This is a genomic window from Weissella sagaensis (assembly GCF_010306265.1).
In the GTDB taxonomy this organism is placed as follows: domain Bacteria; phylum Bacillota; class Bacilli; order Lactobacillales; family Lactobacillaceae; genus Weissella; species Weissella sagaensis.
Genome location: NZ_BLKA01000005.1, coordinates 1 through 57,671, shown reverse-complemented (window position 1 = coordinate 57,671; position 57,671 = coordinate 1). Strand labels below are relative to the sequence as shown.

The window sequence follows — 57,671 nt, the reverse complement described above, 5'->3', positions numbered from 1 at the left end:
TCTGGCTGTGCTTGTTCTGGAACAATTGTCACATTTTTAAATCCCGCATTTGCTAATGCTTGACCAGCAATTAAAGCACCCGTTCCATGTAATGGTGAATAGACTAATTTCATATCATGACCAACTTCATCAATCAGGTCTTGATTGACTGTCACATTTTTAATTTCAGCCAAATAAGCATCATCAATGTCTTTACCAATTGTCACTAGTAAGCCTGCTTCTGCCAACTCTTCCTGTGACTTAACAGGTACAGCAAACATATCTGCTTGGCGAATAGATGCCGTAATGATATCAGATTCTTTTGGTGGCATTTGACCACCATCTTCACCATAAATTTTGTAACCATTGTATTCTTTTGGATTATGAGATGCCGTAATCATGATACCTGCGTATGCATTAACGTGACGGACCGTAAATGATAATTCAGGTGTTGGTCGTAATGATTCAAAAACATAAGCCTTAATACCATGAGCGCCCAAGACTTTTGCTGATTCAATAGCAAATTCATGTGAAAAATGACGTGAATCATATGAAATTGCAACCCCACGTTGCTTCACATCATCATTCAAAGAATCCATCAATTTAGCAAGACCTTCAGTTGCTTGACGAACCGTATAAATATTCATACGGTTAATACCAGCCCCTAACAAGCCACGCATACCAGCAGTTCCAAATGATAATGGTTGATAAAAAGCATCCTCTGCTTGCGTATCATCATTAGCTAAAGCCATCATCTCAGTTTGCAAATATTCTGGCATATCTGTGTGTTCTGCCCATACTTGATAATTTTCTTGCCAAGTCATTTTAAATGTATCTCCTTTATTTGTTTCACATTCCCCAACATAGCTATGTTTAATTGTACCATAGGATGATTATATTTATTTATTGAACAAAAACGCTTCCCTCATTTTGTGATTATTTTTAGTTGTTCGCCACCAATAATCACTTCATCCACAATATTTAAAAATAACCCATGCTCAACAACCCCAATTGTTTGTTCTAAAAAATAAGCTAAACTTTTAGGATGATCAATTCGTTCTAAAGATAAATCAATAATATAATTATCTACATCCGTTGTTAATCGACTCCCCGCTGCAGTACGCCTAAATGATGGATGCAAATCAGCCTCTGCAAAGCGTTTTAAAAGCTGATGGCTACCATAAGGGACAACTTCAACTGGTAGCGGAAATTGACCAATTACATTATGATATTTAGACTCATCAATAATCCAAATGTTTTTATGTGCATTTAATGCAACAATTTTTTCAAATAATAATGCTGCCCCACCACCCTTGATGCCATTAAAATTTAAATCAACCTCATCAGCACCATCAATTGTTACATCAATATAGGGCACTTCATCTACTGACGACAATTTAATTCCCAAAGATTTTGCCAATGCTGAGGTCTTAGATGATGTTGTCACACCAACAATATTTAAACCTTCAGTATTAATTCGTTTAGCTAACATTTCAATAAAAAAGCGAACCGTTGAACCAGTACCTAACCCAACGACCATATTATCTTCAATTAAGGTAGCCGCATATTCCCCTGCTTGTTTTTTATATAACGTCTGTTTATTTAACATGTCTACGTTCTCCTAATTGTCCCCTGATGCCCTTATTTTAAAGCTAAATGATTTAAAAAGATACAAAATAAGAATAGCAATCTCCACATTTTAAATGGTAGATTAACATCCTTAATATGATTCCCCAAATTTTACTTTTCAAAAAAAAAATGATAGCTAATATCACTATTAGCTATCATTTGATTTAAAATTTTCTAAAACGTGCCCGACGTTGTGCAAGCAATTTTTCAGCCGGCATCTCTGCTAATTTAATGATTTCTTCATCTAATTTAGCCCGAATCAACGAGAACACACGAGCATGTGAACGACTTTCTGGAATGATATATTCAATGACCTGTTTACTTAACAAATCATTAGGTGTCAATCCCATTACTGCAGCCGCTTCATCATGACGCTTAGCATCTTTCCAAAGAATTGAAGCAAACCCTTCTGGTGAAAGAATTGAATACGTTGCATTTTGGAACATCCAAACTTGATCAGTTGTTGCCAATGCTAGTGCACCACCAGAACCACCTTCACCATAAATAATTGCAATCATTGGCACTGGTAACTTTAAGCTTTCAAGAATACTTTGGGCAATTGCATCCCCTTGACCTTGATCTTCAGCTGTTTTACCAGGAAAGGCCCCTGGCGTATTAACAAACGTAATGATTGGACGACCAAATTTAGCCGCCTGCTTCATCAAACGTGTTGCTTTACGATAGCCATAAGGTTCTGGTGACCCATTACGCTTAGCAAGCTTATCATTAATATCCGTTCCTTTATCAATTGCAATAACAGTAACTGGTCGTCCGTTTAAGTTAGCCAGCCCGCCAATGATACTTTCATCATCACCAGCATAGCGATCACCATGTAATTCAAAGAAATCGGTAAAAATACCATCAATAATTTCACGTGCCATAAACCGATCTTCACGTGAACGCTTGACAATTTGTACAGGGGTTAACTCACGTCTAAATAAATTTACCATGACTAACGACCTCCCTGTGGTTTATGAAATTTAACAAGTTGTGATAAAACGTGTGTTAAATCTTTACGTTGCACAACGGCATCAATAAACCCATTTTCTAATACTGTTTCAGCACGTTGAAAATCTTTTGGTACCTTCTCATGAATTGTTTGCTCAATAACTCGTTTACCTGCAAAGCCAACCAACGCATGCGGTTCTGCCAATGTCACATCTCCTTGCATTGCAAAAGATGCTGTCACACCACCAGTAGTTGGGTCAGTCAAAACGACAAAGTATGGTAAATTAGCTTCTTGATGCGCTGCAACAGCGGCTGAAACTTTTGCCATTTGCATTAATGAGTTAATACCCTCTTGCATACGAGCACCACCTGAAGCTGCAAATAGTACAACTGGCAATTTTTGCTTAGTAGCCGTTTCAAACAAACGTGTTATCTTTTCACCAGTAACGGTTCCTAAAGATCCCATCATAAAATAAGAATCCATAATGCCTAGTGCAACAGTTTGATCGTCTAACACTGCTTTTCCTGTCAAAACAGACTCTTTCAAATCAGTTTGTGCCTTAGCACGTGCTAATTTATCAGCATAACCTGGAAAATCAGGATCAGCCAATGTTAAATCAGCATCCCATTCTTTAAAATCATCAGTCATTAAGTTAACACGTTCATATGCTTGCAAACGGAACCCATAACCACAATTAGGACAAACACGTTCTTTTCCTAATTGCTTAGAATATAATTGTTCACCACAATAAGGACATGCTAAAAACAAACCATCAGGTATTTGTGCATCAACATGCGCATCTTTTTTGATTTTAGGTAGTTTGACATTCGCTTGATTAAATAAATCCATCTCTTGCCTCCTACTTGTCAGCTGTTAATGTCTTTTGCCATGCTGGTAAAAACTCTTGTTCTAGATATTGCGTTGTAAATAGGCCTTCAGCAACCCCTGCATCGTTTAGCAAAGCTTCTTGGAAATCAGCATTGGTGTTAATGCCATCAATAACCATTTCATTCAAAACACGCTTCATCTTAACGACGGCTTCCTCACGAGTTGCACCATGAACTAATAATTTTCCAATCATTGAATCATAGAACGGTTGCACGATATCACCTGAATAAACAGCTGAATCAATGCGAATACCTGGACCCCCGGTTGGCAAAAATACAAAGCTTAATTTACCGGCACTTGGCGCAAAGTTACGCTCAGGTTGCTCAGCATTTAAACGCACTTCAATCGCATGACCGTTAACCTTAATATCAGCTTGTTGCATCGCCAATGGTTCACCAGCTGCCACTTGAATTTGCATCTTAATTAAATCAACATCTGTTACCATCTCTGTAACTGGGTGTTCAACTTGGATACGTGTATTCATTTCCATAAAGTAGAAATTACCATCGTGATCTTCCAAAAATTCAAGGGTTCCAGTATTTTCATAATCCAAAGCATCAACCGCACGCGTCGCAATGCCACCTAATTCATCACGCATAGCTTGGGTAACACCAACAGCTGGACTTTCTTCCATTACCTTTTGGTTATTACGTTGCAAGGAACAATTACGTTCTGGGAAATACAAGACTTGTCCTTGTTGATCACGAATGACTTGCATTTCAATATGACGCACATTTGTCATGACTTTTTCAACATACATGTGGCCATCACCAAAAGCTGCTTTGGCTTCATGTTGCGCATCATCAAATTTATCAGCTAATTCATCTTCAGCATAAACAAAGCGCATCCCTTTACCGCCACCACCAGCAGCAGCTTTTAGTAACAAAGGATATCCAATGCGTTCGGCAATTTTTTGAGCTTCACCAGCATTATGAATAAACCCTTCAGAACCAGGGATAACTGGTACACCAGCCGCACGCATAGACTCACGCGCGTTCGCTTTGTTACCCATTAACTCCAAAACTTTCGGACTTGGACCAATCCATTTAATACCGACTGCTCCAACCATCTCGGCAAAAGCTTCATTTTCTGATAAGAAACCATAACCCGGATGGATTGCTTCGGCACCAGTCAAAAGCGCTGCACTTAAAATATTTTTCATATTTAAGTAACTGTCTTTTGATCTAGGACCACCTACAGCAATTGCTTCATCAGCTAGTCGCACATGTAGGCTATCCGCATCAGCTGAAGAGTAAATAGCAACAGACTTGATGCCCATTTCTTTCAGCGTTCGAATAATACGAACCGCGATTTCACCACGATTTGCCACTAAAACTTTTTTGAACATATTAATCTCCAACTATAAACGTTAAGTCGGCTGTCGTAACACGTTTGCCATTGACATAAGCCGTTCCTTTACCTTCGCCAATTGGGCCACGCAAACGTGTAATTTTCACTTCCAAACGTACTTGATCGCCAGGCCGAACCATCTTACGAAAACGTGCTTTCTTAATACCACCAAAATAGGCAGTTTTCCCTTTATATTCAGGCATTGAAAGTAAAGCCACGGCACCAGTTTGTGCTAAAGCCTCAATTGTTAAATTACCAGGGAATGTTGGGTCACCAGGGAAATGTCCTTGAAAAATTTCTTCATTAATAGAAACATTTTTGATAGCGACTGCACTTTCACCGGGAACTAATTCCTCTACAGTATCCAACATTAACATTGGGTAACGATGAGGTAAAATTTCTTGAATTTGTTGTGTATTTAATACTGACATTTCAAGGTCTCCTTATGCATCAGGCTGGATACGGAACAAAGCATGTCCATAATCCACGACATCTTCTTCTTCAACCAAGATTTCCTTAATTGTTCCTGCCACTTCACTTTTAACCGGCGTCATTAACTTCATTGCTTCAATAATTGCAACTTGTTCACCGATATTAACGTGATCCCCAACTTCCTTAAACGCAGCAGCATCTGGCTTAGGCTTTAAGTAAACCGTTCCAACCAATGCGGCTTCAATCAAAACACTGTTATCAGTCCCTAAATCGGCTGTTCCTTCAGTTGATTTTGATTCTGCCACAACTGCTGGTTGTGGTGCAACAGTTGGTTGCATGGTTCCCACAACTGGTTGTGACATTTCATTCTTACTTAAATGCAAATTAAAATCTTCAGCTTGTAGTGAAAATTCACGTAATGAACTATTCTCTAAATCTTGCATCAAAGTACGAATTTCATCTAATTGCAAACCCATTACTTTTCGCTCCACTTCTTAAAAATAACAACTGCATTATGACCACCAAAGCCATAGTTAGCTGACAGTACATACTTTGGTGCAACATACTTGTTTTCGTCATTAACAAGTGTCACACCCATCGTTTCTGGGTCTTGTTCAGTTAAGCCAACGTTAACTGGTAACTGTTCACGAACAATGGCACCAATAGCAGCAATTGCTTCAATCGCACCAGCTGCTCCTAGTAAATGACCAGTCATTCCCTTAGTTGATGAAACCAAAACGCCGTTTTTACCAAAAACTAATTCCATTGCTTTTGATTCGGCAGCATCATTAGCACCAGTAGCAGTTCCATGAGCATTAACATAATCAATATCACTTGCTTGAATACCAGCATCTGCTAATGCCAATTTAACTGAGCCGGCAGGTCCAGATCCATCAGGTGTAGGACTTGTTAAATGATAAGCGTCAGAATTTGAACCATAACCAACTACTTCAGCAATAATTTGTGCACCGCGTGCTTGGGCATGCTCCAATGATTCTAAAATAAGAACCCCTGAACCTTCACCCATAACGAAACCATGACGGTTAACATCAAATGGTGTTGACGCCTTTAATGGATCTGGTTCGTTTGAAAGTGCTGTTAGCGCAGCGAATCCTGAAATTCCCATTTCATTAACAGAAGCTTCAGCACCACCAGTAATCATCACGTCCATCTTACCTGATTGAATTCGCCAAAAAGCTTCACCAATCGCATTAGTAGCACTTGCGCAGGCAGTTGAAACGGTATAATTAATTCCTTGTGCATTGTAACGCATTGAAACATTACCTGAAACCATATTTGGAATAGCATTAGGTACGAACATTGGACTAACACGTTTTGGTCCTTTGTCATGCATCTTAATAACTTGTTGTTCAATGGTTGTTAAACCACCAATTCCTGTTCCCATAATCACACCGAAACGGGCAGGATCATCAACACCATCTGCTAATCCAGCTTGTTCAAGCGCCTCACCAGCAGCATGAACAGCATATTGTGAAAACAAATCCATTTTACGTGATTCACGCTTACCAACACGGGCAGATGGATCAAAATCTTTCACTTCACCAGCTACAGTAATCCCCGTTTCAGTTGCATCGAATTTTGTAATTGGTGCAATACCAACTTCACTGTTAAAAATACCATTCCAAAAATCTTCAGTACTATTTCCAACAGGGGTAACAGCCCCTAAACCTGTAATAACAACTCGAGTCATCTTGTTCTCCTTTATTTGTTAGCATCGCCATACGTATGAAAAAAGTAAGTAAAAATATAAAATAAGTGCAAAACATACGTATAAGTCGCTTTAAATATATAAACCACCATCAACCGTAATTGTTTGGCCGGTGATGTAATCGTTTTGAGCCAAGAAAACAGCTGTATTTGCAATTTCAGTTGCTTCACCAAAACGTTTCAATGGCACTGCCTCCAACACTTGATTTTTCACTTTATCAGATAAAGCATCAGTCATGTCAGAAACAATCATCCCTGGTGCAATCGCATTAACACGAATACCACGCATTGCACCTTCCTTAGCCAATGTTTTTGTTAATCCAATAATACCAGCCTTTGAAGCAGCGTAATTAACTTGACCAACATTTCCCATTAAGCCAACAACAGACGCAATATTAATAATTTGACCAGTTCGTGCACGAAGCATCTTTTTGAATACTGGTTGCGTTACATTAAACGTACCATTTAAATTCGTATTAACAACTTGTGCAAAATCGGCTGGTTTCATTCCCATGGCTAATTTATCATTAACAATTCCTGCATTATTAACTAAAATATCAATGTTTTTAATTTCAGCAAATAACCCATCCAATGCTTTTTGAACGCTGGCATCATCTGCAATATCTGCTGTAATTGCCATTGTATTATCGCTAAATTCAGCTAAAACTTCAGCCTTTGGCGCTGAGCGTCCATGCAAAATAACATTTGCACCAGCTGCATCAAAAGCATGCGCAATTGCCAAACCAATACCACGAGTAGAACCCGTTACTAATACTGTTTTTCCTTCGAGATTCATTACTGCGTCTCCTATTCTGTTGCTGCTAGCATTTCGCGTACTTCCTGATACGTTTTAAAGTCAGTTACTTTGTAACGCTTAACATCCTTACCAACAATTTTTCGAGCAAATTTATATAATGTATCGCTTGGTCCAAATTCAATCAAAGTATCAATACCGTCATCCACCATCGCTTGCAATGCTTGTGCAAAATAAGTTGGTGAAACAATTTGTTCTAATAAAGTTTCTTTAACGTCTGTAAACTTTTGACCTGTTGTATTTGAATAAACATCAAATGCCATTGGTGCAAATTGTTCATCTGCCAAGCGTTCCGTCAACTGCTTAGCAGCTGGATCCATCAATGGTGTATGAAACGGTCCAGAGACTGGTAATTCAACCATCCGCGCAACACCTGCTTCAGTCAAAGCTTGCATCGCTTGATTGACATCATCTGCAACACCACCAATAACTAATTGATTAAAAGTGTTGTAGTTAGCTGGGTAGACTTTTTTACCAGCTGCTTGCAAAGTTTTGATTGTATCAACCACAAGGTCTTGATCATCAGTCATAACGGCAACCATTTTACCTGGATTTTCTTCACCAGCTGTTTGCATATATGCACCACGATCTTTAATAATTGCCATTGCTTGGTCAAAGTCTAAAACATTTGCTGCTACTAACGCACTATACTCACCCAAACTTAGGCCAAGTGTTGCCTGAGGTGTTGGCATAACATCAGCTAGTGACCGATAAATTGCCGTACTCATTGCTAGGATAGCTGGCTGTGTATACTGTGTTTGCTTAACATTTTCCTCATCATTAACAATGGTAGACATAATGTCATAACCCAACACCTTGCTGGCTTCATCAATGGTTTCTTTATAAACAGGTACTTGCTCGTATAAATCAGCACCCATGCCAACCTTTTGAGCTCCTTGCCCGCTCATTAAAATTCCAAGTTTCATATGTCCTCCAAAAAAGTTAATTCAAAAGGTCTTCTGCTTGTGACCAAGTGTCTTCTAAGATATCAGCAACTGGTTTTAATTCAGTAATTAAACCTGATATTTGCCCAGCCATAAAGGCACCTGTTGTCTTATCACCATCAACAACGGCACGACGTAATGATCCATTCTCTAGATCTTCAATCGCATCATCATCTGGTTTAGGCTTTTGAATTTCAATACGTTCTTGTTTAACAAAGTTTTTTGACATCTTTGTCTTCAAGACACGTGCACGATTACCCATGATTTCACCAGTAATCAACGTATCAATATCTTTCGCCTTAACAACAGCGTTTTTAAAGTTATCGTGAACTTCTGATTCTTCAGATGCCAAAAAACGTGTCCCCATTTGGACACCTGAAGCACCTAGCATAAAGGCAGCAGCAACACCACGACCATCACCAATACCACCAGCAGCAATAACCGGAATATCTACTGCATCAACTACTTGGGGTACTAAGGTCATCGTTGTTAGACTACCAATATGTCCACCAGATTCCATACCTTCTGCTACAACAGCATCAACACCTTTTTTCTCCATCATTTTGGCTAAACCAACTGATGGAATAACTGGAATAACAAAAATGTCATGACTGTGTAACTCTTCAATAAATGGCGATGGATCACCAGCACCAGTTGCAACGACCTTAACACCTTCTTCGATAATGACATCAAATACTTCACGAATGTGTCGTGATAATAGCATGACATTAACCCCGAAAGGCTTATCCGTTACTTCTCGTGCACGGTGGATTTCTTCACGAACTTTATCAGCTTTCCAATATCCTGTACCGATAATGCCTAATCCACCAGCTTCTGAAACGGATCCAGCCAAGTGACCCGTACCAGCCCAAGCCATTCCACCTTGAATAATTGGATACTTCATGCCCAACTTCTCAAAAAGTGGGTTTTTTAGCTCAAAGCTCATAATATCGTCCCTTCTAACTAACAGTGTTGCTTATGCGTTTACTTGTTCTGCTACCTTGTTAACCAAGTCTTGAACAGTTTGAACTTCTTCTGCAACAGCTAGCTTAATATCAAATTCATCTTCAACACGGTTCAAAACTTCAAACAAGTCTAATGAATCAGCATCAATATCTTCGCTCATGTTAGTTGTTAGTTTAACTTCGTCTTCTTCCAAATCAAATTGGTCAACCAAGATTTCGCTTACTTTGTTAAAAATTTCTGTTTCAGTCATGTTATTTTCCTCTTTTTCTGTTATTAATTCGTTTTATTATAAATTATAGTTGGATGATTAATGCACCAGCAGTTAAACCACCACCGAAGCCAGCGAGAGCGATTTTTTGTCCATCATGAACGACGCCTTCAATACGTAATTCATCTAACAAAATACCGATGCTTGCTGCACTGGTGTTACCATAGTTCGCAACATTAATCGGAAACTTTTCGATTGGTTGCCCAAATCGTTTTGCAATACTAGCAATAATGCGAGCATTTGCTTGATGTAATAAATACACATCAATGCTATCAGCTGTTAAATTGGCTTTGTCTAAGGCCTCAGATAGAACTACTGGTACTTGGCGTGTCGCAAAGTTATAGACCTCACGTCCATTCATATGGAAGTAAGGATCTGCTTGTGATAACTCACCAGTAAAATAATTACTATTGCGTTGATGACCGGCTGTTAAAAATTCTGATTGCTCACCATATGTCTTTAACGATTCGGCCAACAGCCCAACTTGAGCTGACGTTTTTTCTAACAAAACACCGGCCGCCCCATCACCAAATAACACTGCTGTTGATCGATCCTGCCAATCAACTAACTTACTAAGCACCTCAGCACCAATCACTAGACCACGGTGATACTTAGTGGCTAACAAAGCACTCGCCATACTGATTGTATAAACAAAACCAGAACATGCGGCAGATAAATCCCAAGCAAAAGCATTATTTGCTCTGATATTTCCCTGTACTTGTTGCGCAACACTTGGTGTCAAATTATCTGGTGACATGGTACCGACAATAATAAAATCAAGTTGGTCCGCCGTTATACCCGATTTTGCTAATAATTTATTTGCAACACTGGTTGCTAAATCACTTGTATTTTCATCGTTAACAACATGTCGTTGATGAATTCCTGTCCGCGGATAAATCCAATCATCAGATGTATCCATAAACGTTGCTAATTCATCATTTGTTACGACTCGCTGCGGTACTACGTGGGCAGACTCAACAATTGTAAATTGTTCCATATCGTCCTCAATTAAAACTGTATTAGCTCATGAAGATATTCTTGTAAGTCTTCGATAGCTTCTTCGACTACCGGTGCCTTACTTTTTTCTAATGAATCAAACAACGAATGTGTCATGCCACGATGAAACGCCTCATGAGCTCGAAATACGGTACGACCTTTATGCGTCAACCCAATTCGAACCACGCGACGATCCTTTGTATCACGATTACGAACGACATAACCTTTTTTTTCAAGTTTATCAATCACGCTCGTCATGGCACTTGGTGTCAAATGCATCATTTGTGCTAATTGAGAAGCTGTGCGTGTGTCATACATAGTAATCGCTGCAATCGTGTGCATATCTTTAATAGAAATATCTTTAAATCGTGATTTACGCAGAGAAGCTTCCTCAATCCACATCACATTATTAAATACATCTACTAATGTCTCATTCATTTTTTCAAAAGAACGCTCTTCATGTGCACTCATACTTATTTCTCCGCGCTATTAGCTGTTTTTTCTTCAGGTGAAACGACAAACATAAGTTCAGCACTTGTAGCCAACTGATCATCAACCGTTGCCTTTACTTTTACCGTTCCCATATTTTCACGTAAGTTACCAAACTCAACATGTAACTTTAAAACATCACCTGGTCGAACCATATGTTTAAATTTAGCATTGTCAATTCCCGTCATATAAGCTGTTTTACCAACAAATTGTGGAGATGACAAAATTAAAATTGAAGCGGCTTGTGCCAATGATTCAATAATCAAAACACCTGGCATTACAGGATTCCCTGGAAAATGTCCTTGGAAAAACTGTTCATTGATCGTAACATTCTTAGTTGCAACCAATGACTCACCAGGAGTCATTTCATCCACATAATCCATATATAAAATAGGATAGCGATTAGGAATTAAATCCATGATTTCTGTCGTAGATAGAACTGCCACAGTTATTCTCCTTCCAAAATTTATTTCGAACATCGAAATATTCGATATTCAAATCTTATTTCTTTTTAGCTAAAATGTCAACTTATTAGACACCCTTATGTTTTTTATTCAATAAATATGCGTAATATTAGCTATTTTGTAAGTTATTTACTTGTTCTGAATTTAGACAGTTGAATAAAAAAATAGCAGATTACCAAGGGCTTGGTAATCTGCTATTTTAAAATTTTCTATTACTTATCAAACTTAGACTTCAAATTGTCAATTGCATCTTCAGTCTTGTCCTTCAAGTCTTCAGCAGCATCTTCAACTTTATCCTTAGCGTCACCAAAGGCACCACGCGCCTTACCAGCTAAGCCTTGTGCCTTACCCTTAGTCTCAAGCTCTTCATTATCTGTTGCAGCACCAGCAACTTCTTTAACCTTACCTGAAGTTTCGTCTACTTTACCTTTTAAGTCATCTTCAATTGCCATAGTTAAATTTCCCCCTATCAATAGTAGCTTTATGATAACTAATATTAATTAATATTGCAAACAATACGCATCATTTTATTATTTAATATAAAATTTTAATTAAACTGATATTTTTAAAGTTTTTTTAATAAATACTTGAACTAAAAATCATCTAATAAAATCAAATACAACATCATTCAATTCACCAGGTGATTCAATATGTGGCATATGACCAACCCCTTTAAACTCATAAGTCATCCCCTCATTTTGCTTTGTTAAGGATACACAACGTGCACCATGCGCCGATGACCACATAGGTGATTGCTCCCCTGTTAAAAATAACTGTGGTTTATCGATGTTCATTAAAACATCACACCAGTTCTGTGATAAATGATCAACTACCAATGGTAAATTACGCTCAAAGTTAAACGGATGTAATTGATTAGTCTTCTCAATTTGTTGTCTAATCATTGCATTCACCGGCTTTTTGGTCATTTGTATTTCAGTCACTCCCTGTACCTTAAATGGTAGATTTTGCCAGTCCAAATCCAAAGCACCAAATGGCCAATAATCTGTATTTAATGCTTTAGGGGACTGATCAACTGTAATAATATGTGAAACGAGCCGATTTCCCCACAAAGATAAGTAGGCCCAAATAACACTTGCTCCCATAGAATGACCAACTAAAACAATATTTTCCAAATGTAAATAGTCAATTAAATTGGCGAGATCTTGTCCTAATCGAGCAATTCTTAATCCTTTAATGGTCTGACTTGATGAACCATGGTTTCGATGATCTAAAGTAATGACACGATAACCAACCTTCTCAAAAAACACTTTTTGTGCATACCATTCCTCTTTAACACCAGAATAACCTGCTAAAAATATAATGGGTTGGCCTTCACCACCAGTATCCGTATACGCTAAAGAAATACCGTCACTTGTCCTAAATTTCATTATAAAATGCCCTCTAACAGCGCACAGTAAATTGTTAAAATCAGTAGATCAGCTGAGCCACCTAAACTTAAATTTTTTTCAATAAATAAATTATCTAGTTGTTCTAAATATAGCCTACCACCTTCTGTTTGGCTGCCCCCTAATGAAAAGAAAAAATCAACTTTCTCTTTAACCCATGGTAAAACATTTACATTTCCTGCCCGTTTAATTAAATTAGAGTCTTGAGAACTTTTAACAATCAACATTAATGTATTTAATAACCGTTGATTGCGCGTCCCATTACTACGCCGTAGGTAAGGCAAAGCAACCTTAATAACCGTCGGGTAACCGGCAGCTGCTTCCTCTCTAATGCCACCTTTACCGTACTGTAAAAATTGCTTTTCACCCGCCGTTAACTTTTTTTTAGCTGATAAATCGGCAAAATCATTTTTTAATAGATGCGTTAACATTTTTTCCACGACCATCATTAATTTTGTTGTGTCATACGGTATTTTTTGCCGTTCTAAAACACCGGTAGCAGCTACTAAAATCCCCAAAGAAAATATAGCGCCTTTATGTGTATTCACATTATTGGTCGCTGCAAACATCTCTTGCTCTGCCGTTATTCCCAAAGGACGTATTTGCTCAAATAACTCCGACAAATCACGCTTATCAAAATTAATTGCTTGCTGGTACACAGCTTCAAAATATGGGCGCAATGTAATAGCACTATCAATGAAAGTAAATACATCCATATCATCATGGGCGCCAACACTGGCAGGGTCTACTAATCCTGGTTTAGGCGTAACAGAAACTTCATACAATAATGCTTGTAAGGCAGCATTCACAACTTGTTGATTATACATATTCATAAACCTCAAAATATTGATTAGCTAACGAATTAATTGCCGCTTTCATGGCCCCAATATCATGCTTTTGTGACCGTGCACATACCTTAGCTGGTTGATGACAAATAAAACACTGCCGTGATTTAAATCCTAACGCCGTTCGCGAAAGCTGTTTGTGCTTGTTGTTGCCGCTCATGACATCAACATCAAACAAACGCCCCACCACAAAGTCAAGCTCAAACTGAATGGCTTGTCGTTTAATTGTGTTAATGTCATTATCTACAATGATGAAACCTTCTGGACCAGTTATACGATCCACATATAACATGTCAATGATACCTTTTTCACCTATATAATCTGTTATTAATTTTTGCCAACCTGCTTTGAATAAACGAAAAATAGCCTGATTATTTTTCACTTCACCAGGTATATTTAATTTGACTGACATAATGACTTTATTAGTATATTTAGTCATTAATTTTATCTGTTGGTCAGCACGCCATTCTTTGTTATTTAAGACATCTACTAACGTCACTGACGTTCCCTCATTAAAAATATCAATCATGTCGCTGCCCTCCAAATAATATATGTATGGATAAGTTGTATAATCACAACTTATCCTGATTAGAAAGTTACCTCGTAAAATAATAATTATTAATCTTTAACTTCTTTAACAACATCAATTAATGAACCATCACGATATTCAATCATGGCAACAGTTCGATCAGTAAATTCTAATGCCTTAGGCTTACCAACAATCTTTTCAGCCATTTGTTGCATTTGTTCAATTGTATAAACCGGCACACCTGGAATATGACTTAGTGCATCAATCAAATCTTGACGCTTTGGATTAATTGCAATGCCAACCTCTGTTACTAATACATCAATTGAGTCACCTGGTGTGACCACGGTTGTTACGTCTGGTACAACGGTTGCAATACGACCACGGACCAATGGTGCCGAAATAATCGTTAACTTCGCTTTAGCTGCATCCTGGTGTCCACCAATTGCACCACGAATAACACCATCTGAACCTGACATAACATTAACGTTAAACTTGGTGTCAATCTCTAAAGCTGACAAAATCACAACGTCAAGTTTATCTACCATAGCACCTTTGTTTGCAGGATCTGCATACCAAGAAGCATCAATTTCTTGTTGCTGCTTGTTTAAGTGCATTGACGATGCTGCACCTTTATCAAAGTCCTGTACATCCATGACACGGTCAACAAGGCCTTCTTCAAGTAAGTCAATGGTTGGCTTAGTAATACCACCCAAAGCAAATGATGCCTTAATTTGATTATCAATCATTGATTGACGTAAGAAACGCGTAACAGCTAGGGCTGCCCCACCTGATCCTGTTTGGAATGAAAAACCATTCTTAAAGTAATCAGAATGTGTAATAACTTGGTTAACGGTCTTAGCAATCTTTAGTTCTTTAGGATCCTTTGTAAAACGAGTTGCCCCCGAACCAATCTTATCTGCATTACCAACGGCATCAATCTTAACGACATAGTCAACCTGTGTTTGCTTAATTGAAGCTGGTGTATTTGGATATTGCTTTAGATTATCAGTGATTAAAACAACTTTATCGGCATATTGCGCATCCATCAATGCATATCCTAATGAACCAAAAGCTGTTTCACCATCCATACCATTAGCATTACCCATTTCATCAGCATTTGGAACCCCTAAAAAGGCCACATCAATCTTGATTTCACCAGACTCAATAGCTCGCGCACGATTACCATGTGAACGGAAAATGACCGGATTCTGTAGTGCCCCGTGTGAGACAGCATCCCCAAGTGATCCACGCATACCAGATGAAGTAATATTAGTTACAACACCCTTCTCAATTGCTTCAACCACAATATCATTCATAACATTAGTTAGTGAAGATGGTGCTAATGTTAAATTTTGATAACCTGCATCAATAATAATTCGCATGACTTTGTTAAAAACATAGTCACCTTCTCTAAAATGGTGATGGAATGAAATAGTCATGCCATCCTGAACCGTTTGTTTTACAACTTCTGCAAGCGAACTAACAACTTTACTTTCATTAGCTGTTGCGTGCACTTTTGGTGCAACACGTTGAATTTCAGGATTACCAAAATTGGTCGTCTTAAAAGGCTTATAATTCAAGTCACTCATTAATGTATCTGGTAACTCACGGTTTACACTATTCTTCAATGTTATTTCCCTCCTCATCTACAAGATGTGCTGCTTTAGCCAGGCGCATCACACGTTCTGCACGTAATACAACTGGTCGATCAACCATTTGACCATTCATTGAAATAACACCAGAACCCTTAGCATGTGCTTGGGCAATTGCAGCAACAACGTTCTGTGCATTTTCAATTTCTTGCTTAGTTGGTTGATAGACCTTATTAACCATCTCAATTTGCCGAGGGTTAACTAATGACTTACCATCAAAACCAAGTTGGTGAATTAATTTAGTTTCACGATAGAAGCCTTCTTCATCATCCATATTTGTAAAGACGGTATCAAAGGCTGCAATGCCGGCTGCACGAGCGGCATGAAGAATCATGTTACGAGCGAATAATAATTCTTGGCCATCAGCGTAACGGTGTGTCTTCATATCGGTTGTATAATCCTCTGCTGATAACGCAATACCAATCATTCGCTTTGAAGATTTAGCAATTTCGTAAGCATTTAAAACACCTTCAGCTGATTCAATAGCAGCCATAATATTAGTTGAACCCACTTCACGGCCGAACTCTTTTTCAGCATCAGCAATCAAAGCTTCAAGTTGCAGCATCATATCAGCAGATTCAACCTTTGGTAATCGAATAACATCAACACCAGCTTTAACCATAATTTTAATATCAGTTTCATAGTAAGGCGTGTCAAGCCCATTAATACGGACAACAAGTTCAGCATCACCATAATCAACCGTTTGTAGTGCCTCATAAACTAAATAACGGGCTGCATCTTTTTCACTCATTGATACGGCATCTTCCAAATCAAACATGATTGAATCAGCGCCATATATACCTGCATCTTTGACCATTGCCGGATTATTACCTGGTACGAACATCATCGTACGACGCAAACGTTCTGCTTGTTGTGCCATTAGAGTACCTCCCACTTTGGTTGATCAACAATGTCTAGTGCTCGTTGGACAGCTGCAATCGTACGCGCCTTGATAACCATATCAAGAGCCCCTTTGTCAACGATCTTAACATCTGCATTCTTAACATCATATTGACGTAGTACGTCTGTTACAGTTTGACGAATTTGATCACCAAATTGCTTTTCTACATCTGATTCAACTTCAAATTGAATACCTGAAGTTCCTTTTGAAATCATAATTTGCACATCAGATGACTCTAATGTTCCGGCAATTGCCGTCTTATTAATTTCCATGAATTTTTTGTCCTTTCTTAATACGATCCTGTAATACGGCCATATTTTCTTTGATAAAGTCCATCGTCGTTTTCGGTAACATATTAGCAATCAACTTTACTTGATTAGTTGCAATTGCTTGTCTAACAGTTGTTGCGGAAATCACCTGTCCAGTGCTACTTTCCTTTCGTGGCACAACAGATACCGCTATATTATCAGTAAGTTCACGTTGTAAAGTTTGATTATAAATATTGGTTGTATGCGATAATGGCTCACTCCCAAGATAACGACGTGTAATATTTAATTCAGGTGCAATCTTTTCTTTAAATAAACGAGCATCTAAAGTTGTTTGATATGCAATCACATCATCGGCCGATTGCATAAAGTAAGCTGGGAATGTGGTATAACTAACCATATAATCGCCACCATTAACAATGGTGACATTTGATAGATCAGCAACACCAGCTGAAACTAGTTTGACACGTTCTGTTGTGGTAAACAGAGAAGCATCTTGACTAACGATAAAAACATACACTGAATCATTCTCTTTAGCGGCCTTTTCAATCAAATAGCGATGCCCTAAAGTAAATGGATTAGCATTCATAACAATTGCTGCAATTTTCTTATCGTAAGAACTTACAACATGCGGTATATCGGATAAGTAGTCATTAATATTGGGTCGTCCGCTCTCTAACAATACCCCTTTCGTTGTACCGGCTAATTTTTCAAATCCAACATGTTCAAAACTTGTCACATATTTCGGCTTTGTAAAAACAGAAATATGATAAATGCCACGTTGCATCAATCGATTGATTAATTCAGTCAAAATAGTATTGAATCTCGAACCATTTGTGACACCTTTTTGGCATACTGCAACATATTTAATAACTTGCCCAGCAATTGATCCAGTAGCGACTAATGTTTCGCCATCATATATGCCAATCGTTTCATCAATTTTTGCAACTTCATTTTCACTGAAATCTGTTATGCCACAATCGGTTAAAAATGCCTGCCATTTTTTCTTAATAAGTGGATTTGTTAAATATAGATCTTGAACCTGCATTGACTACACCTCCTCAACCATTCATTTTATAAGAATGTTTGTAACATCATAATAATTGGTACCACAATAATGAATAATACGGAAGTTGATACAACGACATTAGTTGCAAACTTGACATCCCCATGATATTCATTTGCCATAATTGGTAGCACTGCCAAAGTTGGGGTAGCTGATTGAATAATCAATGTTTGTTGGAAAACAGGATTTAATTGAACACCAAACAAGTGGACACCTAACAAAATTAAAACAACCATAATGATAGGTGACAAAATAAAGCGACCACCTAAAGTTAAAAGAACATGACTATCAAACTTCATATTCTTCAAACCAAAGTTACTCAACATAATACCAATATAAATTAAAGATAATGGGGTCACTAAACTACCCAATTCTGGTACAAAAGTTTGACTCAAAAAGGTTAATGATTCATATGCATGCTTTAATGGTGCTATATAAACAAATGGTAAAGATGCAATAAATCCATATAGTGGTACAGGTAACAAATGTGATAAATCAAATTTTACTTTCTGTCCATTTTCACCAGTTGTTGGATCATCTTGTGCAATTACCCAAACACCAAGTGTCCAAACAATGATTGTATTGATAATATAATAAACCAGTAAATATGGAATTGAAGTTTGTCCAAATAATGCAGTATTTAGTGGCATACCAATAAATACTGTATTAGCACCATTAATTGCTTGTATCATCAAGCCTCGACGGCCACGTGGTAGCTTCAATATCTTCACAACATATGATGTTATCAAATACCCAATCAAAATCGCTAAGATAACATAAATTAGCCCGGCTGCTAACTTCGATAGTTGGGAAGAGTTAAAACGTTCCAGCATGGAGTTAAAAATCGAAACTGGCAATGCAATTTTCATAATCAATTTTGATAATGAATTTGAAAAGCCCTCTGAAAAATAGCCTTTACTCTGAGCAAAATATCCAACGGCCATTAGCAAAATAATTGCTAGAACCGATTGGATCGCATTCCAAAACACGTCCATATCGTCACACTTTCTATTTTAACTTCCTATTTAAATATAATTTTATTTAATTATTTGCATATTCCATAACAGCTTGGGATACCGCCTGTACAACACCTTCATCGAATACACCTGGTACAATACTTTGCTCACCTGGTTTTGTAATTAAGCCAGCTAATCCTTCTGCAACTTTAACTTGCAAAGGCATATCCACCTTTTTTAAGCCACTGGCAAGTAATCCTTTAAACAAACCTGGAAAAGCTAAAATATTATTAACTTGATTTGGCCATTGTGATGAACCCGTCGCAACAATAGCAGCACCTGCTTTTTTAGCATCCTCAGGATCAATTTCTGGCACAGGGTTCGCTAAAGCAAAAACAATGGGATTTGTAGCCATGCGCTTAACTTGGTCAGCGTCTAAGACATTAGCATCAGATAAGCCAACAAACACATCTTGGTCTGTAATAACTTCATTAAGCGTCTGACCATTAGCTTGGATAACCTGTTTAGCTAAATCACGTTGGTAATTGTTGTAGCGCATATCATCTTCACGAATAACACCATTGATATCAACTAAGGTAATATGTTTAATGCCTGCAGCTAATAAAATTTTGGCAGTTGCAACACCTGATGCACCAACACCATTAATCACAACTTTCAAATTCTTTAATGGCTTATCTACGTATTTAGCAGCGTTAATTAACCCTGCTAAAACAACAATCGCAGTCCCCGTTTGATCATCATGGTAGACCGGAATATCTAATTCATTAGCTAATTTTTCTTCTATTTCAAATACACGCGGTGCAGCAATATCCTCTAGATGGATACCAGCAAATGATTTTGCCATATTCTTTATTGATTTCACAAATTCGTCAACAGGTACCTGATCTAAAGCAAGCGGGACAGCATCTACATCTGCAAAATCTTTATATAGTAAAGCTTTGCCTTCAATAATTGGTAATCCTGCCGATGGCCCGACATTTCCCAGTCCTAAGACAGCTGATCCATCGGTTATAATGGCAACTAACTTTCCACTCATTGTATACTTGTTTTTTTGAGTTTCATCTTTTTCAATTAGTTTTGCTAAGTCTGCTACCCCTGGTGTATAAGCTTCACCAAGTTCAGTTCGATTAGTAACATCAAAGGCCGAATCAATCCCCAAAACACCGGTATGTTTTTCGTGCAATTTAAGCACTTTATTCATATCAACCACGATTTACACCTCTAATACATCAATTTATAAAACTTGAATTTTTGAACGTGCGCATGTTCTTTTGTTAACATTTATAATTGTAACGCTTGGTTTTAAAAAAATAAATACATAATTTTATATTTTTAAAAAATAAAGAAAATATTTTAAAAATGATAAATGTATTTGCGCCGTATTCACAATAAAAAAATAAATAGGCGGCTGATTTTCATTGTGAATAAAATCAGCCGCCTATTTATTTTTTTATTATCTATCTAATATTAATTATTTTGATCCGTTAAAATACGATTTGCAACGGATTCTGTTGTAATTAAATCAGTGATGAGCCCCCCACGCAATGCTCCTAAAGCAGCATTTGTTTTAAACTTGCTCTTAACGATCGCAACTCGCCGTGGCGTTGCTAAAATATTAGCTAAGTCAATACCGAATGTTTTATCAGCACCCAAATTTAAAAAACGTCCATCAATGTCGTAAGGACGACCGTACACCATACCAACAATCTCATCAGTATTCACATTAGGAAAAATGTCATTAATACCTTGATGCCATGCCGGAATTGAATTAACTGAAGACAACGTGCCTAACCCTGTAAAGATAAGATTCATCCGCTTAGCAGCAGCAAACGTCTTCCGTATAGAAATTTCATTTGCCAATCCCTGCCGCACATCATCATTAACAATATACAATGGTCCCACCATTGTTAAATAATTAGCTGAAAACTTATATGCCGCACGTTCTACCATGCGTGTCGTTCCGACAGATGAATTATATTTCATATTTTCACCCATAAATTGTGTGAACGTCACATTTTCTAAAACTTTACTTTGGAATTTTGAAATAACCTCATAAATCGTCCCACCCCAAGCTGTCCCAACAATATCATTGTTGTGAATTAATGATTGAATATGATCAGCTGCAAAATTAATCGTGTTTTGAATTGTATCATTCGGGTTTTCTGCAAAACGAATCACATAAACATTTTGAATATTAAACGCTTTTTTTATTTCTTGTTCCAACTCTACATTACGTGTTGTCGGCATGTTAATTTCTATTTTAACGATGCCACTATCACGCGCATCCTTTAAATATTTGTTTACCAAATAACGACTAATACTATACTTTTCTGATATTTCAGCCAAACTTAATTGGGAAATATAAAAATCTTGGGAAATATTTGCTATAAAATCCTTCCTATTCATCTGTTCTCCTATTACCCCTCATTATTTAATTCTACTATAGCATATTTCAAAATAATCAACATCTTTGAAATATTTTAAAATCAAAAACTATAATCGCTTACAAAATTTAATAATGACGCACGAATAAAACCACCAATCTAACCATTTTAATTTGGCAGATTGATGGTTAATAGACGTCTTCATCATATTGTTTTGGCGCTTTACACATCCACGACTTTGTTTTCATTACCATACATCATAGTCGTTTCGCACACCAGGTTTATAATGATTATTTTTAGAATTAGTTTAATCCCAAACGTTTATAAATATCATCCACATGCTTCAAGTGCCAATGATAATCAAAAGCATCATCAATTTGGTCAGGTGTCAAATTCTGGGTAATTGTTTCATCTGCATCAACCAATTCGCGGAACTGACGTTGCTCATCCCATGAACGGGCTGTCAGTGGTTGCACTGTATCATATGCAGCTTCACGAGATAAACCAGCATCAACTAATTTCAACAATAAGCGTTGTGAATAAATTAAACCATACGTACGTGTCATATTTTGTTTCATTGTCTCAGGGAATACTTGCAAATTCTGCAAAATATTTGTCATACGGTGCAACATATAATCCACAACTGTTGTGCCATCAACCAAAATAATACGTTCTGCACTTGAGTGAGAGATATCGCGTTCATGCCATAGTGTCACATCTTCTAGAGCAGTGATTGAATACCCACGCAAAACACGTGACAACCCAACAATATTTTCTGAACCAATTGGGTTACGCTTGTGAGGCATCGCTGATGATCCTTTTTGACCACCACGGAAACCTTCCTCAACCTCATGAATTTCAGAACGTTGCAAGCTACGAATCTCAGTTGCCATTTCTTCCAAGTTTGAACCAATAATTGCCAATGTTGTCATATAATCAGCATGCAAATCACGTGGTAAAATTTGTGATCCAATGAGTTGTGGTGTCAGTCCCAACTCTTTCATTGCCACTTCTTCCACTTGTGGTGGAATGTTCGCAAATGTCCCCACTGCCCCTGAGAGTTTACCAGTTTCAATCGCCTTGGCAACATTATCAAAGCGTTCAATGTTACGTACAGTTGCTTGATAAAAACGGGCCATTTTTAGGCCAAATGTTGTTGGCTCGGCATGGACACCATGTGTACGTCCCATCATAACTGTTTCTTTATACTTTAAAGCTAATTGTGCCAACGTTTCTTTTAATGTTTGTAAATCAGCCTTAATGACTTGATTTGCTTGTTGTAGCCGTAATGCTTGGGCCGTATCAACAACATCAGTTGACGTTAATCCATAATGAATCCACTTTCGTTCATCACCAAGTGACTCAGAGACATTTCTGGTAAACGCTACAACATCATGCCGAGTTGTTTTTTCAATTTCAGCTATGCGATCAACATCAAATTTTGCATTTTGACGAATTGCATCTAAATCTTCTGCCGGTACATGTCCAACTGCTACCCAGCCTGCCGTAGCTGCAATTTCAACATCTAACCATGATTGGTATTGATTTTCAAGCGACCAAATGCGTCCCATCTCAGGACGCGTATAACGATCAATCATTTTTTTATATCCCCTTACACCTTTTAAAAACGCGAACAAACTATTATTTATATTAATTATTGTATCGTAAATACGAATTATTTTCAGCTATTTTCCAAATAAAAACTGCAGTCAATAATGACTGCAGTTTTTATAAGTTCATTACTTATTACTACTCTTTGCTGCCTGTGCTGTTGCAGCAGCTTGTGTATAAGTTGACAAAACATTTTGCAAGGTAGAGTCTTTAATATTAACATCTGCCTTACCTAATTCTTCACCCACAATTGCTTGGACTTTATTAGTATCAGCCATTGTTTGATCCACCAAAATCATCTTCATCTTTGGCTTAAGCGTCTTAAATGACTTCTTTGAAGCTTGTGAATTCTTCTTGATAATAAAATATCCTTGTGATGATTGTGATTGGACTGGTGTCTTCGTGTACTCACCATCCTTAAGCTTAAAGGCAGCTGACTTAAAGTCATCCTCCAAGTTAGTATCAGTCGAATCAAAGGCAGTCATCTTACCACCATTTTTCTTGGTATTCGTATCAATTGACTTTTCTTTTGCTAACTTAGCAAAATCGCCGCCCTTATTTAACTCATCAATGACCTTTTTAGCATCATCTTCAGACTGTGTCAAAATAACAGAAACATTAGTTTTTGGTTGATAATCATTATAAGTTTTACGTAATTGCTTTGTTGAATAGTTTTCATTAGCAATAACTGCTTGCTTTTCTAATGCTTGAATTTCTAATGATTGTCGGAAGCCATCTTCATCCATACCATTTTGTGACAATGTCTGTGAGAATTGCTCACCATATTGTTTTTTGGCATCCTTAAATTGGTTTTCAACAGACTTCTTTGAAACTTTATCACCATACTTGTCATTCAAAACTTTTTGAATAATCATATTGGCTAATTCTTGTTGTCCTGCTGGGGACTTCTTCAAATTTTTGTAATACTCAGCTTGTGAAACGTTACCCGCATCAGTCGTGACGATTGATTTGGGACCGATTCCCCAGGCTGCTAGACCAACTGCTACAGCAATTGCTACTAGCACACCTAATACTTTTTTCCACATGGGTAGTGCCCTCTTTCTTGATATTAATAATACAACTTTTCTAGTTTATCATATAAATACAACTGTTACTTAAATTAAATGATATGTCGCCCCAATTGCATAGCGCCCGTTATCTAACATCTGATCAATTTCCATATGCTCTTCAAAATCTGCATGCCAATAAATTAACTGTGCTTTGGGAATACGCCATTGTAATGATTTTAATTGTGCCAAGAATTGTTGTTCAACATGGGTTTGCCGATTTAACATATAACGAATCACCAACCGCATCCAGTCAATCCCTGTCACTTTATCCAAAAAAGCCACCATCGTAAATGGCATTGGACGAACCACCATCAATGGTTCATCATTATGACTAGGCTGATGCTTAATCAACATTTGATATAGACCAGGTGTTTCCGAACTCATTTGTGGACGCGGAATTTTATCCCAAAGTGCTTCTGTCATCACAGATTGGTCTAAAATGATACCATCATTACTTTGACTGCCCATGCCAATTAAGTAAATAGTTTGACCATCATAAAAGTAATTAACAATTGTCCGTGAAGCGTCATCGACAATACTACTTGGCAAATATTTTTCTTTTGCAATAACCTGCACATCAATACCATTCTGTCGCAAGCTATTAATCAATTTAATACGATTACCAGGCACAAAAACCTGCATTGGTTGTTCAATTTCAATAACATTCATAACATCAGAAATCTCTAATGGTTCATAATACTTCTTGTTCCCTAACTGTGGCATAAACATTAAATCAGTTGGACTATTGTTCATTAGCACAGTTTGAATACCTTGCGCCTGCAATTCTGCTGCTACCATTGCCATAACATAAGAAGCGGCAGCGCCATCCCCTAAACGAAAACCACCTGCCCCAATTACTAAGGCGGTATATTTACCTAACCGAGTACTTTCATTCTCTGATTCAAAAGTTGAATAATACTGATTCGCAGCTTCTTCAAATTCACCTGCGGATGGTTCAAACGCTTTATAAGTCGGCAAAATACCATTATCCCACCGATACCGACGAACTTCTTCATATTTTGCGTGCCACAAGCGCGCAATTAACCCATCTGACAAACCATAATATTTTGCCAACTTAACAACATCTACTTGCCAAGGATTATTTTTTACTGTTTCTTCTAATTTGTTAATCTGTCTTAATTTATAAAAATAGAACGCGTTAATTTTCGTCATTTCAGCTAATTCATCAACCGTGTATCCTCTTCTTAATGCTTCCAAAAGAACAAAAATACGATTATCCCGAGGATGAATAAGCTGTTCAATAATTTCATTATCTGTCAACGCATTTATCACGGTTGGTGAGAAGTTACGATTATTGAAATGAGCCGCTCGGATGGCTTTTTCCAACGCTTCTTCAACACTGCGCCCCACACCCATTGTCGTACCAACCGATTTTTGCACTGTATTTAAACGGTGCTCCGTTTTAACACCATTAGATTCAAAATCACCAAATGAAAAAATTGGAAAACGAATGACAATGTGATCCATTGTTGGTTCCAATAATGCCGTATGGTTAGCTCCAATTACTGGTGTTTTAACTGATTCTAGCGTCTCGCCCAAAATCAATCGCGTGACCACTGGAATTAGCGGATACCCTGTTGCGGCAACCAATAAAGCTGCTGTACGATCAAAATATGGTGTCACACGGGTAATAACGTAATCATCACTTTTAGGATCAACCGCAAATCTAACTTCCAATAAACCAATAACATCAAAACCACGGATAACTTTAAAGGCTGCTGACCGTAATTTTTGATAGACTGGATCTGGCAAAGTTTGAATAGGCGTAATCGCAATGGAATCTGCAGAGTGAATCCCCACCGGATCCATGTCTTCAACACCACCAATCAAAACAGTCGTATCTCGTTTATCACGAATTACCAGCATTGATATTTCTTGATGACCACGAATACTTTTATCAATATTAACTTGATGCGTAATTGATCGGTTAAGTGCCGTTTCAACTGCTTCTTCTAAGTCATCAATATCAGTGACTTGCAATCGTAGTGTCTGTCCCATTGGTGCAATTGGGCGAATGACAACTGGCAAGTCGAAATCTCTAACAGCATCAAATGCCTCACTAACATCACTAGCTAAACGCGATTGAACTGTTGGAATATCTAGCTGTTGCAAGCGTTCATGTAAATATTTTGTATTTTGTGTTGCTTGCATCACCGGTAGTGACAAACCTAAAACTTTAGGTGCACCATTACCCATTAACTTCAAAATGTCAGCCCCTAGGCGCGTTGCTGTTGAACCACCCACTGATGTTACCATAGCCGTGATATGTTCTTTAGCAATAACAGCCATCAAATTATCAATCGTTAATGCTTTTTCAATGACCTGAATATCGTGACGACTAGTCGTAAACGCATATGGATTGTCATCGACAATAACGACTTCATGACCATATTTTTTGATAACATCAACAACTTGAAACGTTGCAACATCACCTTCAGTTTCACGACCAAAATCATTGGCTGAGCCACCTATAATAAGCACTCGTTCTGTCATATGACACCTCCTCCTCGCCGTGCCATCACCATTTCCATAAACTCAGCAAAAGCTTGGGTCTCTTCTAATGGTCCTGGTGCAGCATCTGGGAAAAATTGCACACTGAATGCTGGATAATCGCGATGCCTTAATCCTTGAATTTGATTATCCGTAATATCAATGTGCGTGACAAATAGCGGCGTATCTTTAATAGAAGTATTATCAACAGAGTACGCTTGGCCTTGCGTTGCAAAGATAATATCATTTGTAATTTGCTCACGAATTGGGTGATTCATCCCATGATGTGCTGATGCTAATTCGGTAACTTTGGCGCCATTAGCAATGGCAAATAACTCATGGCCTAATCCAATGCCAAATAACGGAATTCGTTGCTCAAACTCACGGATAATCTCAAGCGCCGTTTCTGGTACTTGATTTGGATCACCCGGTCCCGATGAAATCACAATGCCATCTGGATCAAGATTAGCAACTTCATCAAGCGTTGCTGAATAAGGCAAGACGGTGACATTCGCATCAAAATCACTTAACATTCTTAAAATACCACTTTTAAGTCCAAAGTCTACCACAACAACATTGGCGCCTCGTCCTGGATTAGCATAGGCTTTGGGTGTTGAAAGCTGTGCCACTTGCTGATTTGTCAGCACCATTGCCCGCAATTGATCGAAAGCGTGATCGTCTGGTTGATCAACAATTGATGCTTTTTGTATGCCAGTTTCACGTAAGTGACGTGTTAAAGCGCGCGTATCAATTTGTGAAATACCAGGTACATTATGCCGTTTCAAATAATCATTTAAACTTAGTGTCCGTAAACGATTAGTTGATATTTCAGCTATTTCACGAACAACAACACCCTTTACAGAAGGCACAATTGATTCATCCGCATAGTGATTAATACCTGCAGCACCAATAGTTGGTGTTGTAAACATAATAATTTGATTGTAATAAATTGGATTCGTGATAATTTCTTGATACCCGGTCATAGCTGTATTAAATACTAATTCCCCAAAAGTTGTTGCAGGTGCCCCAAAAGCTTCACCTGCATACACGGTACCATCTTGTAAAATTAAATAACGTGTTGTCATGACGTTGGTATCGTTTAGTCAGAATACTAAACGATTCCTCCTTCCCGGTTAACGGTCAAAGTTACTGGATTTCAATACCATCCATGCCATCAAATTCCTTCATTTTTACTCGAATACTTTCAGAAGTTGCTGTCGGAATATTTTTACCGACAAAATCAGCTCTAATTGGTAGTTCACGATGACCGCGATCAACTAATACAGCTAAATTAACTGCTGCTGGGCGCCCATTATCCATAATGGCATCCAAAGCTGCTCTAATTGTACGACCTGTAAACAAAACATCATCAACTAAAATAATGCGTTTATTATCAATATTTTCCTCAAATGATATTTTTTCGCCCGTATTTTGATTATCGTCATCCCGATAATGTGTGATGTCTAATGGAATAACCGGAATTGTTGCACCTTCTAATTGTTGTAGCCGTTCAGCAATTCGTTGCGCAATAAAGACACCCCGTGTTTTAATACCAACAATTGCCAGATTTGTGACACCCTTATTTTTCTCAATGATTTCATAAGTAATTCTTGTAAGTGCTCGTTGCATCGCCATTGCATCAACAATCTCTTTTGCCATAATTTATTCCTTTTCTCTCATTAATTCACACCTAATAAAAAAGAGACACTACTCTCCTAATTCTAAAAGGGTAACGTCTCGTTAGATTTATTTATCACATTACCTTCTAGCAATCTCACTGAACTACCTTAAGAAAGTTTCAATTCTTTTATATCTCATTTTATCATGTTAAACACTATTTGCGAACACATGATTTACTTATTCTGCGTATGGTTGTAATTGACTTAGTGCCTGTTCAAAATAATCTGGTAAAGGTGCTTCAAATTGCAAAGCTTCTTGCGTCGTTGGTTGTGTCAAACCAAGTGTTGCTGCATGCAAATATTGCCCATTTCCAGCAAGCGTTTTTTTAGGTCCATATAAAGGGTCGCCTGCAACAGGATGACCAATATAGTCCATGTGAACACGAATTTGATGTGTTCGTCCCGTTTCTAGCGTCACTTTCAATAAGGTATACCCAACAAAACGTTTAACCACTTCAAAATGGGTTATAGCGTCACGTCCACCGGCCACAACCGCTTGTTTTTTACGATCAGCTTTTGAACGACCTAAAGGTGCTGTAATTGTCCCTCTATTTTCCGTGAATTCACCATGTACCAGCGCATAGTATTGACGTAAGTTTTTTTTAGCTTTTAAATCTGCTGACAATGCCTCATGAGCTTTGTCATTTTTAGCAACCATCAAAAGGCCAGACGTATCTTTATCAATACGATGAACAATTCCCGGACGGATAACACCATTAATAGTTGAAATATGGGTATGATACATTAAAGCATTTACTAATGTACCATCTGGATGACCCGCCGCTGGATGAACAACCATCCCCTGTGGCTTATTGATGACTAATAAATCATCATCTTCATAAATAATATCTAAAGGAATATTTTCTGGCTTAACATCTAATACAACTGGTTTTGGAACAGTAAAAGTAATCACATCACCCTCATGAACCTTATACTTAGCCTTTTTTTCATCCCCATTAACTTTTAGCACACCATCATCAATCCATTTTGAAATTTGTGTACGTGTGTAGTCAACAAAGGTATCTGCTACTACTTTATCCAGACGACCAGTCTGATCTGTAATCGTCAATGTTTCTTCAGTCATTTACTTACCTTTAATTTCCTTTTGTAGTTGATTTAAGAATTTTTTATTCATCCAATAACTATATCTTTCATCCTCGTAACTAAAGATGACCGTTCTTTTTGTAAATTGAACATGTTGCATTTCTTTAAAACGCACTTTTTCTGTATGGACACCAATCATCGGCATGATTAAAATAGCATCCGCTGATAATGTAACGCGTCGTCTAAAGTACGTTAATAACGCAATAAATAAAAAAACAATCGTAGCAAATATCGTCCAACTATTTAAATGTGTTACCTCAAGTTGCATTATCAAGGCAAACATTGCAATCATGATAATCCATAGCCAATTAATTAGTCCAAGTAAACCAGCCGGTTGGTAGTATCCTTTCATTCTGAAATCCTTTCCGATTTGTGTCTTATCAACTAATCATCTCATAATATCTCTGCTTTTTAGTATAATAAACTTAGAGGTGCTTGTCATGTTAATCAAAATATATTCTGACGCTGCTAGTCAAGGTAATCCTGGCCGTAGTGGTGCTGGCCTAGTTATTCTATATAACGGCCAACAAATTCAAAAACATCACTATCTTGGTATTATGTCTAATCACGAAGCTGAATTTGCTGCTGCAATTTGGGCTTTCAAAGAGTTAGCAAAAATTGCTACGCCAAATGATACTATCATGTATTATGCTGATTCTAAATTAGTCATTGATAGCATTAAGAAACGTTACGCCAAACATTTTAGTGAACAATTAACGCAGCTATTAAGACAACAAGATAATTATCAACTTTTAATTGCAAATTGGATTCCAGAAAAACAAAATCATGGTGCTCACCAACTTGCTTGGCAGGCTATTCATCATGCTTAATTTGACCAATGCCTGTCCAGGCACTAATTAACGAGCAAACAGGTGATAACAAAGCAAAGAAAGTAAACGGCGCAAACGAAGTTACTGAAACACCTAGTGTTTGTGCTGCAAAACTACCAGCAACACCCCAAGGTACCAAGTAATTAATAACTGTCCCTGAATCTTCTAACGATCGTCCTAAAGTCAGTGGGTTAATTTTTAAACGTGTAAAACTTTCCTTCCATAATTGACCAGGCAAAATGGTTGCTAAGTATTGTTCACCAATCAAAAAGTTAGCTGAAATACCTGTCATCACAGTCCCTGTAATAACACCTGCTTGCGTCTTAATACGTGTTACCAATGGTGTCATAAAGGCACTAAGAATTCCTTGCTCTGTTAATAGTCCACCTAAAGCCAACGCCAACATAATAATAATAACTGTTGGCATCATTGACAACATACCACCACGATTTAACAAACTAGCAAGCATATCATTTTTTATTGTTGTTGTTGAACCATTCATAATCACATCCGAAAATTGTTGTAGCGAATGATTAAATATAAATATGATACCCGTTACTGCAATGTTCACCAATAACGTTGGAATTGCTGGTATATGACGCCAAGCCATAATAAATAACAAAATTAATGGCAACATTGACCACCAATTTGGTGATAATAATGAGGCCAAGTGCTGTAATTCATGAACATCACTAGTGACCTTTATTTGTTTGCTTAAGAATGTAAAAATTAATAATGATCCAAGCAATGCTGGAATTGTCGTCCACATCAAGTTCTTAATATGTGCAAACAAATCAGTCCCTGCAATTGATGATGCTAGGTTGGTTGAATCTGATAGTGGTGAACTCTTATCTCCAAAGATAGCACCCGACAAGGCTGCTCCAGCAACAATCCCAGGATCAAATCCAATTGCCGTCCCAACGCCCATCAACGCGACCCCTACTGTGGCTAAAGTCGTAAAAGCTGAACCAACCATTGTACCCATAACTGCCATAATCAAAACCGTGCTAGGTAAAAACCATTCTACATTGGCCAACTTCAAACCTGTCCATAGTAATGTGGGAATTGTATTGGTTTCCATCCAAAGACCAATTAACATACCGATTAGCAGGAATAAAAATAATGGTGCTAATGCTTGTTCAATCCCTTTTAACAGTTGTCCTTGAATATCCTGCCAAGATGTTTGACGCGTTCTAGCGTACAACATGACAAAGATAATACTTATCACTAGCGGTACATTGGGTGATAAACCAAACCCCAAAATACTAATACTAAAAATTAAAATGACTGCAATTAATAAAACCATACTTTGCTTAAACGTTACTGACTTATTCATATTTCTTCTCTCCTTCATCGCTGCTTATTTATCAAATAATTACCCTAAAAGAGATAACGACTAAGTCCACCAACGTGATTGATATGCTTTAATACCCCAATGTCTTGCTCCTTTCAGCAATAAAAAAGTCCCAGTAACAAGTCAATTGACTCATTACTGGGACGAAAAGTTTCCGCGGTACCACCCAAAAATTAGTTAGTACGCAAAAACTAACTCTCTTTAAGATATTTACGATGTTTAAATAGTTCAATCATTCCACCTGCGCTACTCACAGCTACCGTAGCTTCTCTGACATACAATGAAATGTTCTACCAATGTGCATTATTGTACGCACCTATTAGTAAAGTGTCAACTAGCAAATTAGAATATGCGAGTTTGTGCTTTTAAAAATGGTTCGTAAATAGTCTCCTACTCTCTAAAAAGTTCCCCAAATACGATATTTTACAACACTTCAAAAAGTACACAAAAAAGCCGTCACACAGGCATTTAGCGCTATGAAACGGCTTTTTTAGGAAATTGCGATTAAGCAAGTCCATATTTCTTATTGAACTTATCAACAGCACCGTCCACAGTAGTAAACTTTTGCTTACCAGTGTAGAATGGGTGTGAATCTGAAGTAATTTCAACACGAATCATTGGGTAAGTAGTACCCTCAAATTCGATAGTTTCGTCAGAAGTACGAGTAGAACCTGACACAAACTTGTAACCAGTAGTTGAGTCAACGAAAACCACTTGGTGGTAATCTGGATGAATTTCAGCCTTCATTATTTTCTCCTTATCGCCCTGAATTTATAAAAATCAGAGTCAGTTTATTTAACTAAACTATATTAACATAAAATTTTATAAAATGATAGTTTTTCACTAAAAGCTATCATTTTATTTTATTCTTCTTCAGCCTTCAAAACAGCCATAAAAGCTTCTTGTGGGACTTCAACAGTTCCAACTGATTTCATACGTTTCTTACCACGTTTTTGCTTGTCCAATAATTTTGCTCGACGATCAGGATCACCTGTATGAATACGTGATGTAACATCTTTACGATAAGCCTTGATAGTTGAACGTGCCACAATTTTAGAACCAATTGCAGCTTGTACTGGAATTTCGAAATTACGACGTGGAATAATCTCTTTTAACTTCTTAGTAATGACACGTGAACGTTCTTGCGCAAAATCACGGTGCACAATAAAACTTAAAGCATCAACTTTATCCCCATTCAACAAAATATCAATTTTAACCAAATCAGATTGACGATAACCTGATATATCATAATCTAATGATGCATAACCACGGGTGTTTGATTTTAATTTATCAAAGAAATCAAAAATAATTTCAGATAGTGGCATGTAATACTTAACATTTACACGGCTCTCATCTAAATAATCCATCGTATCAAATTCACCACGCTTAGCTTGCGCCAACTCCATAACGGCCCCAACGTAATCATTTGGTACCATAATCTGGGCATGCACAAATGGTTCTTCAATTGTTTTAATCTCAGCAACATCTGGTAATTCAGACGGGTTGGCAACATCAACCATCTCATCATTAGTAGTAAACGCATGGTATGTCACTGATGGTGCGGTTGTAATCAAATCCAAGTCAAATTCACGTTCAAGACGTTCTTGAATAACATCCATATGTAATAGACCTAAGAAACCCGTTCGAAAACCAAAACCTAATGCTTGTGACGTTTCAGGCTCAAACTCCAAAGAAGCATCATTTAATTGTAATTTTTCAAGTGCATCACGTAAATCATTGTATTTGGCATTATCAGTTGGATATAGTCCTGAGTACACCATTGGGGTCATTGGCTGGTATCCTGGTAATGGTTTTTCTGCTGGTTGCTTAACATGTGTTATTGTGTCACCAGGTCGTGCATCGCGAATATTTTTAATAGATGCTGCAACATATCCAATATCCCCTGCCATTAAATAATCACGTTTAATAGGTGTTGGTGAATTAACGCCGACTTCTGTTACTTCATATGAGGCACCAGAATTCATGAATTTAATCTTTTCACCTGGTTTTAAAATACCTGTTTTAACACGAACAGTTAAAATAACCCCTTTATATGAATCATATGCCGAATCAAAAATTAGTGCTTGTAACGGGTCTGTCAAACTACCTTCTGGAGCTGGAATATCCGTAACAATTTTTTCTAATAGTTCTGGAATACCAATCCCCTTTTTGGCCGATGCCAACACAGCATTAGACGCATCAATACCGATTACATCTTCAATTTCAGTTTTTACAGCTTCTGGATTAGCAGCTGGCAAATCAATTTTATTAATAACTGGTAAAATTTCCAAATCATTTTCAATTGCTAAATAAACATTTGCTAATGTCTGTGCTTCAACTCCTTGCGCAGCATCAACAACCAGGATAGCACCATCAGCGGCGGCTAATGAACGTGAAACCTCATATGAAAAATCCACATGGCCTGGTGTATCAACTAAATGGAAAATATAAGTTTCACCATCATTAGCCTTATAATGCACCTCAACAGCGTTCATTTTAATTGTAATACCACGTTCACGTTCCAAATCCATCGTATCCAATAACTGATTTTGCATTTCACGCTCAGTAACTGTGTGCGTTGCCTCTAAAATACGATCTGATATTGTTGATTTACCATGATCAATATGAGCCACAATACTAAAATTACGTATATGGTTTTGGCGCGCCTGCATTTCTTCTATATTCATTATTTGCGCTCCTATGTTGTATTTATTCTGTCCTTACCATTATACAAGTATTCTTAATATCATGGTAGTACTCCCTGATCCATTATTTTTTATTTAATTTATCGGTCATTTCCTTGGCCTTGTCATCGACTGATTGGTTAAATTTTTTTTGCCGATACTGTGTATAAATAAAGCCAGCTAACAAAATAATGATAATGATCCATTTAAGCATTTTTCCATTCTCCTTTGATAAATAGTTAATATTTTTTATTTTAATTCACTCTTCAATTGTATTTTACAACATTTTCAATTACACTCAATTTAAACAACTTATTAAGGGGGCATTCTTATGGCTGATTTGCCAGAAATTAAACATGAAACGACCAATAGCGAGGACATGGTGCCATCAAGACTTTCTAAACAACCACAACAATCACAAAAACCTGTTATTTCTTATTTTGTGCGTAAGTTATTAGCCGCTGCTGGTGTCATTTCAATTATTTTAGGAATTTTTGCATTTGTTTTCAATACAGAATGGTTACTTGCTGTTTCGATTATTTTTGGTCTTTTTTCAATTTTCATTGCTTTTATTGATCTCATGTTATTTAGTAATAGTGTTTATCTACGTGGTGCCCATTTAATGAGTGCCCTACTAAGCGCTGTGATGGGTCTTGTCTTATTATTCCGTCAAGATTTCACACAAGATTTTATTGGTTTGGTATTCGGCTTTTGGATTCTATTTAATGCCACAAGTAATTTAGCACAAACTTGGGTTCCCGAATTATTAATTGGTTGGCAACGTTTAGTTGGCTTGATTATTGGTGCTGTTGGTCTTGCTTTAGGATTATTCCTAGTATTATTTACAGGATACACGCCTCACAACATGCAAATTATCTTGGGTGTTTACACTGATCTATTAGGTATTTTCTTCTTACTTGTTAGTTTTTTCAGTCATAAAAACGACTTGAACAGTAATAAATAAATATTATCTACCAAAAAGGCAGTCTCAATGAGACTGCCTTTTTATATCAATGATTAATTATAAAATTGGTGTTAATAATCTCGAGAAAAATTGTTTAAATCGTTTCCAGGAAGACTGTGCTGCAAAATACTCTGATGTCAAAAGTTGTGAATCAAGTAAATCCTTTTCAAAAATTGCTTCCATTTCTAATGCTAATCGTTCACTATACAAAAATGCATTGACTTCAAAATTTAGAGAAAATGAACGAATATCCATATTAGCACTACCAACCGATACGATACGATTATCAATCACGATTGTTTTGGCATGTAAAAATCCTTTGTTATATGCATAAACTTCAATACCATCATTAGCCAAGACACTTGCATAATATTCTGTTGCTCGATAAACAAACATATGATCAGGTTTTGATGGAATCATAATTCTGACATGCACACCCGACTTAGCCGCAATTGCAAGCGAATCCATGATTGCTTGATTTGGAATAAAGTAAGGTGATTGAATCGTAATACTTTCATGGGCCATTGAAATCATACGTAGGTACCCTTGATAAATCTGATTTGATTCTGAATCCGGACCTGAAGACACAATTTGCATGGCAACATCACCACCCGTATCATGTGACGGGAAATATTCCTCACCAAACTTCAACTTTTGATATTTATTGGTAGCATTCCAATCCATAAAAAAGCGACTTTGCATGGCCAAAACAGCATCCCCAACAACACGTAAATGTGTATCACGCCAATAACCAAATTTTTCTAAACGACCTAGATATTGATCACCAATATTAAAGCCACCAATATAACCAATATCACCATCAATAATAACTAACTTACGGTGATCATGATTATTAACATGCAAGGACATGATTTGCCATTTTGGCATTAAAAATGCTTCTACATGCCCCCCTGCTTCACGCAATCGTTTATATAATTTGTTATTTTTACCGCCAGACCCCCAGCTATCATAAATAACACGAACTCGTACGCCTTCTTTAGCTTTTTCAGTTAATAAATCAACAAATTCATTACCTAACTTATCATTATAAATCGTATAATATTCAACATTAATATGATGCTTAGCCGCTTTAATATCAATAAATAATTGCTTAAATTTTTCATGACCATCTGTTAAAATGTTTACTTCATTTTGATTCGAAAATATTGCTTGCTCATTTTGTAAAAATAAGCGAATAAAAGCTTGTTCTTCCACATAGCGTTCTGAATCAGATAATGCCATAACTTCTTTTTGCTGATTATCAGCAATCTTATCAATACCCAAAACTTCTTGTGTTTGCATATTAAAAATATGATGCCCTGACAATTTTCGTCCAAACAAAAAATAAATTAAGAATCCGATTCCAGGAAACAACAATAACACAAGCATCCACGCCCAAATAGAAGTAATATCACGATAACGATCTCTAAATACCGTTAAAATAGCTGCAAAACTATTAACTACGAAGATGATTTCAATTAATATCATCAACCAATGTTCAGCCATAACCCATCTCCTTTTGAATGATAGTCTTTATTCTATCAGGTTTATATGCCAATAATATATCAAACATTAAAATTAAAGGGTTACTTTAATAAATTATGTTTTTTCAAATAAAGATGTGCGACCTTATCAGCAGACTTGTGTTGAACCGTTACTTGATAATTCATATTAATCATATCTTGATTTGTTATTTTATTATCTAAGCGCTCTAGACTCTTTTTTACACTTGGATATTTTTTTAAGATGTTTTCCCGTACCAATGGTGCTCCTTGGAATGGGGGAAAATATTTTTTATCATCAACTAAAGTTACTAACTTATCAGCCTTCAATTGTGGATCTGTTGTATAAGCATCCGTGACATCAATTTGGCCATTAGCTAATGCATTATAACGCAAACTAGACGACATACTTTTCACATCTTTAAATTGTAATCCGTAAGCTTTTTTCATACCTGGATATGAATCCTTTAATTCATAAAAATCATGATCAAAACCTGCTGTTAATTGTGATGACATCTTTGCTAAATCACTAGTTGTTTTTAAATTATATTTCTTAGCATCACTTTGTCGTACTGCTAATGCATATGTATTTTGATATCGCATTGGTGCTAAATAAGTTAAATTAGCCTGATTATATAAGGCTTCCTTTGCATCATGATAGGCTTGTCTTGGTTGGTGGCTAACAGTTTTCCCTTTGATAAGGTTTTGTAAAACAGTACCAGTAAATTCTGGGTAAATATCAACATCACCACTCTTAATCGCTTTATAAATAAATGTTGTGCCACCAAAATCCGGTTTCAATTGCACGTCCAAACGTGCATTATCGGCTTCAATTAATTCTTTATACATATTTATTAAAATTTCTGGTTCACCGCCTAGTTTACCAGCAATTGTAATACGTCCTTTAGGCTGTGTTAGTGCTTTACCAGTAAAATAACCACCAAGTAACAAAATTGCAACGATCGCTAGGATGCCCATTTTTTTCAAAGATAATTTACCAATTATTTTAATTAACCATGAAAAAGCCAATGCCAAAACAGCAGATAAAATTGCGCCTAATAATAGCTGTGCATTATCATTTGTCTGGATACCAATCATAATAAATGATCCTAATCCACCACCACCAATTAATGCTGCTAAAGTAGCTGTTCCAATAATCATGACCATTGCAATGCGCAATCCAGATAGAATCAGCGGCATAGCCAATGGTAATTGAATTTTAAATAACTTAAAATATTTTGAAAAACCAAAAGCTTCAGCTGCTTCCAATAAATTCGCATCAATTTGCGTTAATCCTGCATATGTATTTTGAAAGATTGGCATAATTGCATATAACACTAATGCTATAACAGCAGGAAATGTCCCAATACCAACAAATGGAATTAAAACACCTAATACAGCTAAACTAGGTATCGTTTGAATGATACCTGCAATTTGTAAAACAACTTCACCTGCTCGTCGATGATTCATTAAGATAATAGCTAAAGGAATTGCAATCACTGCCGCAACTAAGATTGCAGCCAAAGAAAGTAGGATATGCTCTTCTAAAGCGACAATAATGTCGCTTGCATGTGTCATCACAAAATGCAACAAATCATTTAACATTTTACGCTCCTTAATATTTGCTAATATACATTAATAAATGACGTTGATTAATGATATATTGTTGGTCAATAATAGCACTATCATGACGATACAACATAGCTGCCAGTTCTTGGAGAGTTTGTGTACTTTTAAGATGTGGTCCCTCAACGGACACATCAGTAGTAATCTTCTGTCCTAGGCCAGCCTCAAGTAAATCAGCAATTAACGTTATTCGTTGATTGTTAAATAATGATGATACTACTGCATTAGCCGGTTGATTAATAATTGTTTGCGGCTTACCTACTTGTTGCAGCTCCCCATTAACCAATACACCAATTTTTGACCCCAAGCGTAACGCTTCTTGCATATCATGTGTGACAAAAACAATTGTTGGCCTAAATTCTTGATATAAAGATAGTATTAAATCTTGTAATTGTTTACGTGATAATGGATCTAATGCACTAAAAGGCTCATCCATTAAAATAATTTCTGGCTTAGTAATTAGCGCACGGACAATACCAACACGCTGTTGCTCCCCACCAGATAGTTCACGTGGCATACGCGTTCCATATTGTTCATATGGTAACCCGACTTTATCTAATAATATTTTGACTAATTGTTGCCTTTGACTACGTTTAACGCCATTTGCTTCTAACAAAATACCTGCATTTTGACTAATCGTAAGATTGGGGAAAAGTGCAATATTTTGTAAGACATAGCCAATATGTCGCCTCAAAATTGTCGTATTCGTACTTGCTACATCTTTATTATCTATCAAAATTTTACCGTGCGTTTGCTGTGTTAGCCGATTAATCATTTTAAGAATTGTTGTTTTACCACTACCACTTGGGCCAACTAATACAAAAAATTCACCGGATGCAATCGTTAAATTAAGATGATTCACAACTTGTTTATCTTGATACGTTTTTACAACATCCTCAAATACAATCATTGTAATATTCCTTTCATTATATATGTTTTAACTAAATTTAGTGCTTTTATCATAATATCAGTATATAAAAAAGACTGGGTAAACTAAACCCCAGTCTCAATCTGATTATAGCAAACTAATTGCTTCTTTTAATTGTTTTACCTTATCTGCAATATTTGGTGCTTGCATAATTTCACTCACTACGGCCACACCAACAATATTGGTATCTGTCAGCGTATTGATATTGTGTTCTTTAATACCACCAATTGCAAAAACTGGTATATCAACAGTTTTCGTAATTTCTTTTAGCGTTTGCTTACTAGTTGGCTTTGTAATAACTTTCGTTTGCGTTGGAAACATTGCACCAGTTCCTAAATAATCAGCACCTTGCTGTTCTGCTTCAACCGCACGTGCTACCGTTTTCGCTGATACGCCCAATATCTTATTTGGTCCTAATAATTTACGGGCCACATCAACTGGTAGTTCATCATCACCTATATGCGCCCCACTAGCATCAATTACCAAACAAATGTCAATACGATCATCAATAATCAACGGTAAGTGATACCGATCCGTTATCTTTTTAACTTTAATAGCTAGTTCATAATACGCACGTGTGGTTAAATCTTTTTCGCGTAATTGCACAAAAGTTACCCCATTAGCACATGCTGTATTAACTCGTTCTAAAAATGTTTCCTCGTTTTCATCATAGCGTGATGTCACTAAATACAATTCTTTTGCCATTAATAGTCCCCTTCATTTGATCCATCCAATTTGGATTTTGTTCACCCAGTAATGATAATTGGTTTAGAAATTGTTGTCTAAAATCAGCAATTCCTTTTGTTGTGGCGGTCATTTTAGCTTGTTCACCCGCAATATTTAAATAACTAATCGCCAAAACAGCAGCAGTCTCAGGCACAATTTGTTCACCTAATAAAGCTGCTAACAGTGCACCTAATACATCACCTGAACCCGTAAAACAATCCAATTCTAAAACACCATTCTCTAAAACCCACACATTATTTTGGGCTACAATAATATCTTTTGCTCCTGTAGCAACGTAAATTGAAGTAGTTGGTAGTGTTTTGAGTGCTGTTATTAACTCTGTAAATGCTGCAGGTGTTTGATCGATTTGGTTGCCATCCACACCACGACCATTTGTTTTCAATCCTGCAATTGCTCGCATTTCTGAAATATTACCACGCACAATTGTTGGTTCATACGTCATAATCGCAGTCGCTATATGCATTGCTGTCCTAGCACTTGCGACACCTACTACGTCTAAAACAAAAGGTTTATCATGATAGGCTAGCTTACTTGCAGCCAGCAAACTCTCTTCTTTAGCTACGGATAAGCTACCTAAATTTAACAAAACACTGTTTGTTTGTCTTGCCAAATCTGAAAAAGCCCGAACATCTTCAGTCATTATAGGTTTTGCACCAATATAAAGTAATGCATTGGCCACTGTTTCAACGGAAACCGTATTCGTTATACAATGAACTAACGGTGCAGTAGTCAATGGCATGGTTACTTTTTCCATTATCGTATCACCCTTTTCCCATTAAACACTTGCATCATATCTTTAAACAAAGAAATTTTCTTAGCTTGCTGCCAAATTAACCAAGCAGCTACCGCCCCCATTAATGTTGCCCCTAAAAATCTTGGCGTATACAACAACCAATATAAATCTGTTTTAGTACCTGTAAATAATACCATTACCGGATAAGAAACTAATGAACCAATAATCCCCGTCCCAATAATTTCGCCAATAATTGACCCGTAAATATTCCGCGTTAGGCGTGCACCAACACCTGCTAACAATGCACCGAAAACAGCCCCCGTTAATGCCAATGGCGGAATCCCCATCAAAAGCATTCTAATAATACCACAACATACGGCCATAACGGTTGCATATAATGGCCCCATTAAAACACCGGCCAATATATTAATAACGCTAGACATCGGTGCCATGCCTTCAATACGTAAAATAGGCGATAATACAACATCCAAAGCAATCATCATTGCTAAGTAAGTTATTTTCCTAACTTTTGAATTCATCTTAATTCTCCCAAAAATTTTACTGCTTATAAAAGTCAGACAACAAAAAAGGCCTTTTTGCAATAAAAAATCACAAAAAAGCCTTTATAAATACAATTACTCATATTGGTATTTTCACAATTCCTACGCTTAAATAACTAAAACAGGTACGAAGGGTCTAGAGCAATCCTCTTTCTCAGCCATAAATGGCTCCCCTTTGTGATTAATATTCTATTATATTACCATCATAACACATCAATCAACAAAATACTGACTAATTAATATGTTGGTTAACGACTTGTGTTATATATTTCCAAAATAGTTTATTAGCATTGGACTCATGCTCTTGTTTTAAACGTATAAAGCCAAAATTACTGGTTGTATTTAACCGCACCTTACGCTTAATCAGTTGATTATCATTACTAATATCAACACGCTTATCCATAACCAAAGCAATTCCCATACCATTTGAAACCATGTTTAATATTATATCAACACGTTTTCCTCGATAAGCAACAGCTGTTGTTAACTGCTGTCGTTCAACCATCATACTAAGTTTATTAAATACTAATGATTCTTCACCATCCAACACTAAAATATCTTCTTGTAAGATATCATTGATTGACAGTACTCTTTTGGCCGATAAGGAATGATTTGCTGGCAACACAGCCACTAAGCTATCTTGATCGGTTAACAGTGTTTCAAATTTATTGTTTAATCCTGTAATATATTGGCCAAAAATAATATCTGCTTGATTGTCTAATAATGAGTCAACAAGCTTACGATCTTTAATTTCAGAAAAATGTAATGTTACTTCTGGAAAATTTTGATGAAAAGAGCTCATTAATGAAAACCCTTCGTAATTTGAAAAAGCTGACATCGTATGAATTGTTAAGACATTGTCCGACTCAATATTATGTTGATTTAATGTTTGTTGTAATGCATCAAATTCATGAATGATTTTTTTAGCATACATTTCTGTAATACGGCCTGATTCAGTTAGCGAGATACGGCGATGTTCACGTATAAATAATTTTGTTTTTAATTCTTTTTCCAAGGCTAATATTTGTTTAGAAACATTTCCTTGTGTTGTATATAATCTTCTAGCTGTCTCAGAATAATTTTCGGTTTTAGCTAAGTCTAAAAACACATTAAATTTATGAATATCCATAATAGACTTCCTTATACATTACTATTTGGAATAGTTTATCACAATTATAACCTGTATGGCATCTCAATAATATTAAAAGTGTTTAAAATATTTTAATTTAAAATAACTTTCATGCTTGTATTTATAATGAACAAGTAGATTACTCATAATAAAAAAGCAATAAATCACCAAAATTGGTAACTTATTGCTTTTTAGTATGAGACATTTATTTTTCAGAAATAGCAGCGATTCCAGGCAAAGTCTTACCTTCTAAGTACTCCAATGAAGCACCACCACCAGTTGAAATATGACTTAATTGATCAGCAACACCTAATTGTTGTACAGCAGCGGTTGAATCACCACCACCAACAATGGTTGTTGCCCCATTTTCAGTCACTTTAACAAGTTCTTCACCAATAGCCAATGTTCCCTTAGCAAAGTTTTCCATTTCAAATACACCCATAGGTCCATTCCAAACAACTGTCTTTGCATCTGCAAGAACTGATTTAAATAGCTCAATTGACTTAGGACCAATATCTAGCCCCATGTATCCATCTTTAATGTCACCTTCAGCAACATATGACTCTGCATTATTTGCAAAGTTATCAGCTGCGACAGCATCAATAGGCAATACTAACTTATCACCAGCATCAGCAATCAATTGCTTAGCCAGTTCAACCTTGTCAGCTTCAAATAATGAATTACCAATTTTTTCACCCTTAGCAGCAGCGAAAGTGTAAGCCATTCCACCACCAACGATTACCTTATCAGCTTTTGCCAATAGATTTTGGATGATTGTAATTTTATCAGAAACTTTTGCACCACCAATAATGGCAACAAATGGACGTTCTGGATTTTCAACTGCACCACCCAAAAACTTAATTTCTTTTTCCATCAAGTAACCAGCTGCTGTTTGTTCAATATTAGCTGCAATACCTGCATTAGATGCATGTGAACGATGAGCCGTTCCGAATGCATCATTTACAAATACGTCACCTAATGAAGACCAGTAAGCACCTAATTCAGGATCATTCTTTGACTCACGCTTAACTTCCTCACCATCAACAACATCAGCATAACGTGTATTTTCAAAGATTAATACTTGACCATCTTCTAATTGGTTAATGGCTTCTTCTAGTTCAGGACCTTCAATGGCAGGAACAAAAGTTACAGGTTGACCAAGCAAATCAGCCAAACGTTGTGCAACTGGCTTCATTGATAATCCAGGCTTATCATCTTCACTCTTAACACGACCTAAGTGTGAAAACAATACTGCACGTCCACCTGCTGACAAAACATGCTTAATAGTTGGCAATGCTGCTACAATACGGTTATCATTAGCAACTTCTTGTTGACCATCAACTTCCTTTAGCGGAACGTTGAAGTCAACACGCATCAATACTTTTTTACCTTTTAGCTCTAAGTCATCAACTGTTAATTTCGTCATAAAATTCCTCTTTTCTCTACTAAAAATAACTAAGAAATTTATATAAAAAACGGGTGGTTCAGACTATTACTAAACCACCCGTTTTCAATAATAGTTATTCCACTATTAAAGTGTTGCCAAGTGCAACAAAGTACGGATCATGTTTGAAGTGAAACCATACTCGTTGTCATACCAAGCAGCAGTTTGTACTAATTGCTTATCACCAACAGTGATAACCTTAGTCAAAGTTGGATCAAATACGGCACCGTGTGTGTCACCGATGATATCTGATGAAACAATTTCATCAGCATTGTATCCAAATGAATCATTTTCGTACTTCTTAACAGCTTCGTTGATTTCTTCAGCTGAAACAGTCTTTGACAAAACTGTTGTCAATTCAGTAACTGAACCGTCAACAACACCAACACGTTGTGCGTGACCATCCAACTTACCAGCAACTTCAGGAACAACCAAACCGATAGCCTTAGCAGCACCAGTTGAGTGAGGAATAGTATTTACAGATGCAGCACGATTTGAGCGCATCTTCTTACCCTTAGGACCATCCAAAAGCATTTGAGTACCAGTGAAAGCGTGAACAGTAGTCATCAAACCAAGTTCAATACCAAATTCCTTGTTCAAGGCGTTTGCCAATGGTGCAAGTGATTGAGTAGTACATGAACCAGCAGATACAATGTTATCATCTGCAGTCAATGTATCTTGGTTAACACCGTACACAACCGTTGGAATGTTACCAGCAGGTGCTGAAATCAACACCTTCTTAGCACCAGCATCCAAGTGAGCTTGTGACTTTTCTGCTGAAGTGTAGAATCCTGTTGATTCCAAAACAACTTCAACACCATCGTTAGCAACCCACTTCAAGTCAGCTGCGTTACGCTCAGCGTATACACGGATCTTCTTACCGTCAACGATAATACCTTCTTCATCAGCTGAAACTTCAGCTGCCAAAGTACCATGTGTTGAATCATACTTCAACAAGTATGCCAACATAGCAGGGTTTGTTAAATCGTTAATTGCAACAACTTCAATGTCATCTGCAGTATCCTTCAATTCAAGGATGCGACGAAATGCTAAACGACCAATACGGCCAAAACCGTTGATACCAATCTTAACAGTCATATTATTAAGATCCCTCCCAAAAAATTCTTTTTTTGTTACGTTCCTACATGATATATTATACGACTTTACTTATATTTTCGCAAACAAAGTAAGTCTCTGAACAAATGCTTAATTTCAAAATTTATTTCCAAAAAAATTATATTAGATTGATTATAAAAAAATTGTTTAACAATAGATTATTATGTTTATAATCTGATTTAAGTTCCAAAATAAACACTCACGAATAAGAGTTTTCTGAAACGTTTAATCAGCTATTTACCGATTATTTATCATTAATTAATAAAATTTTCACAATCTATTTTTCAAGCACAAGACGGTGGGCCTCTTTATCATCTACACCACCTAACCTAATCAATCCATAGCGCATTAGTAAATTTATTCCCCTAACATATCGGTGTAATTTTCCCATGAATAAATTTTCAAGTATCGTTACAATTGTTAGTGCCACAATCCACAAACACATAAATATCCCCAAAACAATTAAAAAAGCAATCATTGCATTACTCATAGCCACTCCTCCTGTTAGTTTAAACTTAACTAATGTAACTAATTAAAGTCCTACGTGTTTTTCCTTAGGACTAAATTAATTATAGATTAGATTAAAACTAAAATCAACAGTTTTATTAGGTTTAATTTAACAGGCCGCTGTGACGGTATAAATCCACGGTTTCTTGTGCAAAATCCAACGGGTAACCTAAATACTCACATAACATCCACGCTTCAAATGGCTGATTTTCATACTCTTGTGCAATCTTTATCATAGTTTCTTCGCTAGTCATATACTTAATAACTGCTTCGCGAGCAACAACTTCATCATTATGCGCTAAGCTTGTATTATAGTCTAAATGATTCCCAATGTCTGAAATCGCATGATGAAATTCCTCTACCAAAGTACGCGCCTTTTCAAAAATGGGTAGCGTTTTATCAATAAATATATACGCTTTATCTTCCTTAAGATAGGCAACACCATCTAATCCCGAATTTTCTTTTAAAGGCATTGTATCTAAAATAACGGGTGTCATCCCTAACTCTAATAAATCATTTTCTACTCTTATCAAGAGATTATCATAGCTATCTGTTCCCATTCCGATCCTCATAATTAGCAATCAGGCCCTCAATGTATGACTTAGCACGATCAATGACACGTGCTCGCTCTTCATCTGGTAAACCTGAAATGTCTATTCCCCAATGTGCTGCCATTAATACTGGTTCATCAGTCATCATCGTTTTTGAAACTTGACTTGGTTCTTCAACAAGATCTGATTTTGCAATTTTAAAATATTCGGCCATGGCCTCGATCTTATCAATTCTTGGATATGTTTTACCATTTGACCAATCCGAAATTGTTGCTGTTGATACGCCAATTATTTCGGCCAAATGTGCTGCTGTTATCTCATTTTGTTTAATATAACGTTTAATGTTTCGGCCCATCGTGGCCTTTCCTTCGGATGATGCCATTGTATTCACCTTTTCTGTTATAAATTTATATTATTATAGTTTTTATTATAAAGGTAAACTTAACTAACTGCAAGGTTTAACCTAATGATACTTCATTAAGCATTTTATTTCTATTGCTAATACGAATCTATTGGTTTATAATTGTTATTTGTTATGGACCTGTAGTGTAATGGATATCACGTTGGATTCCGGTTCCGGAGATGAGGGTTCGATTCCCCCCAGGTCCATTTTATAGATGCTATAAACGTTGATATAAAGGTATTCACATTGTGCCTAGTGCCGAATTGGTGTCCAATTTATTTGACTGACTAAATCATTAAAGATTTAGTCAGTTTTTTTAATTTTATTTTATTAGCAGCAACCAATTAAATTAAAAACATCACTAAACTACAAAAGAACGATCAACACCACCTTTATATCATACTCTAAATTAGTCAATTATTTTGTATAGCCGAATTATAGGGGATAAATTACCATTTTTAATCCTTTAATTGTTGTATTTAAAAAGCATCGACCTATTAATATCGATGCTTGATAATCGTTTCATAATTTCATGAATTATTTAGTCAACAGCTTATTTAACCAGCGTACTAGCGCCTGTTGCATAATCAATTTTTACACCCTGCTGAACATTTGGCACAAAGACATTAAACTCTAGCTGTCCATCACTTGACTTAGCTTCCATATGATTACCAGACGGTACTAAGTCATTATTATGATAAATTGGTGTTACGCGATAACGAACCCTTTTATTACCATCTAGTGCCCGACGAACCTGCGTTTCATAGTAATTTTGACCAGTATTTTCTGCGTTACCATTCGATGCTTGATTAGCCCAGGCAGTTTGTGTTGCTATATTTTGTGGATTTGCCTCAGATGGATCAAATGATTTAATATTACCGGCCAAAGCATATCCAATTAAATGTCCCCGGTTATACAAAGTATTATATGTCCCTCCGATTGTTGCTTGATGCCAACCAACTGGATTAATCGTTTTTGAATTCCCTGTTTCATCTCGTGAACGATATTGTCGACTACTTTTGTTTAAATAGGCATTAGCTACTCTTGGTCTTCCTAGACCATCTTGGGATGATAATTGCACATATGGTGCTACATTAACGTTTGCATTTAAATCTGTTTTATCATCGTTAACGATATATGAACCGGTATTATTAAAGGTTACTTTATTCGCTTTTAATTGCGCAACAACATCATTTGTTAGAACCGTCTTGCTTAACGATTCACTTGGATATTTATCAAAAACAGTACCATAATTGATGCCATCTTTAAGATTAACTGTTGGTTGACTAATCTTATTACTTGATACACTACTTTTAGTGTCGGCAGGCTGTAGCTTGTTATCAATATCAGAAATAACACCTGTCTGTTGTAAAATAGCGACGCCAATAACTACCACAACAGTGCTAATGGATACTGTCTTTGTCCGTTGTTTTTTCTTGTGAACCATATGAATCTCCTTTTTATAACCTGAATAAGTATATCACGTCATAAAAAGTTATTACGTTTTTCATATTTTTAATTCACTTAATTCTGAACAGGCTGATTGTTATACGTTAAAATCGTCAACCCATCAGCACTCAGTTCCATACGTGCAATCGAGCCATTTAATGGACGCTCATGAACTTGAATTTTACCTTCTCCAAAGCGATCAGCTAAAGAAATCAAAGTATTACCATGACTAATTAACAAAACACTATCACCATCATCCAATATTGGATTATTTAAAATACGTTGAAATCCCTGATTTACGCGTTGCCAATATTCTTCACTATTCTCCGCATCATGCCACGGATCAGCCGCCTTTAATAAATCTTTGGTTTTATCCACACCATATGCATCAACAATTTCTTTATACGTTTTCAGACCAACTGAAGCGCCTGCGCTTGTCCAAGCAACATCCATATTAGAGCCCTCAAAACTACCATAAAATTCTTCACGAAAGTTTGAGGCTGTAATTAATTGTAAGTGCTGTTTATTTTTATTTCCATCAATAATTATTTTTGCCGTATCCATCGCTCTAGTTGTATCCGAGCTATACGCTGCTTTTAAATCTACATTAGATAAAGTTTGTGCAGCGATTTGAGCATCTTTAATACCCTCTGCCATTAATGGCGAATTACCCCATCCTTGTAATTTATTATAACGATTAAAGTATGTCTTGCCATGACGAACAACATATAAGTGCAACGTCTTCATAATGTTTCCCCCTATACTTTACAATAATTACTTGCGTTTACGCTCCATAATTCCTTTACGTCTTAATATTTGGTTAGCTTGTAAATGATCTCTGAAAATTGTAATGGCTTGTTTAGCTTTGCCACCAACAAATTCAAAAGTTTTACCATCCGTTGTTTTTACAAAAAAGCCACGATAATAGAAATTTAAAATAATTTCCATGCTGACAGATTCTACATTACGCCATGGAATTTGAATGTATCCACCACCAGTGTTAGCGCGAAACTCAATGCCACGATCGCCATAAAATATTCGACCTTGTTGAATATTAACTGGTGACATCATCGCATTAGCATTACCTGTTAACAAAATATTTGAATTTAATCCTTGCACCATTTCATTTCTCCCATTGAATAAAAAAAGATGGGACAGTTTATCATCCACTGTCTCATCTTTTATTTTAACAAATTTATTTAAAATTAGTTTATGCCATGATACCAAAGGCATATGCCAAAATACCAACAAAGAACAAACCAAAGATAATCGTAATAGCAGATACACGCTTACGTAGCAACCACAATACAATGAACATCAACAATAATGGTGCCAAGCCTGGCAATAATTGATCTAATGTATCTTGCAAAGTTGTTACTTTATAAGCTGTCAACGATTGACCACCCTGGATTTGACCAACAACATCGGCAATCTTTGAGGCTGAAACATCACCACCATTAATTGCTTTTGCCAAACCTGGAATGTCTGCTGCAGCACCATCTTGTACCTTAACCTTTGACATTACCATTGGGAAGTTCATCGTTGTCCAACGAGGAACTAGCACTCCCATGATAAACATACCTAGAATTGAGGCACCAGTGGTAATTTTTTGCATGGCACCACCAGCCAAGTCTTGCGTAATATTCGTCCCTTCACGGTATCCCAATTGTTGTGAATACCATAGGAACAACATACGAATAAGATTCCAAACAACGAAGAAAATGATTGGACCCATAACTGAGCCACTTTGAGCCATACCAGCAGCAAACGCTCCTAGAACAGGGCGCATAGTTCCCCAAAAAATTGGATCACCAACACCAGCCAAAGGTCCCATCATTCCGACCTTCACACCGTTGATTGCTTCATCGTTAATTTCTGCACCATTAGCACGTTGTTCTTCCATTGCTAATTGAACACCCAAAATTGGTGATGCAACATAAGGGTGTGTATTAAAGAATTCCAAGTGACGCTTTAAAGCGCTAGCTCGATCTTCTTTTGTTTTATACAAACGGCGGATACCGGGAATCATTGAAAATGCCCATCCAACGTTTTGCATACGTTCATAATTCCATGCAGCTTGCAAGAAAGTTGAACGCCACCAAGTATTAACAAGATCACCTTTAGTCAAGTGAACTTCATTCTTTGTTTCTTCACTCATGATGTACTTTCCTCCAAGCTTAGTAATTATTTAAAATCGTATCAATTGGGTCGCCGTTACCTGAGCCACCTTTTCCAGAACCGCTATTTCCTGAACCACCGTTAAAACGTGGTGATAGTTGTAGGTAAATCAAAGCCAATACAAGACCAATCATACCCATAGCAATCAAGTTTAGTTCTGAAACTGCTGATAATGCAAATCCCAAGAAGAAGAATGGCCATAGTTCTGCAGTAGCCATCATGTTAATAACCATTGCATATCCAACGACAACAATAAATCCACCGGCTACCGCCAATCCCTTAGTAATTACATCAGGAATTGCATTCAATGCATCATTAACAGGACCAGCACCAACGGCCATGACGATAATAACAGGAATTGCAATACGCAATCCTTGTAGACTCAAAGCTGTCCAGTGAACTGTTTCAACACCACGCAAACTTCCCTTTTCAGCTTGCTTGTCAGCAATGTGAGCCAAAGCAACAGTCAATGTACGAACACCAATTGTCAAAACTTGACCAGCTACAGCCAAAGGAATAGCAATTGCCATACCAGTGTCAACACTAACCTGTGCTGGACCAGTAACTAAGTAGGCTGAAACAGCTGATGCTAAGGCAGCATCGGGTGCGACAGCAGCTCCAATGTTCATCCAACCTAGCGCCAACATTTGTAATGTTCCACCAAGAATAATTCCTTCAGTCAAATGACCATTAGCTAGCCCAATTAATGTGGCGGCTACTAATGGTTGGTGAAACTGAAATTGATCTAAAATCCCATCCATTCCTGCTAGGAATGCAAATAGAACTACGAAAAACGCTGAAATCATGCGTTATCCTCCCGAATAATTTTCTATAAAAAGTAATTATGACTTTTTCAATAAATCAAAGACGTCCTTGCCTTGATCAGCAGGAACTTTACGAACATCAAACGTAATACCATTATCACGTAGGTACTCTAAAGTTTTAATATCTTCTTCATCAACGGCAACTGCATTGGTTAGCATCCGCTTACCTTCAGAATGAGACATTGAACCAATATTCACTTTGTCTAATTTAACGCCACTTTCAACTGCTTTAGCAACATCTTGTGGTGTTTCAAACAAAAGCAAAGCTTTAACAGTAGCAAAACGAGGGTCATCCCAAACATCAGCCAATTTTTGAATTGGCACAACGTTAACCTTAACCCCTACTGGTGCAGCTTGTGTTAACAAAGTTTTACGTAATTCATCCTTTGAAACACTATCTGACACAACAATAATTCTATTTGGCGATACTGACTTAGTCCATGCTGTTGCAACTTGTCCGTGCAACAAACGTGAGTCAATTCGTGCTAAGCGAATATCCATTGTTGCTGAACCCGTATGAATGACTTCATCCACATCGCCTGCCTCAACAATTGGTTCATCATCAGCACTATCTGAAACTTCTACTGCTGAATCCTTGGTTTCAGGTAGAGTTTTAACACCATCTCGTGCAACTGGCATCAAGTAACTTGCAATTTCAGCAGCTGTTTCCATTGTGAAACGAGCCCCATAAGCTTCTACTAACATTGGCAAGTTTAGCCCTGTAATAATGGCCATTCGGTCCTCATGTAAGGCTTGAATACGAGATGCAGCATTAAATGGTGAACCTCCCCATAAATCAACGAGGAACAAAACTTGTCCCTCTGGTTCAAATGTTGCTAAAGCATCTTCGAACTTCTTCATCAAATCTTCTGGACCTTCATTCGGCATAAATGTTACAACTTGAACATTTTCCTGTTCTCCAAAGATCATTTGACCAGATTGTCGGATACCCGCAGCAAATTCACCATGACTAGCAATAATGAAATTTACCATAATTGCCACGCTCCTTAATATATATATATTTAATTCAACATACAAAACTTTTGTACGCTCTTTATTATAAACTATATTGTATGTGCTTGTAAACGGTTGCAGTGATGCCTTTTATTGTACTTTAGAAATAGTGACAGTTAATTTTTTTAGTCCTATTTTTTTGGTTAGAAAATACCTGAAAATGATATAATACTTTGATAGTCTTTTGGAGGTATCAAACATGCCCTGGCAACTTAAACAGTCATCTAAACTTGTTATGACTTACACATTTTTATTCTTTATTTTAGCGCTATGTTTATTTGCGCCCTATTATTTCACCAATACATCATTAATTTGGCAATCAGATGGTATTGCACAACATTACCCAGCCTTAGTAGAATGGCAATCTGATCTTAAAAACATTATTTTTAATCATGCTTTCCCAACTAATTGGTCTTGGAAATTAGGCCTTGGTAGTGATTACTATCAAACATTTTCTTACTATACCTTAGGTGACATATTCACATATGGTATTGCTTTTATTTCAGAAAAGTACTTATTAACTTACTATAATGTAATGATCATTATTAGATTATATTTAGCAGGTTTAGCTTGCTTGATGTTTATCCAACATTGGTTTAAATCATCCCCAACTTGGCAGTATCAAATTGTGGCATTCACATACGTTTTTTCTGGATACACTGCTTTTTCTGCTTTTGAGCATCCTTTTTTTATTAATCCCTTAATTATTTTTCCGCTACTTATTTGGTCAATGCATTATGCATTGACTCAAAATAAATATGTTCCTCTTATTTTGATGGTATTTTGGACGATTTGGAATAATTTTTATTTTGCTTTTATGTTAATAATTGGCCTTATTGTATTCTGGATAGGATATCATTACCAACACAAGTCTTGGCTAGCCTGGCAATCACATCTCAAAATTCTTTTTGCAGGAATACTTTCCCTTATGCTAGCGGCACCACTATTTTTACCTAGTGTTGATGCCGTATTAAATTCAGCTCGTACCAACAATGGGCTAGCTAATGGGTTAACTATCTACCCACTTTATTATTATTTAGCATTACCTGGTAACTTAATTGCCAACCTAACTACTCCCTCATTTTGGTTGACTGGTGGGTTTAGTGCTATTAGTGTTATGGCCATTGTTTTTTCACTACGACGTTGGCACCGTTATCAATTATTCAATATTTTATGGGTTATTACCTTTTTAGGTTGCTGTACCCCTATATTTGCAGCAATTTTAAACGGCGGTTCATCTCCATCTAATCGTTGGCTATTTATGTTATCCTTACCAATTAGTGTCATGCTTTTCCAAATGCTTAGACACTTATCAGAATTAACATTTCATGATTATCTTTCATTTTTCATAGTTGGTATTATTGCAACAATCTCGTTACTTATCATCAGTAACTTCAACTTGAACATGCGATACGGTATGATTATTGCTATTTATTTTGTCACATTAATTATGCTATGGTTTAGCCAATCATCATCTGGGTTTAGACCAATATGGTTAGTTATTTTAGTATTAGTGAATATCTTTTTCATAACGTCTAGAAATCATACGAATAATACCAATCCTGCTAAAACAGATTTATTATCAAATGATACTGTAAAACAACTGTTAACACAGCAAAAAGAATATCCTAAAAGCAAGCAAGGCTCATTCACAAGGTCCTATGTTGATAACCAACTAAACAATATGACCGGCATTGCCCCTGCAACCAATTTACCCATTAATGGTCCACTAAATAATATTGAAAGTTATTGGTCATTACAGAATGGTGCTGTTGGCCAAGGGCTCGCTCCTTTGAATATTAGTACGGCCAATCCAAATGACATTACTGGTAATTTAGATTCTAGAAACGTGCTTAGTAATTTATTAGGTGTAGCTGATCGCTTTGAAAATCCAGGTACACTAACACCTCATTCTTATATTGCTGACAACAATAAAATTATTAATGGTCAGACACTAGCCCACTCTGACAATGCGTATCCATTATTATATTTAACAAATAATAATGTTAATCGAAATTTTTACAATAGATTATCTGCAACACAAAAAGAAGCTGTTTTAGCTGATAGTATTGTTACACGTACGGGTAAACAACACGCTTCAGCCTTTGCGAATTCTGTCGTTACTGGTAAAGTTCGTACTGATTTAACAAAAGCTGCTACCCAAAAAATGCACATGACTTATACGACTCATCCTGAATTATTACCAGAGGGGTTTTATTTAAGACCATCTAAAGCGCTAAAAGGCACTGAATTGCATTTAGAAATTTCTAATCTCCAATTCAAACCATTTACTTTTAAGCAACAACAAAAGGCCGCTTTAGCTAATTATCAATACATGCATAAACAAAACAAACAAAACCCACAAACATTAATTGATCGGCAATATAATAAACAAGCTTATACATGGAACTGGTATAAAAAAAATATTAGCACGATTGGCAATGGCATTAGTGGTTATACATTGACTGCAACCTATAATGATTTTACAAATTCATTTAAACAAACTGGTCAAGCTAATTTATCATTTTATAATCCATTAAAACAAGTTACCCTCAATCTTGGACAAGCTACGAAAACGAATCAAGAAACATTCATACCGCTTACTTTTAGTAAAGCTGGTCATTATAGTTTTGATGTCCAAATTAAAGGGATTCCAACAGACAAAAGATTTGATAAAGTTGCTAGTACTATAATTAATCGGGCCCCAACTTATCAGTTAACCGATAATCAGATTAAAACACGTATTCGCGTCAATAAGTCGCAAATATTGGCAACAACTATTCCCTATAGTCATGGTTGGATAGTCAATGGTCATAACAAGCTAATAAAATTAGATAGTGGTTTCATTGGCATACCCCTTAAGGTTGGCCAAAACAATATTAAACTAACTTATCATACGCCCGGTATGAACTTTGCAAAATATATGTGCCTGTTTGGTTTCATTATTTTATTAATTTTGTTATTATGTCAGCTACGAAAACATCCAAAATCAATAAATTAACAATTAATTCAACAAAATTTTGATTAACATTAACCCCCGCAAGTTAGAAAATGACCTAACTTACGGGGGTTAATGTTTACAAAAAATTTTAAATATCAATCATGTGTCATACACAATCTGGTTACTAACCGCTATCATAATTCAAAAGTAACGATATATTATTATATTTTTTATATAAAGAAATTAAATAAAAACTGGTTGTGAAAATTCCAGTGCATACAGAAATTTTTACGACCAGTTAATTGCTTAAGCTTCCCCAAACTTTTAATTTAAGTTCCAGGAAGTTATACATATTCTTTTATTAAAATTTATCAAGTTTAAACCATTCTTCTACTGTTAACCATTGGTCATTTTGCTTGTTTTTGATTTTATAATCTGTAATATCATAAAGTGTTTTGCGATCACCATCTAAAGGTGACCAATAAGTTTCATCAGCACGATGAATAACCTCCCAATGAAAATATGTTTTAGCCTTATTATTTTCATCACGCACTAAAACACCATCTACTAAGGTTATATTTTTTTCACCAATTTGTGGTGCATCAATACCAAAATCTAACATTAATTGTTGATGATTATCACTTGTAATCGGCTCTTTTGTCATACATCATACCTCCAGTAATATTTTAGCAATCCAATAAATCTTATTTTATCATGACATCTAAAATGGCCAAGATACAATTATCACGAAACTGATAATAAGAAGCATAATTAAAATTATTTTTATCTTATTTTGTACTAAAACTGCCGCATATTCACGTAATAAAGCGGATGGTAAAAAGTAGTATGATGTTGGTGCCCCTGCACCGTGCGCCTTCAACTTCGCCATATCAGCATATGTCATACTACGTAAAACATGATAATTATTTGTTGTAAACAATACATTGGGTTTACGCTTTTCATCAGACCAGTCATCATCAATTTTAATTTTAGAATACTTCATATTTTCATAGGTTGTGGTTGACTGATCTTCTATAATAATTTGATTATCTGGAATATTTTGTGATCGTAAATACTTTGCCATCGCAAATGCTTCACTGACTGGCTCATCTGGACCTTTTCCACCGCTAACAACGAATTTCACCTGTGGATTATCCTTAAGATACATTAGCCCTTTATCTAATCGACTCTTTAATAAAGGTGTGACCTCTTCTGAACGAATACCTGCACCTAATACAATGATATAATCAACATGCTTTTTATATGGTAACATTTGATTTATGACTGAATATATCAAGTAACATATAAATAATGATACAAAAAATACATCAATTAATAAAAACGATTCAACGATTATTGCTAAATATATATTTTTAGAAAATAAATCAAACTGTAGCATAAACAATAGCACACCAAGTATAACGAAAATATTAAGTCCAAACCCAGCTGATAATTTTGCTACTAAACTACGTCCCTCTTTTAGATACATAATTCTAGTATTACGTACTAAAAAGATACTACCTATAATAACCAAAAGTGGTATTAAAACATAAAATCCAAGCAATATCGCCATTGAAAAAAAGTCATTTTCAATGTTAATCTGATTTATAAAATTTAATGACTCAATTAATGTCATAAACAGAAAAACATCAGCAAAAAGTAAACTCCAAAAAACTTTCTTTTGCCAGTGTAAAATTAGCATCATTATAAAAATAACAATTAGTGATATGACATAAATGTCCATTACAACTCTCCCATATTTTGTTTTATATATAGTGTATATTATACACAATGTATATATGTTTTATTATACAAAAAAACGAGAAAACTATATATAAGTTTTCTCGTTTTTAATTATGCCGTCGATGGGGGTCGAACCCATACTCCCTTGCGAGAACTGGATTTTGAGTCCAGCGCGTCTGCCAATTCCGCCACAACGGCAACATATTAAGTATTACATTAAATAGGGCGGTAGATGGGGATCGAACCCACGCGTGCCGGTACCACAAACCGGTGTGTTAACCACTTCACCACTACCGCCATGGCAGGGGTAGAGGGAATCGAACCCACGCCGACGGTTTTGGAGACCGTTGTTCTACCGCTAAACTATACCCCTATGACAATAATGTAATACTTAATTATACGGTCACAACGGGATTCGAACCCGTGATCTTTCGCGTGACAGGCGAACGTCCTAACCAACTAGACCATGCGACCAATGGACGTTACAGGGATCGAACCTGTGACCCCCTGCTTGTAAGGCAGGTGCTCTCCCAGCTGAGCTAAACGT

60 protein-coding genes, 6 tRNA genes and 1 riboswitch (1 of these 67 running past the window's edge) are annotated in these 57,671 nt (G+C 36.5%); of the genes, 4 read left to right on the top strand and 62 right to left on the bottom strand.

The genetic code is table 11. The features are described 5' to 3' along the window. From G7Y65_RS06530 to G7Y65_RS06370, 33 genes are all read right to left on the bottom strand, one after another. Positions 1-803, bottom strand: partial view of a phospho-sugar mutase gene (locus G7Y65_RS06530; RefSeq protein ID WP_042492794.1) — the start only. The gene continues 922 nt to the left of window position 1, outside the view; the window shows 803 of its 1,725 coding nt (coding positions 1-803); its start codon is at positions 801-803; the stop codon falls past the left edge of the window. A 101-nt stretch (positions 804-904) separates the two neighbouring features. Further along, positions 905-1,588 (bottom strand): ribose-5-phosphate isomerase RpiA, encoded by a 684-nt coding sequence (rpiA, locus tag G7Y65_RS06525; RefSeq protein WP_042492793.1) that lies wholly within the window; start codon positions 1,586-1,588, stop codon positions 905-907. 184 nt (positions 1,589-1,772) lie between these two features. Further along, entirely contained in the window at positions 1,773-2,558 is a 786-nt protein-coding gene (accA, locus tag G7Y65_RS09455) for an acetyl-CoA carboxylase carboxyltransferase subunit alpha (RefSeq protein WP_042492791.1), read from the bottom strand. A gap of 2 nt (positions 2,559-2,560) precedes the next feature. Continuing rightward, on the bottom strand, positions 2,561-3,406 hold the full coding sequence (accD, locus tag G7Y65_RS09450) for an acetyl-CoA carboxylase, carboxyltransferase subunit beta (RefSeq protein ID WP_042492790.1): 846 nt from the start codon (positions 3,404-3,406) through the stop codon (positions 2,561-2,563). 10 nt (positions 3,407-3,416) lie between these two features. Then, on the bottom strand, positions 3,417-4,793 hold the full coding sequence (gene accC, locus G7Y65_RS06510) for an acetyl-CoA carboxylase biotin carboxylase subunit (RefSeq protein WP_165314742.1): 1,377 nt from the start codon (positions 4,791-4,793) through the stop codon (positions 3,417-3,419). Between the two features lies 1 nt (position 4,794). Beyond that, positions 4,795-5,226 (bottom strand): 3-hydroxyacyl-ACP dehydratase FabZ, encoded by a 432-nt coding sequence (gene fabZ, locus G7Y65_RS06505; protein ID WP_042492788.1) that lies wholly within the window; start codon positions 5,224-5,226, stop codon positions 4,795-4,797. A 12-nt stretch (positions 5,227-5,238) separates the two neighbouring features. Further along, positions 5,239-5,703 carry an acetyl-CoA carboxylase biotin carboxyl carrier protein gene (locus G7Y65_RS06500; RefSeq protein WP_042492787.1) on the bottom strand — a complete coding sequence of 155 codons (465 nt, stop codon included), beginning with the start codon at positions 5,701-5,703 and terminating at the stop codon, positions 5,239-5,241. Next, positions 5,703-6,938, bottom strand: coding sequence for a beta-ketoacyl-ACP synthase II (gene fabF / locus G7Y65_RS06495; protein ID WP_042492786.1), 1,236 nt, complete (start codon positions 6,936-6,938; stop codon positions 5,703-5,705). The genes G7Y65_RS06500 and fabF overlap by 1 nt, the downstream gene beginning before the upstream one ends. Before the next feature lie 90 nt (positions 6,939-7,028). Further along, positions 7,029-7,751, bottom strand: coding sequence for a 3-oxoacyl-ACP reductase family protein (locus tag G7Y65_RS06490; RefSeq protein ID WP_042492785.1), 723 nt, complete (start codon positions 7,749-7,751; stop codon positions 7,029-7,031). An 11-nt stretch (positions 7,752-7,762) separates the two neighbouring features. Continuing rightward, complete coding sequence (locus G7Y65_RS06485; protein WP_042492784.1) at positions 7,763-8,695, bottom strand: ACP S-malonyltransferase; 933 nt, start codon at positions 8,693-8,695, stop codon at positions 7,763-7,765. A 16-nt stretch (positions 8,696-8,711) separates the two neighbouring features. Further along, a complete protein-coding gene (locus G7Y65_RS06480) occupies positions 8,712-9,659 on the bottom strand; it encodes a DUF561 domain-containing protein (protein WP_042492783.1) in 948 nt (315 codons plus the stop codon). 30 nt (positions 9,660-9,689) lie between these two features. Then, positions 9,690-9,929: an acyl carrier protein gene (locus tag G7Y65_RS06475; protein ID WP_042492782.1), complete on the bottom strand. Its 240-nt coding sequence runs from the start codon at positions 9,927-9,929 to the stop codon at positions 9,690-9,692. Positions 9,930-9,972: 43 nt separating this feature from the next. Beyond that, entirely contained in the window at positions 9,973-10,944 is a 972-nt protein-coding gene (locus tag G7Y65_RS06470; protein WP_042492781.1) for a beta-ketoacyl-ACP synthase III, read from the bottom strand. A gap of 11 nt (positions 10,945-10,955) precedes the next feature. Further along, on the bottom strand, positions 10,956-11,414 hold the full coding sequence (locus tag G7Y65_RS06465; protein ID WP_042492780.1) for a MarR family winged helix-turn-helix transcriptional regulator: 459 nt from the start codon (positions 11,412-11,414) through the stop codon (positions 10,956-10,958). A 2-nt stretch (positions 11,415-11,416) separates the two neighbouring features. Then, the gene (fabZ, locus tag G7Y65_RS06460; protein WP_042492779.1) at positions 11,417-11,878 is read right to left on the bottom strand and encodes a 3-hydroxyacyl-ACP dehydratase FabZ; all 462 of its coding nucleotides are present in this window, start codon (positions 11,876-11,878) and stop codon (positions 11,417-11,419) included. 230 nt (positions 11,879-12,108) lie between these two features. Beyond that, positions 12,109-12,348, bottom strand: coding sequence for a CsbD family protein (locus G7Y65_RS06455; RefSeq protein ID WP_042492778.1), 240 nt, complete (start codon positions 12,346-12,348; stop codon positions 12,109-12,111). A 147-nt stretch (positions 12,349-12,495) separates the two neighbouring features. Next, positions 12,496-13,284: an alpha/beta fold hydrolase gene (locus G7Y65_RS06450; RefSeq protein ID WP_165314741.1), complete on the bottom strand. Its 789-nt coding sequence runs from the start codon at positions 13,282-13,284 to the stop codon at positions 12,496-12,498. Next, on the bottom strand, positions 13,284-14,129 hold the full coding sequence (citG, locus tag G7Y65_RS06445) for a triphosphoribosyl-dephospho-CoA synthase CitG (protein WP_042492775.1): 846 nt from the start codon (positions 14,127-14,129) through the stop codon (positions 13,284-13,286). The genes G7Y65_RS06450 and citG overlap by 1 nt, the downstream gene beginning before the upstream one ends. Continuing rightward, complete coding sequence (gene citX / locus G7Y65_RS06440; protein ID WP_042492774.1) at positions 14,122-14,676, bottom strand: citrate lyase holo-[acyl-carrier protein] synthase; 555 nt, start codon at positions 14,674-14,676, stop codon at positions 14,122-14,124. The genes citG and citX overlap by 8 nt, the downstream gene beginning before the upstream one ends. An 89-nt stretch (positions 14,677-14,765) precedes the next feature. Then, a complete protein-coding gene (gene citF, locus G7Y65_RS06435) occupies positions 14,766-16,304 on the bottom strand; it encodes a citrate lyase subunit alpha (RefSeq protein ID WP_042492772.1) in 1,539 nt (512 codons plus the stop codon). Beyond that, positions 16,294-17,208 (bottom strand): citrate (pro-3S)-lyase subunit beta, encoded by a 915-nt coding sequence (gene citE / locus G7Y65_RS06430; protein ID WP_141926610.1) that lies wholly within the window; start codon positions 17,206-17,208, stop codon positions 16,294-16,296. Before citE ends, citF begins: the two co-directional genes overlap by 11 nt. After that, positions 17,208-17,501, bottom strand: coding sequence for a citrate lyase acyl carrier protein (citD, locus tag G7Y65_RS06425; RefSeq protein ID WP_042492770.1), 294 nt, complete (start codon positions 17,499-17,501; stop codon positions 17,208-17,210). Before citD ends, citE begins: the two co-directional genes overlap by 1 nt. After that, positions 17,491-18,543, bottom strand: coding sequence for a [citrate (pro-3S)-lyase] ligase (citC, locus tag G7Y65_RS06420; RefSeq protein ID WP_165314740.1), 1,053 nt, complete (start codon positions 18,541-18,543; stop codon positions 17,491-17,493). The genes citD and citC overlap by 11 nt, the downstream gene beginning before the upstream one ends. A 26-nt stretch (positions 18,544-18,569) precedes the next feature. Beyond that, positions 18,570-19,556, bottom strand: coding sequence for an AEC family transporter (locus tag G7Y65_RS06415; protein WP_165314739.1), 987 nt, complete (start codon positions 19,554-19,556; stop codon positions 18,570-18,572). 46 nt (positions 19,557-19,602) lie between these two features. Next, entirely contained in the window at positions 19,603-20,748 is a 1,146-nt protein-coding gene (locus G7Y65_RS06410; RefSeq protein WP_042492766.1) for an NAD(P)-dependent malic enzyme, read from the bottom strand. 257 nt (positions 20,749-21,005) lie between these two features. Further along, complete coding sequence (locus G7Y65_RS06405; protein ID WP_141926609.1) at positions 21,006-21,944, bottom strand: sugar-binding transcriptional regulator; 939 nt, start codon at positions 21,942-21,944, stop codon at positions 21,006-21,008. A gap of 280 nt (positions 21,945-22,224) precedes the next feature. Next, on the bottom strand, positions 22,225-23,520 hold the full coding sequence (purB, locus tag G7Y65_RS06400; RefSeq protein WP_042492764.1) for an adenylosuccinate lyase: 1,296 nt from the start codon (positions 23,518-23,520) through the stop codon (positions 22,225-22,227). 141 nt (positions 23,521-23,661) lie between these two features. Continuing rightward, entirely contained in the window at positions 23,662-24,579 is a 918-nt protein-coding gene (locus G7Y65_RS06395) for a peptidylprolyl isomerase (RefSeq protein ID WP_042492763.1), read from the bottom strand. A 69-nt stretch (positions 24,580-24,648) separates the two neighbouring features. Beyond that, positions 24,649-27,117 (bottom strand): ATP-binding protein, encoded by a 2,469-nt coding sequence (locus G7Y65_RS06390; RefSeq protein ID WP_165314738.1) that lies wholly within the window; start codon positions 27,115-27,117, stop codon positions 24,649-24,651. Then, positions 27,114-28,199 (bottom strand): carbamoyl phosphate synthase small subunit, encoded by a 1,086-nt coding sequence (locus tag G7Y65_RS06385; protein ID WP_042492760.1) that lies wholly within the window; start codon positions 28,197-28,199, stop codon positions 27,114-27,116. Before G7Y65_RS06385 ends, G7Y65_RS06390 begins: the two co-directional genes overlap by 4 nt. 61 nt (positions 28,200-28,260) lie before the next feature. Further along, positions 28,261-28,773, bottom strand: coding sequence for a bifunctional pyr operon transcriptional regulator/uracil phosphoribosyltransferase PyrR (pyrR, locus tag G7Y65_RS06380; RefSeq protein WP_042492759.1), 513 nt, complete (start codon positions 28,771-28,773; stop codon positions 28,261-28,263). 198 nt (positions 28,774-28,971) lie between these two features. Continuing rightward, positions 28,972-29,877 (bottom strand): RluA family pseudouridine synthase, encoded by a 906-nt coding sequence (locus tag G7Y65_RS06375; RefSeq protein WP_165314737.1) that lies wholly within the window; start codon positions 29,875-29,877, stop codon positions 28,972-28,974. After that, complete coding sequence (locus G7Y65_RS06370; protein WP_042492756.1) at positions 29,878-30,249, bottom strand: EbsA family protein; 372 nt, start codon at positions 30,247-30,249, stop codon at positions 29,878-29,880. Positions 30,250-30,337: 88 nt separating this feature from the next. On the opposite strand from G7Y65_RS06370, the gene G7Y65_RS06365 reads away from it, so the two are divergent. Further along, complete coding sequence (locus G7Y65_RS06365) at positions 30,338-30,727, top strand: ribonuclease HI family protein (protein ID WP_042492755.1); 390 nt, start codon at positions 30,338-30,340, stop codon at positions 30,725-30,727. Here the strand turns inward: G7Y65_RS06365 and G7Y65_RS06360 are convergent. The 4 genes from G7Y65_RS06360 to G7Y65_RS09445 all read right to left on the bottom strand — a co-directional run bounded on the left by G7Y65_RS06360 (position 30,711) and on the right by G7Y65_RS09445 (position 34,979). Further along, positions 30,711-32,063 (bottom strand): Na+/H+ antiporter NhaC family protein, encoded by a 1,353-nt coding sequence (locus G7Y65_RS06360; protein ID WP_141926606.1) that lies wholly within the window; start codon positions 32,061-32,063, stop codon positions 30,711-30,713. The two genes, G7Y65_RS06365 and G7Y65_RS06360, sit on opposite strands and share 17 nt — an antisense overlap. A 522-nt stretch (positions 32,064-32,585) precedes the next feature. Further along, positions 32,586-32,828 (bottom strand): type B 50S ribosomal protein L31, encoded by a 243-nt coding sequence (locus tag G7Y65_RS06355; protein WP_042492752.1) that lies wholly within the window; start codon positions 32,826-32,828, stop codon positions 32,586-32,588. Positions 32,829-32,944: 116 nt separating this feature from the next. Beyond that, a complete protein-coding gene (gene lepA / locus G7Y65_RS06350; RefSeq protein ID WP_042492751.1) occupies positions 32,945-34,768 on the bottom strand; it encodes a translation elongation factor 4 in 1,824 nt (607 codons plus the stop codon). Positions 34,769-34,850: 82 nt separating this feature from the next. Beyond that, the gene (locus G7Y65_RS09445; protein WP_257607639.1) at positions 34,851-34,979 is read right to left on the bottom strand and encodes a hypothetical protein; all 129 of its coding nucleotides are present in this window, start codon (positions 34,977-34,979) and stop codon (positions 34,851-34,853) included. Positions 34,980-35,096: 117 nt separating this feature from the next. On the opposite strand from G7Y65_RS09445, the gene G7Y65_RS06345 reads away from it, so the two are divergent. Beyond that, the gene (locus tag G7Y65_RS06345; protein ID WP_042492749.1) at positions 35,097-35,729 is read left to right on the top strand and encodes an HdeD family acid-resistance protein; all 633 of its coding nucleotides are present in this window, start codon (positions 35,097-35,099) and stop codon (positions 35,727-35,729) included. 57 nt (positions 35,730-35,786) lie between these two features. Here the strand turns inward: G7Y65_RS06345 and cls are convergent, their stop codons facing one another. From cls to G7Y65_RS06285, 12 genes are all read right to left on the bottom strand, one after another. Beyond that, on the bottom strand, positions 35,787-37,235 hold the full coding sequence (gene cls / locus G7Y65_RS06340; RefSeq protein WP_042492748.1) for a cardiolipin synthase: 1,449 nt from the start codon (positions 37,233-37,235) through the stop codon (positions 35,787-35,789). An 80-nt stretch (positions 37,236-37,315) separates the two neighbouring features. Further along, positions 37,316-38,836 (bottom strand): ABC transporter permease/substrate-binding protein, encoded by a 1,521-nt coding sequence (locus G7Y65_RS06335; protein WP_042492747.1) that lies wholly within the window; start codon positions 38,834-38,836, stop codon positions 37,316-37,318. 10 nt (positions 38,837-38,846) lie between these two features. Then, a complete protein-coding gene (locus G7Y65_RS06330) occupies positions 38,847-39,767 on the bottom strand; it encodes an ATP-binding cassette domain-containing protein (RefSeq protein WP_042492745.1) in 921 nt (306 codons plus the stop codon). Positions 39,768-39,872: 105 nt separating this feature from the next. Continuing rightward, positions 39,873-40,490, bottom strand: coding sequence for a thiamine phosphate synthase (gene thiE / locus G7Y65_RS06325; RefSeq protein WP_165314736.1), 618 nt, complete (start codon positions 40,488-40,490; stop codon positions 39,873-39,875). After that, positions 40,453-41,286, bottom strand: a complete 834-nt coding sequence (gene thiM / locus G7Y65_RS06320; protein WP_137600713.1) for a hydroxyethylthiazole kinase — start codon at positions 41,284-41,286, stop codon at positions 40,453-40,455. The genes thiE and thiM overlap by 38 nt, the downstream gene beginning before the upstream one ends. After that, entirely contained in the window at positions 41,286-41,804 is a 519-nt protein-coding gene (gene thiW / locus G7Y65_RS06315; protein ID WP_137600714.1) for an energy coupling factor transporter S component ThiW, read from the bottom strand. Before thiW ends, thiM begins: the two co-directional genes overlap by 1 nt. Before the next feature lie 103 nt (positions 41,805-41,907). Continuing rightward, a riboswitch (TPP riboswitch) is annotated at positions 41,908-42,010 on the bottom strand. Positions 42,011-42,057: 47 nt separating this feature from the next. Further along, positions 42,058-42,954: a LysR family transcriptional regulator gene (locus G7Y65_RS06310; protein ID WP_042492740.1), complete on the bottom strand. Its 897-nt coding sequence runs from the start codon at positions 42,952-42,954 to the stop codon at positions 42,058-42,060. Positions 42,955-43,159: 205 nt separating this feature from the next. Next, positions 43,160-44,380 (bottom strand): phosphoglycerate kinase, encoded by a 1,221-nt coding sequence (locus G7Y65_RS06305; RefSeq protein ID WP_042492738.1) that lies wholly within the window; start codon positions 44,378-44,380, stop codon positions 43,160-43,162. A 105-nt stretch (positions 44,381-44,485) separates the two neighbouring features. Further along, positions 44,486-45,496 (bottom strand): type I glyceraldehyde-3-phosphate dehydrogenase, encoded by a 1,011-nt coding sequence (gene gap / locus G7Y65_RS06300; RefSeq protein WP_042492737.1) that lies wholly within the window; start codon positions 45,494-45,496, stop codon positions 44,486-44,488. A 295-nt stretch (positions 45,497-45,791) separates the two neighbouring features. Next, a complete protein-coding gene (locus tag G7Y65_RS06295; RefSeq protein WP_042492736.1) occupies positions 45,792-46,004 on the bottom strand; it encodes a hypothetical protein in 213 nt (70 codons plus the stop codon). Positions 46,005-46,125: 121 nt separating this feature from the next. Next, positions 46,126-46,581 carry a hypothetical protein gene (locus G7Y65_RS06290; RefSeq protein ID WP_042492734.1) on the bottom strand — a complete coding sequence of 152 codons (456 nt, stop codon included), beginning with the start codon at positions 46,579-46,581 and terminating at the stop codon, positions 46,126-46,128. Further along, positions 46,568-46,954 (bottom strand): helix-turn-helix transcriptional regulator, encoded by a 387-nt coding sequence (locus G7Y65_RS06285; protein WP_042492733.1) that lies wholly within the window; start codon positions 46,952-46,954, stop codon positions 46,568-46,570. Before G7Y65_RS06285 ends, G7Y65_RS06290 begins: the two co-directional genes overlap by 14 nt. Positions 46,955-47,109: 155 nt before the next feature. Here G7Y65_RS06285 and G7Y65_RS06280 point away from each other — a divergent pair. After that, positions 47,110-47,181, top strand: a tRNA-Arg gene (locus tag G7Y65_RS06280). Between the two features lie 347 nt (positions 47,182-47,528). Here G7Y65_RS06280 and G7Y65_RS06275 read toward each other — a convergent pair. The 6 genes from G7Y65_RS06275 to G7Y65_RS06250 form a co-directional block, all read right to left on the bottom strand. Further along, positions 47,529-48,422 carry a DNA/RNA non-specific endonuclease gene (locus tag G7Y65_RS06275; protein ID WP_052348390.1) on the bottom strand — a complete coding sequence of 298 codons (894 nt, stop codon included), beginning with the start codon at positions 48,420-48,422 and terminating at the stop codon, positions 47,529-47,531. A 77-nt stretch (positions 48,423-48,499) separates the two neighbouring features. After that, positions 48,500-49,171: a histidine phosphatase family protein gene (locus G7Y65_RS06270; RefSeq protein ID WP_042492674.1), complete on the bottom strand. Its 672-nt coding sequence runs from the start codon at positions 49,169-49,171 to the stop codon at positions 48,500-48,502. 27 nt (positions 49,172-49,198) lie between these two features. Further along, positions 49,199-49,546 carry a DUF956 family protein gene (locus G7Y65_RS06265; protein ID WP_137600756.1) on the bottom strand — a complete coding sequence of 116 codons (348 nt, stop codon included), beginning with the start codon at positions 49,544-49,546 and terminating at the stop codon, positions 49,199-49,201. A gap of 88 nt (positions 49,547-49,634) precedes the next feature. Beyond that, positions 49,635-50,582 (bottom strand): PTS system mannose/fructose/sorbose family transporter subunit IID, encoded by a 948-nt coding sequence (locus tag G7Y65_RS06260; protein WP_042492672.1) that lies wholly within the window; start codon positions 50,580-50,582, stop codon positions 49,635-49,637. Positions 50,583-50,601: 19 nt separating this feature from the next. Next, a complete protein-coding gene (locus tag G7Y65_RS06255; protein WP_042492671.1) occupies positions 50,602-51,408 on the bottom strand; it encodes a PTS mannose/fructose/sorbose transporter subunit IIC in 807 nt (268 codons plus the stop codon). 36 nt (positions 51,409-51,444) lie between these two features. Further along, a complete protein-coding gene (locus G7Y65_RS06250; protein WP_042492669.1) occupies positions 51,445-52,419 on the bottom strand; it encodes a mannose/fructose/sorbose PTS transporter subunit IIB in 975 nt (324 codons plus the stop codon). A gap of 220 nt (positions 52,420-52,639) precedes the next feature. Here G7Y65_RS06250 and G7Y65_RS06245 point away from each other — a divergent pair, with 220 nt between their 5' ends. Then, on the top strand, positions 52,640-55,441 hold the full coding sequence (locus tag G7Y65_RS06245) for a YfhO family protein (protein ID WP_137600758.1): 2,802 nt from the start codon (positions 52,640-52,642) through the stop codon (positions 55,439-55,441). Between the two features lie 301 nt (positions 55,442-55,742). Here the strand turns inward: G7Y65_RS06245 and G7Y65_RS06240 are convergent, their stop codons facing one another. The 7 genes from G7Y65_RS06240 to G7Y65_RS06210 all read right to left on the bottom strand — a co-directional run bounded on the left by G7Y65_RS06240 (position 55,743) and on the right by G7Y65_RS06210 (position 57,671). Continuing rightward, positions 55,743-56,045 (bottom strand): hypothetical protein, encoded by a 303-nt coding sequence (locus tag G7Y65_RS06240; protein WP_042492666.1) that lies wholly within the window; start codon positions 56,043-56,045, stop codon positions 55,743-55,745. Positions 56,046-56,102: 57 nt separating this feature from the next. After that, the gene (locus G7Y65_RS06235; protein ID WP_141926549.1) at positions 56,103-57,125 is read right to left on the bottom strand and encodes a YdcF family protein; all 1,023 of its coding nucleotides are present in this window, start codon (positions 57,123-57,125) and stop codon (positions 56,103-56,105) included. Positions 57,126-57,238: 113 nt separating this feature from the next. Further along, positions 57,239-57,322, bottom strand: a tRNA-Leu gene (locus tag G7Y65_RS06230). A gap of 26 nt (positions 57,323-57,348) precedes the next feature. Then, positions 57,349-57,421: transfer RNA gene (locus G7Y65_RS06225), tRNA-His, on the bottom strand. A gap of 2 nt (positions 57,422-57,423) precedes the next feature. Continuing rightward, positions 57,424-57,497 (bottom strand) — tRNA-Trp (locus G7Y65_RS06220). Positions 57,498-57,524: 27 nt separating this feature from the next. Then, a tRNA-Asp gene (locus G7Y65_RS06215) sits at positions 57,525-57,598 on the bottom strand. A gap of 2 nt (positions 57,599-57,600) precedes the next feature. Then, a tRNA-Val gene (locus G7Y65_RS06210) sits at positions 57,601-57,671 on the bottom strand.

Excerpts from the sequence above, each read along its gene's own strand:
- rpiA (WP_042492793.1), bottom strand. The coding sequence starts at position 1,588 with ATGTTAAATAAACAGACGTTATATAAAAAACAAGCAGGGGAATATGCG.
- accA (WP_042492791.1), bottom strand. The coding sequence starts at position 2,558 with ATGGTAAATTTATTTAGACGTGAGTTAACCCCTGTACAAATTGTCAAG.
- accD (WP_042492790.1), bottom strand. The coding sequence starts at position 3,406 with ATGGATTTATTTAATCAAGCGAATGTCAAACTACCTAAAATCAAAAAA.
- accC (WP_165314742.1), bottom strand. The coding sequence starts at position 4,793 with ATGTTCAAAAAAGTTTTAGTGGCAAATCGTGGTGAAATCGCGGTTCGT.
- fabZ (WP_042492788.1), bottom strand. The coding sequence starts at position 5,226 with ATGTCAGTATTAAATACACAACAAATTCAAGAAATTTTACCTCATCGT.
- G7Y65_RS06500 (WP_042492787.1), bottom strand. The coding sequence starts at position 5,703 with ATGGGTTTGCAATTAGATGAAATTCGTACTTTGATGCAAGATTTAGAG.
- fabF (WP_042492786.1), bottom strand. The coding sequence starts at position 6,938 with ATGACTCGAGTTGTTATTACAGGTTTAGGGGCTGTTACCCCTGTTGGA.
- G7Y65_RS06490 (WP_042492785.1), bottom strand. The coding sequence starts at position 7,751 with ATGAATCTCGAAGGAAAAACAGTATTAGTAACGGGTTCTACTCGTGGT.
- G7Y65_RS06485 (WP_042492784.1), bottom strand. The coding sequence starts at position 8,695 with ATGAAACTTGGAATTTTAATGAGCGGGCAAGGAGCTCAAAAGGTTGGC.
- G7Y65_RS06480 (WP_042492783.1), bottom strand. The coding sequence starts at position 9,659 with ATGAGCTTTGAGCTAAAAAACCCACTTTTTGAGAAGTTGGGCATGAAG.
- G7Y65_RS06475 (WP_042492782.1), bottom strand. The coding sequence starts at position 9,929 with ATGACTGAAACAGAAATTTTTAACAAAGTAAGCGAAATCTTGGTTGAC.
- G7Y65_RS06470 (WP_042492781.1), bottom strand. The coding sequence starts at position 10,944 with ATGGAACAATTTACAATTGTTGAGTCTGCCCACGTAGTACCGCAGCGA.
- G7Y65_RS06465 (WP_042492780.1), bottom strand. The coding sequence starts at position 11,414 with ATGAGTGCACATGAAGAGCGTTCTTTTGAAAAAATGAATGAGACATTA.
- G7Y65_RS06455 (WP_042492778.1), bottom strand. The coding sequence starts at position 12,348 with ATGGCAATTGAAGATGACTTAAAAGGTAAAGTAGACGAAACTTCAGGT.
- G7Y65_RS06450 (WP_165314741.1), bottom strand. The coding sequence starts at position 13,284 with ATGAAATTTAGGACAAGTGACGGTATTTCTTTAGCGTATACGGATACT.
- citG (WP_042492775.1), bottom strand. The coding sequence starts at position 14,129 with ATGTATAATCAACAAGTTGTGAATGCTGCCTTACAAGCATTATTGTAT.
- citX (WP_042492774.1), bottom strand. The coding sequence starts at position 14,676 with ATGATTGATATTTTTAATGAGGGAACGTCAGTGACGTTAGTAGATGTC.
- citE (WP_141926610.1), bottom strand. The coding sequence starts at position 17,208 with ATGGCACAACAAGCAGAACGTTTGCGTCGTACGATGATGTTCGTACCA.
- citD (WP_042492770.1), bottom strand. The coding sequence starts at position 17,501 with ATGGAAATTAATAAGACGGCAATTGCCGGAACATTAGAGTCATCTGAT.
- citC (WP_165314740.1), bottom strand. The coding sequence starts at position 18,543 with ATGCAGGTTCAAGATCTATATTTAACAAATCCACTTATTAAGAAAAAA.
- G7Y65_RS06415 (WP_165314739.1), bottom strand. The coding sequence starts at position 19,556 with ATGGACGTGTTTTGGAATGCGATCCAATCGGTTCTAGCAATTATTTTG.
- G7Y65_RS06405 (WP_141926609.1), bottom strand. The coding sequence starts at position 21,944 with ATGAATAGGAAGGATTTTATAGCAAATATTTCCCAAGATTTTTATATT.
- purB (WP_042492764.1), bottom strand. The coding sequence starts at position 23,520 with ATGATTGATCGTTATACGCGTCCTGAGATGGGACGCATTTGGTCGCTT.
- G7Y65_RS06395 (WP_042492763.1), bottom strand. The coding sequence starts at position 24,579 with ATGTGGAAAAAAGTATTAGGTGTGCTAGTAGCAATTGCTGTAGCAGTT.
- G7Y65_RS06390 (WP_165314738.1), bottom strand. The coding sequence starts at position 27,117 with ATGACAGAACGAGTGCTTATTATAGGTGGCTCAGCCAATGATTTTGGT.
- G7Y65_RS06385 (WP_042492760.1), bottom strand. The coding sequence starts at position 28,199 with ATGACAACACGTTATTTAATTTTACAAGATGGTACCGTGTATGCAGGT.
- pyrR (WP_042492759.1), bottom strand. The coding sequence starts at position 28,773 with ATGGCAAAAGAGATTGTTGATGCAATGGCGATGCAACGAGCACTTACA.
- G7Y65_RS06375 (WP_165314737.1), bottom strand. The coding sequence starts at position 29,877 with ATGACTGAAGAAACATTGACGATTACAGATCAGACTGGTCGTCTGGAT.
- G7Y65_RS06370 (WP_042492756.1), bottom strand. The coding sequence starts at position 30,249 with ATGAAAGGATACTACCAACCGGCTGGTTTACTTGGACTAATTAATTGG.
- G7Y65_RS06365 (WP_042492755.1), top strand. The coding sequence starts at position 30,338 with ATGTTAATCAAAATATATTCTGACGCTGCTAGTCAAGGTAATCCTGGC.
- G7Y65_RS06360 (WP_141926606.1), bottom strand. The coding sequence starts at position 32,063 with ATGAATAAGTCAGTAACGTTTAAGCAAAGTATGGTTTTATTAATTGCA.
- G7Y65_RS06355 (WP_042492752.1), bottom strand. The coding sequence starts at position 32,828 with ATGAAGGCTGAAATTCATCCAGATTACCACCAAGTGGTTTTCGTTGAC.
- lepA (WP_042492751.1), bottom strand. The coding sequence starts at position 34,768 with ATGAATATAGAAGAAATGCAGGCGCGCCAAAACCATATACGTAATTTT.
- G7Y65_RS09445 (WP_257607639.1), bottom strand. The coding sequence starts at position 34,979 with ATGCTTAAATGGATCATTATCATTATTTTGTTAGCTGGCTTTATTTAT.
- G7Y65_RS06345 (WP_042492749.1), top strand. The coding sequence starts at position 35,097 with ATGGCTGATTTGCCAGAAATTAAACATGAAACGACCAATAGCGAGGAC.
- cls (WP_042492748.1), bottom strand. The coding sequence starts at position 37,235 with ATGGCTGAACATTGGTTGATGATATTAATTGAAATCATCTTCGTAGTT.
- G7Y65_RS06335 (WP_042492747.1), bottom strand. The coding sequence starts at position 38,836 with ATGTTAAATGATTTGTTGCATTTTGTGATGACACATGCAAGCGACATT.
- G7Y65_RS06330 (WP_042492745.1), bottom strand. The coding sequence starts at position 39,767 with ATGATTGTATTTGAGGATGTTGTAAAAACGTATCAAGATAAACAAGTT.
- thiE (WP_165314736.1), bottom strand. The coding sequence starts at position 40,490 with ATGGCAAAAGAATTGTATTTAGTGACATCACGCTATGATGAAAACGAG.
- thiM (WP_137600713.1), bottom strand. The coding sequence starts at position 41,286 with ATGGAAAAAGTAACCATGCCATTGACTACTGCACCGTTAGTTCATTGT.
- thiW (WP_137600714.1), bottom strand. The coding sequence starts at position 41,804 with ATGAATTCAAAAGTTAGGAAAATAACTTACTTAGCAATGATGATTGCT.
- G7Y65_RS06310 (WP_042492740.1), bottom strand. The coding sequence starts at position 42,954 with ATGGATATTCATAAATTTAATGTGTTTTTAGACTTAGCTAAAACCGAA.
- G7Y65_RS06305 (WP_042492738.1), bottom strand. The coding sequence starts at position 44,380 with ATGACGAAATTAACAGTTGATGACTTAGAGCTAAAAGGTAAAAAAGTA.
- gap (WP_042492737.1), bottom strand. The coding sequence starts at position 45,496 with ATGACTGTTAAGATTGGTATCAACGGTTTTGGCCGTATTGGTCGTTTA.
- G7Y65_RS06295 (WP_042492736.1), bottom strand. The coding sequence starts at position 46,004 with ATGAGTAATGCAATGATTGCTTTTTTAATTGTTTTGGGGATATTTATG.
- G7Y65_RS06290 (WP_042492734.1), bottom strand. The coding sequence starts at position 46,581 with ATGGGAACAGATAGCTATGATAATCTCTTGATAAGAGTAGAAAATGAT.
- G7Y65_RS06285 (WP_042492733.1), bottom strand. The coding sequence starts at position 46,954 with ATGGCATCATCCGAAGGAAAGGCCACGATGGGCCGAAACATTAAACGT.
- G7Y65_RS06275 (WP_052348390.1), bottom strand. The coding sequence starts at position 48,422 with ATGGTTCACAAGAAAAAACAACGGACAAAGACAGTATCCATTAGCACT.
- G7Y65_RS06270 (WP_042492674.1), bottom strand. The coding sequence starts at position 49,171 with ATGAAGACGTTGCACTTATATGTTGTTCGTCATGGCAAGACATACTTT.
- G7Y65_RS06265 (WP_137600756.1), bottom strand. The coding sequence starts at position 49,546 with ATGGTGCAAGGATTAAATTCAAATATTTTGTTAACAGGTAATGCTAAT.
- G7Y65_RS06260 (WP_042492672.1), bottom strand. The coding sequence starts at position 50,582 with ATGAGTGAAGAAACAAAGAATGAAGTTCACTTGACTAAAGGTGATCTT.
- G7Y65_RS06255 (WP_042492671.1), bottom strand. The coding sequence starts at position 51,408 with ATGATTTCAGCGTTTTTCGTAGTTCTATTTGCATTCCTAGCAGGAATG.
- G7Y65_RS06250 (WP_042492669.1), bottom strand. The coding sequence starts at position 52,419 with ATGGTAAATTTCATTATTGCTAGTCATGGTGAATTTGCTGCGGGTATC.
- G7Y65_RS06245 (WP_137600758.1), top strand. The coding sequence starts at position 52,640 with ATGCCCTGGCAACTTAAACAGTCATCTAAACTTGTTATGACTTACACA.
- G7Y65_RS06240 (WP_042492666.1), bottom strand. The coding sequence starts at position 56,045 with ATGACAAAAGAGCCGATTACAAGTGATAATCATCAACAATTAATGTTA.
- G7Y65_RS06235 (WP_141926549.1), bottom strand. The coding sequence starts at position 57,125 with ATGGACATTTATGTCATATCACTAATTGTTATTTTTATAATGATGCTA.